Raw genomic sequence first — 57,671 nt, forward strand, 5'->3', positions numbered from 1 at the left:
GACGACGAGGTAGATAGGTTCGGGGTGGAAGCACGGCAACGTGTGGAGCTGACGAATACTAATCGGTCGAGGGCTTAACCAATTATCTGCCATACGAAGTATGGTCAGAGAGCTGCGATGCGAAAGCGTCGCAGGCCCGGAAAAAACGGGAAACTAATTCACGAACTTTACGCATGCATTTCGTATCTAGTTTTCAGGGTGCAAGCCACCTTGAATGAAACTTAGATGTTTCTTGGCAGAAACATCGATACCGTTTGGTGATGATGGCGGAAGGGAACCACGCGTACCCATACCGAACACGAACGTTAAGCCTTCCAGCGTCGATGGTACTTGGACCGAAGGGTCCTGGGAGAGTAGAACGTCGCCAAGCAAAAAGCAGTTGATCTTTTAATCAGATCAGCTGCTTTTTTTTGTGCGCTTGAACCAGCATAAGCTAATTGAACCTGAAAACTTAAAAAAGAGGCTGTTTTCGAAAGAATCGATTTCCGAAAACGGCCTGCGTTTTATACCTTTACCAATCGATAGGTCTTGCCTTTTTCGGCTTCAAATAGGATACACTCCTGCTCAGCTCTGTCGACTTTGAAATCGATAAGATCGCCTGTATTGATCTCCACGACCGTTATATCTTCTCCCGGCCATGGGTTCATAATCCGACACAGGGTAGAGCGGCGGGCTTCTATCTCGACGAAAGCCACCCCGGCTGAAGTTCGCGATGCGGATACCCAAAAGCCGCCGCGGGCTTGAAATCGTCGAAACGAAATTTCGGCCCAATCCGGTACGACTGGGAACAAATGTATACGTCCGCTCCGGCTGTTAATGACCCGTTCCGGGTCTTCGTTAATTGCGATGCACAGGTCGGCATAGGTTTCGATTGTTCTTGGATGCACGCCGTCCACCGTGGGGAACCTATCCTTACACTCTCCAAGCAGTACATAAACCGGTCGGTTATGACCGGCAGGCACGCTTCGAACGGTGCGCAGCATAATCTCCTTTTCCTTCGGACTGCTATCCAGGTTGATTTCATCGGCTAAGGTAGTTGGGTAGACACCGATATACCAAGGATGACAGCCTTTGGACCACCTCGGCTTGATACCTGGAACGCCCGCATAGATAAGACCTTCCTCCGTTTCGTAAGTCGGATAAGGAGGGAGGTTGTTGGCCGCATGCAGCCAATCCGCTTTCAAATTCGGATCCGTACCTAAATAATCGGCGAGCTCGGCGGCTCTGTGAAAGGTCCAGCGGAACATAGAGATTGCGCTGATCGTATCCCGGTTGTATTCGAACTTCGGCTGGATGCCCCAGCTTTCCGCTTCGACGGCAGGGACGATGTGGAAGTGACCGTCCTCCTGCAGCTCGAGATAGGATAGGTAGAAGATCGCGAGATCACGCAAAGCCGGGTATAACAATCGCTGCATTAAGGCTTCATCTGCCGCGTAATCCCACATATCCCATAGTACTTTAAGCACCTGAGCTCCTGTTTCCAGACAGAGCTCCAGCGTCGAGTTCGTGTGGACGTAACGGTCCGGCTTGACCGGAGGCAAATACCCGTGCACAAGGATCATGCCCGGGAGGCCGTATACCTCGGAAGCATTCTTCCGCGCCGCCGGGAGCCAGTGCTCGACCAGCTGCCACCACATATCCAGAGCGTCCTCCCGGGAACGGACGACCATGGGCGTATAAAACAGCTCATTATAGCATGGCAGACTGTGCCAAGGTTGGACGTCTGTTTCGATACCTGCATAGGAGGCACTTGCCTCAAATTTGCGGGAATCGGTTCGGCACCCGCCGCTGTGCTTGCAGGCCCAGCTGTTGAACAGGTGGGTTATTTCCTTCTCATAATACGAATCTCCGGGATACAGTACTCGTCCATGCTCCCTTTTATCGTATAACGCATCATACCAATCGGTATTCTCCTTCAGCAAGGCTTCGAATCCGTCCGTTTCGGCTTCCAGAAGCTGCCGTTTCGCAAATTCCATAATGTCGGCAGCATCATTGGAGGTGACGACAACGGTATAGAGCGTGGCCTGACCGGAGCTGAGCCGGTTCAAGGCCGCTGTAGCCGCGGCGCCCGGTGCCTGCCGAATGCGGGCATAGTCCTTCTCGTGAAATGTCCAGCCTTCATCGGCATATGGTGGCGTGCCGAGACCAAAGCCATTTTCGACGGTTTCAAGCTCCGCATCGCTGCCGTTGACAAGTCCCATTACTACATATTCGAAGCCATCGGGAAAGGTCTTCTCGGCAGGCAGCCGCTGCCGAATCCAAAAAAATCTGCCCTCGCTGCCGCTCTCGGGAGGCTCTATCGGGCCGTTCCATGCGGCGTCACGTTCATAATGATAGTATTCAACGGGCTGAGCGCTGCCTCTAGGCAGATAGACGGGCTGCCGTTCCTCCATAGGCTTGAATTCCGTTCCTTCAGCATTCATGTACATGCGATGCGCCTGGTCTCTATGGCGGTATAAGCGGAACGAAAGAGGATAAGACAATCCGGAGAACTCCGTCCGCATCGCAATAACGCTGCGCTTCATCGAGAGAAGCACATCTAGCTGAAGAGAAGCTTTCCCATGAACCAGAGTGCTGCTTGTTAATCCGCTGCTGCACTGCTGAACGGTTTGTACCGGATCGCATCCTTGGAAATCGTTGCAGCGGACGATGATCTGCCCCACCGGCTTTTGGCAAGGAAACGGGTAGGCGCGAAAAGCGGCATAAGGCTCTCTACGGCCGCCTCTCGGGTCAAGGGAGCCGTATTTGGGCCTAGTATTGCCTGACGGCTGAATGTCCAGGAAGCCTTCATTCGCTTGGGAATAAGCTCCCTCCCGAAGCTCCTTCAGAGTCAGTACAGGTGGATCCGCTATTCTTCGATCGAAGACATCCGACTTTATCATGCTTAATGTAATTTGCTCCGGAGGGCCCCATAAAGCCGCCTTGATGGACGGGTGGTTTAGGTACAGCTTCGAGTCCATCGACCAGGCCGCTTGAGGCTGCGGACAAGTGGGGTGCAAGGTTCTCCGGATTTGCACTTGTTTAGCCATATCCTTTAGAGGGAGATAGCCCTGCCAAGGCAGCTGATTCATTCTATTTGCCGCCTCCTCCCTGGGCCTTGGCGTCCGTCAAAGCTTTGTTGATCGTTTCCTCGGCCTCCCTTAATGCCGTATTAATATCCGTTTGGTTTTTAAGCATTTTGTCGAATGAATTGCCGGGGACACCGGCTACATCGGCGAACGTCAAGTTCGCATCGCGGATCGGTGCAGGGGCCGCGTAACGGTTATAGAAGACAGCCTGCAGGTTTTTCCCTTTTAGCGATTCAATATCCTGGCCGAACACGCCTTGGATCTTTTTATCCGCAAGAGGCGTGAGCAGCGCTTTTTTGGATAGCTGCGTCTGCACTTCATCCGACAGCAGGTACGCGATGACATCGAATGCCTCATCTTTATGCTTGGATTGCTTGGTCACATACATCGAGTAGAAATTAGGCTGGAAGCCGACCTTCGGGGCGTCCTTGAAGACAGGAGCTGCAGTAATGTCCCAGTTGGCGCTTGGATTTTTTTAAGACCAGGTGATCAGCTTCTCGGTAACGTTCAAGTCCATCGCTTCGGTTCCTCCGGCAAACTCCCCCGGGATGGAAATCTCGTTATTGGGCACGTCGTAGATTCGTTTGAAGTTCGCGAACAGATCCTTCCAGGCATCCGTATTGACTGCCGCCTTGTCCTCTTTTTCGCTCATAAAGCCAAGCGATCTTTGGTTATATTTGAACACAAGAGGGCTGTTGTAACGAAGACCGACGTAATTTACGCCGTTCTCTGCCCGGGACACCTTGCGGACCAAATCATACACTTCGTCCCAGGTAATGCCGTCCTTAGGGTAAGGAACGCCGAATTTATCGAATATATCCTTGTTATATCCAAGAATCAGGTTGCTTCCCATGAAAGGAAGACCGTACAGCTTTCCGTCACCCCAGTTTTTCAAAACCTGAAGCACTGTGGAATCAATCCTGTTCAAATCGAAATTATGCTTTTTGATCAGCTCCGACAAATCGTAATGAAGATCATTCGCCATAATTCTGGGCTTTACGTTGGTGCTGCTTTCTAGAATAATATCGGGAATCGTGCCGGCGGCAATCAAGTCAGGATAATCTTGTCCTTTGCCCTTATGGATATGCTCGACCTTGATATGAGGGAATTTCGCCGTAATAAAATCGCCGATCTCCTTGGAGAAGTTGTCCTCATTCGCATAGTTGCCGTTTTGAGCCGTGTAAAACAGCAAGGTAAACGGTGTGTTCGCTGCAGCGGCTTCAGTCTTACCAGGGTCCCCGGAGCTTTTTGCGGAGGAACTTTCTTGAGTGCTGCAGCCGGACATCATGACAGCCGTGACGAGCAGAAGCGAGGTTATAGCTTTCTTATTTACCAAACATGAACCCTCCCCATTTTTACCTGTGTGGATTTGAGTTCATCTTATAGTAAACTGAATATCACAATGCCATAGAAAAGTATCAAAATGCTATCCTAGATATGATAGCGCTTACAATAGGTCAATCTTTTTCTCGTAGCTGATGTATCAGCTTTTTCACCCCTGCCGCGTACTGATGGGGAGTCATACCGAATTTTTTCTTGAACGAGTAGATGAGATAGGACGGGGAATGAAAGCCTGTCTGGACACTGATCTGCTTGATGGACAGATCCTCGGAATGAAGCAGCGCCCGCGCTTCCTCCAAACGTTTTTCGCTTGTATATTCGGTTATGGTTTTGCCGATCTGCTCTTTGAACAGCTTCGACAAATAATTGGGAGACAAATGCAAGTCCCGGGCGATGTCCTCCATTTTGAAGTGCGTTTTGTAATGATCGTTGATCCATTTCAAAATGTTGTTAATATGCTGCGTCGAAGCTTGAGTGAACGGTTCTTTGGACAGCTCTTCGGCTGTGTACAGCTTTCGTTGAAAATAGGAAAAGAACTGGTAAAAAAACAAGAGCACTGCTTCACGATGCATCATTTCCGGGGCGTTAGACAGGATGTCATTCATCTCACTGAATTGACTCTCGAGGTATGCCGCCTGTTCATCGGTTAAATAAAACAGCTGCCGGCTCATTTTATTATCCAGTAGTTGCGTCAGGAATGAAGACAGGTAAGGAAACGAAGAAGCGAACGGTCCGATGGACGATACTTTGATCTTCAATATGCTGCGAGTATAATCCGGGGGGGATTCCATGCGCATGTAATGGATTTGAAACGGCTTGATCAAAATCAAGGTGCGGGGACGCACCTGAAAGACCGAATCGTTGATAACGAACGTTCCGCTGCCTTCATGGATATATAATAGCTCCAAACCGTCATGGGCATGAAAATGCTCGATAGATGCGGTGTACGTATGTTTGTAATTAAAAAGGTATAAATTGTTGATCCACCTTCTAAATGTCACAATTTGCATCCGATGCACCTCCGATCCTTTTTCTACCTTATTTTAATTCCATGCCTGGGAGCAAAAAACCTTTGTGACGGCAGTAAGAAGTGTAGAAATGTGTCAAAAAGAATCTGAAATAAAATTTCAAAAATGTATTTACTTTAGGAAATTTTATTTTATAATGAGATTGTAAATGTTCTTTTCCTACTTGTAAAGAAACGGGCACAAAGGAGATATCCCTTATGTTAAACGGCGGTCTGATTGGAATAAAGGAAGCTCTGCAAACGTTAAAGCCGACAGAACAGAAGGTTGCACAATACATCGTGGATCATCCGGAGACGGTCGTCAATGCTTCCGTGCAGAAAGTAGCGGAGCTGGCGGGGGTCAGTGAAGCCACTATTGTCAGACTGGCCCGATCTCTTCATCTTAAGGGGTTCCAGGAGCTGAAGCTGCGCATTGCGGCGGATCTGGCCAAAGCCGTTCACTCTGAAACGAACTCCTATCAGGAAATACAAATTGACGGATCGGTGCAGGATTTAATCCAATCCATCTCCCATAACAATACGCTTTCCATTCAAGATACGTTGACCGTGCTTTCGCCTAAAGATGTGGAGCGGGCGATAGACTGCTTAAGCAGCGCAAGAAGGGTGTACTTCTTTGGAGTGGGGGCCTCGGCGGTTATTGCCCAGGACTTCAAGCAGAAGCTGTCCCGGATTAACCGCTGGTGCGAGGCAGCGCCGGATTTTGATTCCCAGGCTACGCTGGCGGCTAACATGACCAAGGAAGATGTAGCCTTTGGTATTTCCTATTCGGGTCAGACGGAAAATATTATTCAGTCGCTGCAGATTGCCAAGGAATCCGGCGCAACCCTCATTTCCTTGACGAAGTTCGGGAGCAATCCGGTGGCGGAAATGGCCGATATCCGGTTATTCACGAGCTCATTGGAGCAGAGCATAAGAAGCGGCGCCATGGCATCAAGAATCGCGCAGCTGAACGTCATCGACATCCTCTATGTAGGTATAGCCAGCCGGACGTACGAGGAGAGCATCCAATCCCTGGAAAGGACGCGTAAAGCGGTGAGCGGGTCCAAGCGAAATGGATAACATAATACAACTTATTGAAGGCTGGGTAGCTGCCGGGAGTATCCCCGGGGCTGTAATCGATATTTCCGTTGGCGGCCATACAAGGCTGCAGCAGGCGTTTGGAGGCTACAGGCTTTCAAGCTCCGAAGAGAAGAAAGCGCTAACACTGGATTCGCTTTTTGATATCGCATCCTTAACCAAAGTGACGGCGACACTGCCGGCGGTCATGCTGCTGGTGTCCAGAGGACAGATGAAGCTTGAAGACCAGGTACAGCGGTACTTCCCTGAATTTCGTCACCCGCAGGTTACGATTCGTCACTTGCTGCAGCACTCATCCGGCCTTCCGCCGGATTTGCCGAAGGTGGACCGACTGGAAGCCCGGGATGTGATGCGCGAAGTATTCGAGCAGGAATTGATCTATGAGACGGGGACGCAGGTAAAGTACAGCGATCTGGGGTTTATTCTTCTTGGTACCGCGGTTGAACGGATAACGGGAGAGAGGCTGAACGAATTCGTCCGCCGGGAAATTCATCTCCCGCTCGGAATGGACCATACGACGTTCTTGCCGGAAGCGAAGGATAGGTACCGCATTGCTCCGACGGAGGAGTATAACGGAGCCTTCATTCACGGCGAGGTACATGACGAGAAGAGCTATCAGCTCGGCGGGGTGTCGGGAAGTGCGGGGCTGTTTGCCACGGCAGCCGACCTGGCGCGATACGGGAGAAGCTGGCTGCCGGCGAACCCGAGCGTACTGCCGGAGGAGTGGCGCAGGCGCTGTATAACGGAGCCGTTTCTGGGACGCGGGCTTGGCTGGGAGGTATGGCACGGGCAGGAGTCTGCACCGAGCTGCAGCAGCCATTGGCCCCATGGAAGCTTCGGACATACCGGCTTTACCGGAACGAGCCTGTGGATAGAGCCCGTAAGCGGGCTGGTGGTAGTGTTTCTGACGAATGCCGTTCATTACGGAAGGGCAACTCCGATAAGAGAGCTGCGGCCGCTGTTACACCAAAGTATTTATTCCTCGATTCATGGGGTTAAATAAAAAAAGAAGAACAATAAAGGGAGGAATAATCAACATGAAACATGTTTCTCTGGTTCTTGCAGCAATATTGGCAGCGTCACTGGCCGGTTGCAGCTCATCGAACACGCCTGCGGCCACGACGGCTCCAAAGGATAACAAGGGGGAGGCATCAACGCAGCCGCAGCAAAAAGTGAAGCTGACGATGGGCAGCTGGCGGACCGAGGATAAGGATGCCTACGAAAAAATTATTAAAGAGTATCAGAAGAAAAATCCGAACGTGGAAATTGAGTTCAAGCCGACCAAAAACACGGAATATAATACGGTATTGAATACGGCGCTTCAAACCGGCAGCGGTCCGGACATTATTCAGCTTCGTCCTTATGCGGCGGGCATTGCCCTGGCGGATGCAGGGTACCTGGAGCCGTTGGATTCGGTCAAAGGGTTAAGCGTCATGTCCAAGGATACACTGGCGGCGGCGACCGGCAAGGATGGCAAGGTATACGGCGTTCCCACCGTGTTCAGCTCCACCCAAATTTTTTATAACAAGAAGCTGTTCAAGAAATTCAATATCGAGGAACCGAAGACCTGGGATGATTTGATCAAAGCGGCGGATACGCTGAAGCAAAACAAGGTGACTCCGTTTGCGTTCGGCTCCAAGGAAGGCTGGATTTTGTCGTTGACGCACGGAGCTCTGGGGCCAGGCTTTTATGGCGCTAACGATTTTGTAAGCAAAATAACGTCGGGCCAAACGAACTTCAAGGATAAGGCGTTTGTCGACTCCATCCAGATGATGCAAGGCTTAACGAAATATTTCCCGGATAACTATGTCGGTATTTCCATGGATGACATGCGCAATCTGTTCGTTACCGAGCAGGCCGGCATGATGGTCATGGGAGACTGGGAGCTTGCGGTGATGAAGAAGATGAACCCGGCGCTGGAAATGGATGTTTTCCCGGTACCTGCTCCTGCAGGCGGCAAAGCGACGGTAACCACCTGGGTAGACGGATCGTTCTCGGTTAACAAAGCGTCCAAGAATAAAGCGGAGGCCATGAAATTCATCGAGTTTATGACGACCAAGGATTTCGGTCAGCTTGTAGCGAACGAGCTGATGAAGCCTAGCACCATTCCAGGTGTGGAAGCGGCGGATCCGATCGTCACGAAGATTTCCAAATTTGCCAACAGCATCTCTACTCCTTATATGTTTGTGGTTCATTTCAGCTCCGGCAACCCTACAACCAAGGTCACACTGGAAACGGCGCTGCAGGGTATGTATCTGAATAAGCAAACGCCGCAAGACGTTGTGGAGGAAGTGCAAAAAAGCGCGGATACCTGGTTCAAGCCTGCAGGCAAGTAAGTAAAATACAGATGGAAAAGGCGGCGAGGCGCACATGAATGGAACGAATGTTCAACTGCAAGCACCCAAGCATAAGCCTAAATCATTCAACTGGAGAAAAGGATTTATTCATCTGTTTCCGATTCCGGCCCTCGCCGTCTTTACGCTGTTCATCGTTTACCCGATTCTGGCTGCATTCAGCTACAGCTTGTTCGACTGGCAGGGCTTAAGGAAAGGCGCTTTTCTCGGTATCGGAAATTTCGTCACGCTGTTTACGAAAGAACCCTTCAATACGTATTTCTGGAATTCCCTTGCCCATAACGCGTATTATTTTGTGCTGGAAATGATTTTCCAAAACGGCATCGCTTTTGTATTGGCCTATATCATTTTCTCGAAGGTCAAGGGCGCAGAGCTGTTCAAAATGGCCTACTTTTTGCCGAGGCTCTTGTCCGTCATTGTTGTAGGCTTTCTGTGGAAGCTGATGCTGAATCCGAACTTCGGAGCCGTCAATGTGTTTCTGAAGCAAATCGGCCTGGAGCAGTGGGCGAGACCGTGGCTCGGAGAGCCCGTCACCGCGTTGACAGCCATTATTCTGGCGAACTGCTGGTTCGGTATCGGCTTCGCGGTGTTGATTCTGCTGGCTGGCCTGCACTCCATCTCTCAAGAGGTGCTGGAAGCGGCACGGCTGGACGGGGTAAAAGGCTTCAGGCTGATCCGGTCGATCATATTACCGATGATGATGCAGTCCGTCGTTATTATTACGGTATTCACCTTCGTGCAAGCCTTTGAAGCGTTTGAGCTGGTGTACGCGATGCAGGGGTCGCAGGGGGAACCGGTTCATTCGACGGATACGCTGGCCGTGTTCTTTTACCGTACGGCATTTGGCTCCTCAAGCGGCGACGGAACGGCTATCGGTCTTGGTTCGGCGCTGGCGGTCACATTATTTTTCATTATCGCTTCGTTATCGGCGATTTTCATGGCACTGATGAAGAAAAAAGACATCGAGTAGAGGAGGGCTTGCATTGAAACATTCGCTTGGAATCCGCATTGTGCAGTATGTTATTGCTTTCTTGTTCTCCGTCTTAAGTCTCTACCCGATCTTCCTCATGCTGCTTTCATCGCTGAAAACGAACATCGAAATTTTCAAAAACCCGCTCGCTTTGCCTGATGTGTGGAGTCTTGCGGCATACCGCAAGCTGCTGGAGCAGGTCCATTACTTCGACTACTTCTGGAACAGCGCGGCAGTAAGCATCATCTCCGTCACATTGATCATCGTATTCGGGTCGCTCGCTTCGTTCTATATCGCGCGTTTTTCGTTTAAGTGGAATGGGGCGCTGTTCTTCTACTTTCTATTAGGCATGATGATACCGATCAAGCTGGGGATTGTACCGCTGTTTATGCTGATGAAAAATTTGCAGCTGCTGAATACGCAGTTGTCGCTGATATTGGTCTATGTGGCGATAGGTCTCCCTTTGGCGGTTCTCATCTTGACGGGATTTTTCCGGACGCTGCCTAAGGAGCTGGAGGAAGCAGGGAGAATCGACGGCTGCTCGAATCTGAATATTTTGGTGCGCATTATTGCGCCGTTGATGAGGCCGGCGTTGGGCACGGTTATGATCATGAATTTTATTACTGTCTGGAACGATTTCTTCTTTCCGTTAATCTTCGTTCAAGAGGAAGCGAAAAAGACGATTCCCGTAGGTATGCTGACGCTGTTCAGCGAGTACTCCACGGACTGGAGCGTGCTGTTCGCGGGGCTGACGCTGTCGTCGCTGCCGATGATCATTTTGTTCGCCGTGGCATCCAAGCAGTTCATGGAAGGGATGACTGCCGGAGCCGTCAAATAGGATGGCAAAGCAGCCGGTATTGGCCGTATCCGACAAGGGTAGTAAACGAGGCTTTCGATGAAAGGGGGATTGCGGCTGATGGATAAGAGAGAACAAGCAGAGGAAGAGCTCAGGAACCGAAGATATATCGGGATCGATGGCGGAGGGACCAAGACCGCCTGCATCATCGGCGACGGCACCGGCCGCATATTGGCCATCTGCTATGGAGAATCGAGCAGCATCAAATCCCGTCCGTGGGACGAAGTAAAGCGCGTGCTGAAAGAGCTTATTGAACAGGCGTTGGAGCTGTCTAGGAGTCCTATGGACCAATTGGCCGGAGTGTTTCTCGGCTTGGCCGGGGCGGACCGGCCGGAGGAGAGGAAACGCTTGTATGCGTTCATGCGGGAGCTGCTCCCCGAGCATGCCGCCATTACGGTTCATAATGATGCGATTACCGCGTTGGCGGCCGGCACCTGGGGGGAAGGCGGCATTGTTCTCATCTCGGGAACGGGATCTATCGCCTACGGCTATTTGCCGGAAAGCGACACTTATGTTCGCGTAGGCGGATGGGGATATTTGCTGGGTGATGAGGGCAGCGGCTATGATATTGGCAGACAGGCCTTGGTGGCTGTCATGAAGGAGCATGACGGGCGAGGAGTGAAGACCCGGTTGACGGAGCGGCTATTGGCATATTGGTCGCTGTCCGACCCTGATCAGATCATCAGCTATGTGTACAGCCAGGCGAATCCTCGTACGGTGATTGCCGATGCGGCCAAATGGACCTTGATGACAGCAGAGCAAGGGGATGAAGTGGCGGAGAAGATTGTACAAAAGGCTGCTGCCGAGCTGGCCGAGCTTATCATTACGGCAAAAAGAAGGCTGACAGAGCTGCGTCCGGATGCCGATGTATCCCGGCTGCCGGTTGTACTAAGCGGGGGATTATTCGCAAACGAGGGGTTCGTGCGCCGGCTGTCAGCCCACGAAGCTGTCGCGGCAAGCGGGCTAAGCTTAAGAAGGCTTGGCATCCCGCCTGCGGCCGGCTGCTATATTCTTGCGTTAAAGCAAGCGGGGATACAAATAACCGATAACATCAAACAGCATATTGCCGACTGGGAGGCAGGAGGGGAAGCGTCAGTTGGATAAAAGCACAGTACAACCCGTAACCGAGCAGAGGAACGCCAAATCAGCACAATTGGACCAGCTTAGCGTTCCTGAAATTATCCGATTAATGAATGAAGAAGATCAGACGGTTGCCAGCTCCGTGCAGCGCTCGCTGCCACAGATCACTCGTGCTGTCGAAACGATAGTGGAAGTGATGAGGCGCGGAGGGAGGTTATTCTACGTAGGAGCCGGAACCAGCGGGAGATTAGGCGTACTGGACGCCTCCGAATGTCCGCCGACATTCGGCGTCGACAAGTCGCTTGTCACCGGACTGATAGCCGGGGGAGAGACGGCCATTACGACGGCGATTGAAAATGCGGAGGATGACGATGAAGCGGGAGCGAGGGAGATCGAAGCGTATGTCACGGCAAACGATGCTGTAGTAGGCATTGCAGCCAGCGGCAATACGCCTTATGTCATCGGCGCGATCCGTCGTGCGCGGGAGATAGGGGCATTGACCGCAGGCATCTCCTGCAATGAGAGCACTAAGCTTAGCCAGGCCGCGGAATACCCCATTGAAGTGCCGGTAGGCCCGGAGATCGTCACCGGCTCCACCCGTCTCAAAGCGGGAACGGCAACCAAGATGGTGCTGAACATGATTACAACGACGGTGATGATCCGGCTAGGTAAGGTATATGGCAACCTGATGGTCAACGTGCAGGCGACCAACGAGAAGCTTCGCGACCGGGTAGTAAGAATCGTAAGCGAAGCTGCCAAGGTGGATCGCGAGGTGGCCGCGGCCTTTGCCCATCAGGCAGATGGCGACGCCCGAGTGGCGATCCTGATGATCCGCTTCGGCGTAGAGAAGGAACAGGCGGTAGAAGCGCTGACGGAGTGCGGCCAGCATTTTGGTGAGGCGATCAAGTGGCTGGAGAGGAAAAGCTTGGCCTAGCGGCCAAGCTTGAGCCTTTTGGGAAGCCTGAAGTGCTTGAACTATTCCGATACATTCCGGTGGGGTATACCCCTCCAGCCGCTGTTGAAACCCGTGAAAGTTGATTCTATTTTTATCAGTATTTTCACGGGTTTCAAAGGCGGACGCTATCGCTCCTCCGAGGCATACCCCACTCTCAGCATAGTTCTCGCAAAACAGGATTTCTCAACAACCTGAAGCTTGGCCTAGTGGCCAAGCTTTTTTGTTGGTGGAGGGAGAGTAAGGCAGGGACATCGGCTCCGGATGTGGAGACCGAATCGCTGTTTCAGCTTCGCCTTATACAATGGGCAAATCATGTATGGACTAAGCAATAAAAGAATTCGCTGTATGAAGCCCATCATTGTTCATGAACGCGTTAAGTCGAGGATTGGTTCCATCAGGCTGTACTTGGCGCAATTCACGAAAACAGGAAGAAGCAGGCTGGCCATGATGATAAGTGGCACAGCCTGCTTTGTATTAAGGTGTGGCAGATGATGGCTCAGCTCTTATCTTCCGCTGAGGTATCTACCACCGTGCAGCTTCCGGGATAGCCGTCGTTTTGGATCATTTCATCTAAATGCTCCCGCATCTCTTCATCTCCGGCTCTATCGGCCACGAGCTTCGCAGGCGGCTGGTGAAACTCCACAAGACCCTTCGGTTTCGCGTCGGTCATTCGTATCCCTCCTCTTCTATGTTCTCTTTTGAAAGCATAAAACGTCTTGTAGCATCTGCAATCATCCTTAAATTTCAACTATAACCTTCCCTGGAGGATTGACTTTATTCATAGGGGATGCCGGCGTATAAATAAAACGCCAAGGAGCTGATACGGATGCTCCCTGGCGTTTGAGTATTTAAGAATGATGAGTACAAGTTTTTTAGCGAATTACGCGTCCTTGAATCCAGACGCGTTCCAGCTCGAGCTCCTTGTTAAGCAGCAGCACGTCCGCTTGCTTGCCTGCCTCAATCGCTCCGGTCTCGGATTCGATGCCGAGTCTGCGGGCCGGGGTGCCGCTCGCCATGCGGCTTGCATGCTCGATACTGATGCCGGCCTCACGGACGGCATAACGGAATGCTTCAATCATGGTCAGCGTGCTGCCTGCCAGGCTGTCGCCTTCCTTAAGCCGCGCAACGCCGCCATGTACGATGACGTCGAGACCGCCGAGCTTGTACTCGCCGTTCCCGAGACCCGCAGCGGACATGGCGTCGGTAATGAGCAGCAGATTGTCCGGGCCCTTCATTTGCGCCAGCAGGCGAATGCAGGCAGGATGGACATGATGGCCGTCGGCGATAACTTCCGCCATGATCGCCGGGTTGGTGAGCACCGCACCGACGGTTCCCGGCTCGCGATGATGCAGGCGGGTCATGGCATTGAAGGTATGCACGGCATGGCTCAAGCCATGCTCGGCGGCAAGCATCACTTGATCATACGAAGCATCCGTATGACCCAATGCGGCCACGATGCCTTGCTGGGCCAGAGCCTCGATGTATTCCAGGGCGCCTTCGGATTCCGGCGCCAGCGTCTGCATCTTGATCAGACCAGGGAAGCGCATCGTCCAGTCCTCCAGCCATACCGGCTGTGGAGGGACGATGAACTGCGGATTTTGCGCGCCGGGCCATTTGGCGCTGATGTAGGGACCCTCCAGATGAACGCCGTGCAGCTGGGCGTAAGGCATTCCTGCCTCGCGGTAGCTTTGAACCCGCGTGAGTACTTGATCGATATCCTCCTTGGAGGCGGTAACGGTGGTTGCCAGCATGATGCTCGTACCATTCTGAGCATGGAAGCGGGTGATCGCATCGAGTCCTTCGGCATCCGCATCCATAAAGTCATGTCCGTAGCCTCCATGAACGTGGACATCGATGAAGCCCGGCAATATATAGCCGCCTTGACCGTCAATCACTTCGCAATCCCGGGCTAATGTCCGGGCGTGCTCGACGCTCCCGGTTTCTTTGCCGATAGCGGCGATGCGTCCATCGGATAGCAGAATCCATCCGTTCTTTACGGTTGTATCAGGCGTGACGATTCTTACATTATAGAGATAGGTACTTTTGACTTGACTCATTTGAACAGCCTCCCAGCTTCCGAATCTACCAGTACGACTAAGTGAGGATGCGTTTGCAGCAGCGATGCAGGGCAATCCGTAGTAATAGGTCCCGTCAGGGCACGATGGACGATCTCGGCCTTGTCCGCGCCCTTCACAACCAGCAAAATCATTTTGGCTTTAAGAATCGTTCCTACTCCCATGGTCAAAGCATGAGTAGGGACCTGGTCCATGGATTCAAAAAACCTTGCGTTCGCCTTACGGGTTTCTTCACGCAGCTCCACGACATGAGTCCCGCTGATCAAGGCATGGTCCGGCTCATTGAAACCGATATGCCCGTTATGTCCGAGACCGAGCAGCTGCAGATCAATTTGTTTGGCATGCTCCAATAGCTTATCGTACCGCTTGCACTCGGCAGCCGGATCTGCGGCATTGCCGTCAGGGATATGCGCTTGACTGCGCGGCAAATCAATATGATTAAACAGATGCGTATTCATATAATTCCGATAGCTTTCGGCATGATCCTCCGGAAGTCCCACATATTCATCAAGGTTGAAGGAAGTCACGTCACGGAAGCTTACCAGACCGCGCTGGTAGCTCTTGACGATTTCTTCATAAATGCCGATAGGCGTTCCTCCCGTGGCCAGGCCGAGGACGGCGCGAGGGTTCGTTTGCACGAGTCCGGTAATAATGCTCGCCCCGGATTCATGCAGCTTTTCATGAGAGTCAAAGGTCAGTAGATTCACGAGTTATCTGCTCCTTGTGATTAGCGGTATTTTTTAACCATGTGAAAAGATGTTTCAAGGCGGGGGACCAGCTCATCGAACCGGTCGCTGATAAGTCCGACGAACAAAATATCGATGACATGCAGCTGGGCAATGCGCGATGCCATGTCGCCGCGGCGCATTCCTTCCTCCAGGGTGGAGGTGAATAAAGAGATCGAGGCAAGGGACGTCAACGTATTCGTGCCGAACTTGGTCAACGAAATGGTAGTCGCTCCGTTCTCGGCCGCGCATTTCAGCGCTGCGACCGTCTCCCCCGTTTCCCCGGAATAGGAAATTCCTATAGCGACATCCTCGCTCGTAAGATTGGATGCGGAAGTAATCTGCATATGCGGATCAGAGAACGCGAAAGCCCGTTTGCCGATGCGCACCAGCTTTTGATAAAAGTCCTGCGCAACGAGCCCTGACGTAGCAACGCCGTACAGATCGATCTGTCGTGCCGATTGGAGCGCGTCGATCGCCTTCTGCAGCTGCTTCAGGTCCAGCATGCGCGTGGTGTCGGTGATTGAGCTTACGTGATTGGCTTCCATGGCGGCAACGATGCTTGAAAGCGGATTGCCCGCAATAATGTCTTGATAAGATTGAACCGAGGGCAGCTGAGCCAGCTCAGCCGCAAGCTTGACTTTAAATTCCGTGTAGCCGGAAAAGTGAAACATCTTGCAGAAGCGGGAGATGGTAGCCGTGCTTCCTCCGGATTGCTGTGAGAGCTCGGTGATGCCCATTTGGACGATATTTTGCGGGTGGGCCAGGACATAGGCGGCAATCTCCTTCTCCTTCGGGTTCATCGATTCCATTTGCTCTTGAATAGCGCTTAATATTCCGGCCATACTTACCTCTTTAAAAGAAAATTATTTTCATATATACTAAAAATACAAGAAAAACTTTTACATCCTAACTATAACGAATTTCCAAACCAATAGCAATAACCTCCGACCCGGTTTAAGAAATTGAAAAGATAGCGGTTCCAAAATTGAGAATCCAATTCCATACTTTATAAGACGTTCCCTGACGGCGGGTGTAGAATGAAGCTTGCCTAACCTGACGAGACAGGTTGACATGTACATCAAAACCGAAACTGAGGTGAGGAAATGAGTGCAAAACAAGTATCCATCCTATTAGTAGGCATTGGCGGCTACGGTAATACCCATGTCAATGAGCTGCTGCGTGCTTATGATGACAGCGACATACGTCCGGTGATTGCCGGTGTAGTCGACGTTTATCCGGAAAAAAGCAACCATTATCAGGCACTTCAGGAGTTGAACGTTCCCTTTTATACAACGATGGAGGAGTTCTATGCCCATCACAGAGCGGATCTGGCCGTCATCAGTACCCCTATCCAATTTCACTGCAAGCAAACCTGCCTTGCTCTGGCGAACGGAAGCAGCGTCTTATGCGAAAAACCGATTGCCGCTACGGTACAGGAGGTGCGCCAGATGATGGAGGCACGCGACCGTTCAGGCAAGTTCGTTGCCATTGGCTTCGACTGGTCCTTTACCCCTCAAATTCAGCAGCTGAAGCAGGATGTCATGTCAGGGCTGTTCGGCAAGCCGGTCCGTCTCAAAACCGTCGTGCTCTGGAGAAGAACGGACAGCTATTTTTCAAGCGGATGGAAAGGACGGCAAAAGAGCGACCAAGGCGAATGGATCTTGGACAGTGTAGCTCATAACGCAACGTCTCATTATTTGCATAATATGTTTTACATTTTGGGTTCCAAAACGGATGAAAGCCTGCGTCTGCAAAGTGTGGAGGCCGAGCTGTACCGTGCGAACCCCATCGAGAATTTCGATACGTGCGCCGTAAGAGTTCAGGGAGAAGGCGGAGTTGAGGTGCTGTTCTACGCTACGCATGCGGTCAGCCAAAACTTCGGACCTTCTTTTTGCTATGAATTCGAAAATGCCGTCATTACCTATACTTCCGGTCAGAACGGCAACCGCATCGAAGCCGCGTTCAAGGACGGAACGGTTAGAGTCTATGAAGCCCGCAAAGCGAGTAAGCTGAGAACCTGCATCCAGGCAGCCGCTTCGGGAGAGGTGGGCATCCCCTGCGGCTTGGAGGCCGCCTACGCCGAAGTCCTGTGCACCAACGGAATGCTGAGTTCCATGCCGGATATCCACTCGTTTCCCGTTGAAAGTATCCGGCGCGATGAAGAGATCGGGTTTACGTGGGTGGAGGGACTGAAGGAAGCTCTGCTTGACAGCTATCATCGTTGGTCTCTTCCTTCCGAGCTTGGATACGAATGGGCCGCGAAGGGGAACCGGACGGAATTAGGCAACTATCGTGCTTATGTGGGATGATGGACAGCCGGGGGAACGATGGTATAGAAAAAAATGTGACACTGCAGGATGATTTTGCGGAATAAAAATCGGTTGAAGACTGAAATAGAGTTGAAGAAAAGAAGATGAACTGAAAAAGCTGCAGTGGAGAAGTTGCAGTAAAAAGAAGTCGAAGTAAGCAGCAGCGTAGAACAAAAGAGGGAATGGTTGCGGGTGGAGAAGCGATAGCGTCCGCCTTTGAAGCTCGTGTTCCAACCGCTGCAAGCATATAATGAAAGGAACACGACTTCAACAGCGGTCGGAATCCTGCAACCAATTCCCTCCCTTTACACAAATGTCTGCCTACGATTACTTGTATGTAAACCATCCTGGCCCAAGGCCAGGTTTTTTCTTTTCCCCTACGCAGCTTCATTTTTTCCAATTTCCATCACCATACAGTACAATAAGAAGTACATCTGTACAAAAGATAAGGCATGGGAGGGATCCGCATTGTACCGCAGAGATTACTTGATGCGAATGATCGAGCAATTTAGCGTATCCATGGGACAAGTCCTGTTTCAAAGACAAAACCGCCGGTTCGCGGAGGCCATGGAGCTGTTGACGCAAGCGATGAAGCAGCTGCTTGGCTTAAACTCCAAAATGGTTCGGGCGCTGTCCGTCAAGGACATCATTGGACTGCTGTCGACAAACGGATATTTCGACGTGGGCAAAGGGCTTCTCTTAAGCGATATGCTCGTCGCAGAGGGCGATGTACTGAACGAGGCGGGGGAGGAGAGGGAAGGGACAGGCTGCCTTCTGAAATCTCTGGAGCTTCTGCTCCATATTCGCCGGATGGAGGAAGCGGAGCAGGGGCTAAGCGATGTGGACGAACGGATCGCCGCTGTCCTGCCGAAGGTGCAGCATGTTCGGATGACTGCATTCATGAGGGAGGTACTGACGGAATATTACGATGATGCCGGGCTTTTATCCAAGGCGGAGGACATGTTGTTTTTCCTGCTGGAGGACGATCCGGGAAACGCCGCCGCGATGGAACGGGGCATGGCCATGATGGAGCGGTGGCTTAGCTTGCCCCCGGAAGCGATCGAGAAGGGCGGCTTAAGCGCGGAGGAAATTCGGGAAAGTTACGATTTACTGAATAAAATGAAGCATTCGGCGAGCTAACCGTCATGAATGTTCGGAATTGGGAATTGAAATGCGAACTTTATGTTGTCCTTTTTCACATAATGTTCGCCTTTTTTTGTTGACACAGGGCTTTTATCACTGGTAAACTAAAGATGTCATCAGACAAGATTCATAGCTGAAAATGTCAAAGTTTCTCGTATAATGCCGGGGATATGGCCCGGAAGTATCTACCCAAAAACCATAAATTTTTGGACTACGAGTTAGCGTAATTCATGAAGGTCAGCGCGAAGGCGCTAGGCCTTAGCTTGCGCTTGGGGAATACTCGTCGTCCTGCAGATAGCTTGTATATGCATGCTGTTTGCCGGACGTTTTGTGTTTATAGGGGATTTTAATAATCTGTACCGTCAAAAAAAGCGCATATCACGGAGGTAGGAAATGTCTGCTCTTGTTGGAGTGATTATGGGAAGCAAGTCGGATTGGGAAACCATGAAGCATGCATGCGACATGCTGGAAGAGCTGGGGGTTCCTTACGAAAAGCAGGTCGTATCGGCTCATCGCACCCCGGACTTGATGTTCGACTATGCGGCTTCGGCTGCGGAACGCGGATTGAAGGTAATTATCGCAGGAGCGGGCGGGGCCGCTCATTTGCCCGGCATGGTTGCATCAAAGACGGAACTGCCGGTTATTGGCGTTCCTGTGAAAACATCCACGCTGAACGGCTTGGATTCGCTGTTATCCATCGTACAGATGCCCGGCGGCATTCCGGTAGCGACGGTAGCGATCGGCCATGCGGGCGCGACGAATGCAGGCCTGCTGGCTGCGCAAATTATCGGAGCCTTTGATCCGGAGCTGCAGCAAAAAGTACGCGATCGCCGGGAGCGGATTCGCCAATCGGTGATAGAAAGCAGCGTGCTGGAATGAGTCAAGCCGCTGACAGCCGTAACGATGCACCGGTTATTCGTCCCGGCGGAACCATCGGCGTCCTGGGCGGAGGCCAATTAGGCCGGATGCTCGCCTTGTCCGGACGGGCGATGGGATACCGCTTCGTAACCTTGGATCCGACTCCTGACGCTCCTTGCGGGCAGGTAGCCGACCGGCAGATCGTAGCGTCCTACGATGATGCCGAGGCGGCCCAGGCTCTGGCAGAGCAATCCGACGTGATTACTTATGAATTTGAAAATGTCGATGCGGACGTGACCCGGCTGCTAATGGCCGAGTCCTATGTGCCTCAAGGCAGCAGGCTGCTGTATACTACGCAGCATCGTTTGCGCGAGAAGCGCGCTATCGAAGCGGCCGGCGTACAGGTAGCGCCTTATGCCGAGATCACTAGCGCTGAGCAGCTGCGGGAAGCGGTCGAACGCTTCGGTACGCCTTGCGTGCTCAAAACAGCGACCGGCGGATACGACGGCAAAGGCCAATGGGTCATTCGTTCCTTGGACGAGGTGGAGGAAGCCTACGACACACTCAGCAAAGCCAAGACCGAGCTGGTGCTGGAACAGTTTATCCATTTTGAGAAGGAAATATCCGTTATCGCAGCCAGAAGTCCCCGTGGAGAAGTCAAAGCCTTCCCTGCGGCGGAAAATATTCATGTTAACAATATTTTGCACCTATCCATTGTGCCAGCAAGAACAAGCGAAAGCATTCAGCAGGAAGCGGAACGGCTGGCTGTTCGCATTGCCGAGTCCATGGACGTCGTCGGTCTGATCGCCGTTGAGATGTTCCTGACGAGGGACGGGCAGCTGTTCGTGAACGAATTGGCCCCTCGCCCTCATAATTCAGGACACTACACCATGGAAGCATGCGCTACGTCGCAATTCGAGCAGCACGTACGGGCCATTTGCAATCTTCCGCTCGGATCGACGGAGCTTTTGACTCCGGTTGTCATGGGGAATATCCTCGGACAGCATGTGGAGCCGCTTCTGGATTGGATCGTCCGGCCTGAGTCGGAGCAAATGCCCGGAGTTACCGCCAAAGTCCATTTGTACGGCAAGCACGAAGCCAAGCATAACCGCAAAATGGGACATGTGAACGTGCTGGCGGAGTCGGCCGATGCGGCACTGAAGTGGATAGAGGCTTCAAACATATGGAAAACTAACGAATCAATAGCAGATTGAAGCGGAGGCGGAGAAAGTTGATCGAGCGTTATTCAAGGCCCGAGATGGCCAGGATCTGGACGGAGGAAAACAAGTTCAACGCATGGCTCGAGGTGGAGCTGTTAGCCTGTGAAGCTTGGGCGGAGCTTGGGGTTATCCCCAAGGAGGATGTTAAGGAGCTTCGGAAGAACGCGTCCTTCGATATCGACCGCATCTATGAAATCGAGCAGGAAACCCGCCATGACGTTATCGCCTTCACCCGTGCGGTATCGGAGAAGGTCGGACCGGAGCGCAAATGGGTTCATTACGGACTGACCTCCACAGATGTGGTGGATACGGCATTGGGCTATCTGCTGCGTCAAGCGAATGAAATTTTGGAACAGGATATCGTGAATTTTATTGAGATTTTGAAGCAAAAAGCGATTCAATATAAAGACACCCCGATGATGGGGCGCACGCACGGCGTTCATGCGGAGCCTACGACCTTCGGCTTGAAGATGGCTCTCTGGTATGAAGAGATGAAACGGAACCTGGAGCGTTTCCGCTTTGCGGCCGACGGCGTGCAGTACGGCAAAATATCCGGAGCGGTAGGCACCTACGCCAACATCGACCCGTTCGTCGAGGCCTATGTTTGCGATAAGCTCGGCACCAACCCGGCTCCGATTTCAACGCAAACCCTGCAGCGCGACCGTCATGCCGAATATATGGCTACATTGGCGCTGATCGCCACCTCGCTCGATAAGTTCGCAACGGAAATCCGCGCGCTGCAAAAGAGCGAATTCCGCGAAGTGGAGGAGCCGTTCGCCAAAGGGCAAAAAGGCTCCTCGGCGATGCCTCACAAACGCAACCCTATCGGCTGCGAAAGCATCTCGGGCTTATCCCGCGTCATCCGCGGTCATATGATCTCCGCTTACGAGAATGTGACGCTGTGGCATGAACGCGATATCTCGCACTCCTCGGTGGAACGGATCATACTGCCGGATGCGACCATTCTTCTGAATTATATGCTGAACCGCTTCGGCAACATCGTGAAGAACTTGACCGTGTTCCCTGAGAACATGAAGCGCAACATGCAAAGCACCTACGGCGTTCCGTTCTCCGGCCGCGTCATGACCAAGCTGATCGACAAAGGCTTCAGCCGCGAGCAGGCTTACGACACGGTACAGCCTAGAGCGATGCAGGCTTGGGAAGAGCAGCGCTCATTCCGCGAAATTATTGAGAATACGGCGTCGATTCGTGAAACTTTAAGCCTTGAGGAGATAGAGGACTGCTTCAATCCTAGCTGGCATTTGAAGCATGTCGATACGATTTTCAAACGTTTAGGACTACTTTAATATATCAATCCGGGTGAGAAGCTTCGTCGGAACCGGCCATCTTAGGGAATGACGCACGGCTTTGACAACCCGTATTCCGGGGAGGACCTATCGACCATGGTCTCTACAAAAGCAATTTCAAGTGCCGAGCAATATGTCAAAGCGCCTTTGCTTTACAAAGGGAAGGTTCGCGAGCTGTACGATTTGGGAGAGCATTATTTGATCGCCGTCACCGACCGCATCAGCGCCTTCGATTGGGTGCTGTCGCCAGCCGTTCCCGATAAAGGCAGCGTGCTCAACAGCCTCAGCAAGTTCTGGTTCGAGCAGACGAAGGATATGGTGCCGAACCATCTGGTTCATGGCGACGTCGAGAAGCTGGGCGATCTCATTACGGACCGCGAAGTGATGAAGGACCGCTTCATGGTTACGAAGAAAGCGCAGCGCATCGATATTGAATGTGTCGTTCGCGGCTATATTACCGGCGGCGGATGGCGTCAGTATGAGAAAACAGGCGAGATCAACGGCCACAAGCTGCCAGAAGGCCTACGTAAAAACGAACGGTTTCCGAAGCCCATCTTCACTCCGGCGGCGAAGAACGACGTCGGTCATGACGAGGATATCTCCATCGAACGGATGAAGGAGCTGGTCGGCGCCGAGCTGACGGAACAGCTGGAAGCAAAGAGCATCATGCTGTATGAATTTGCTCGTCAATTCTGTGAAGAGCGCGGCATTATTTTGGCAGATACCAAATTTGAGTTCGGTCTTATTGACGGGGAAATTATTCTGATTGACGAAATCTTCACCCCGGATTCCTCTCGCTTCTGGGCGAAAGAAAACTTTGCCTACGACATCGAGATCGACAGCATGGATAAAGAGCCTGTACGGACTTACTTGTCCGGTACCGATTGGGATAAAAACAGCGAGCCGGCTCCGCTGCCCGCCGAGGTCGTCGAGGAGACGTCCCGCCGCTATAGAGCGATTTACGATCGTTTGGTGAAATAATTTGCGTATGTAAAGATTAGCCGGGTCAATGACTAGCCCTGCAAACCATTTACAGTCTGAATCATTAGCGGGGCTAAGAGCTCATGAATGCCTTAATGTCCAGCCGGACGGTGCCTGAGCTCGGAAAAGCCCTTGTCATTTACAATTCACACTCCAGAGGAGGATTCACCCCCATGTTAAAAGCAACGGTATATGTAACGATCAAACAAAGCGTACTCGATCCGCAAGGGGTTGCAGTACAAGGCGCTCTTCACTCGATGGGATTTGACGAAGTAGGTAAAGTGCGTGTAGGTAAATACCTGGAGCTGGAGCTTGGTACAAGCGACCGTGCTGTAGCGGAAGAACGGGTAAAAGCAATGTGTGAGAAGCTGCTTGCGAACACCGTTATTGAAGATTACCGTTACGAATTGGTTTAATCCACAGCATCCATTGTTCGGATAGTTTTACGAATAGACAGACATCGACCTAAAGTGAAGGAGGAGCACATGATGAATTTCGCTGTACTGGTGTTTCCTGGTTCCAATTGTGATATCGACTGCTACAAAGCGGTAGAAGAAACGATCGGCCAGCCTGTTAGCTACGTTTGGCATACCGAAACGGATTTATCTCAATATGACTGCATTATCGTTCCAGGAGGCTTCTCCTACGGGGATTACTTGCGCTGCGGCGCTATTGCACGCTTTGCTCCTGTCATGAGCGCATTGGTTCAAGCGGCAGAGCAAGGTAAATATATTATCGGCATTTGCAACGGGTTCCAGATTCTGCTCGAGTCCGGCTTGCTGCCGGGAGCAATGCTTCGCAACGAATCTCTGAAATTCCGCTGCCATGCGGCTATGCTGCAGGTGGAGAACACATCGACTCCATTTACCTGGGAGTACAAACAAGGCGAACTCATCAACATTCCCATCGCGCACGGCGAAGGCAACTACTATTGTGACGATGCGACATTGGCCGAGCTTAAAGCGAACAATCAAATCGTGTTCCGTTACGAAGCGGGTACGAACCCTAACGGCTCCGTGGACGATATCGCGGGCATTTGCAACAAAAACGGCAACGTTCTCGGCATGATGCCGCATCCGGAGCGCGCGGTGCATGAGCTTCTCGGTTCAGCTGACGGTAAACGGATGTTCACATCGATCTTGAGCACTTGGAGGGAAAAACATGGCGCAGCAACTATCGGCTAAGGAGCCAACTGCACAACAAATCGCAGAGCAAAAAATTTACAAGCAGATGGGCGTTACCGATGCCGAATACGATAAAATCTGCGGGTTCTTGGGTCGTCAACCGAACTACGTAGAAATCGGCGTATTTAGCGTTATGTGGTCCGAGCACTGCTCTTATAAAAATTCCAAGCCGGTGCTTCGCAAGTTCCCTGTTACCGGTCCTCGCGTTTTGATGGGTCCAGGGGAAGGCGCTGGTATCGTAGACATCGGCGATAAGCAAGCCGTCGTATTCAAAATTGAAAGCCATAACCACCCGTCCGCTATCGAGCCTTACCAAGGCGCTGCGACAGGCGTAGGCGGCATCATTCGCGACATCTTCTCCATGGGCGCACGCCCGGTAGCTCTGCTGAACAGCTTGCGTTTTGGCCGACTCGAGAATGAGCGCGTGAAATACTTGTTCGAGCATGTCGTTTCCGGTATTGCCGGCTACGGGAACTGTATCGGTATTCCTACCGTCGGCGGTGAAGTTATGTTCGACGAAAGCTATGAAGGTAACCCGCTGGTCAACGCTATGTGCGTAGGGATTATCGATCACGACAAGATTCAAAAAGGTGTAGCTAAAGGCGTAGGCAACCCTGTATTCTATGTGGGTCCTGCAACAGGCCGCGATGGAATTCACGGTGCGACGTTCGCATCGGAAGAGCTGACAGCCGAATCCGAAGCTAAGCGCCCTGCGGTACAGGTTGGCGATCCGTTCATGGAGAAGCTCGTTCTCGAAGCTTGTCTTGATCTGATCAACTCCGGTATTGTCCTGGGTATTCAAGATATGGGCGCTGCAGGCTTGACCTGCTCCAGTGCGGAGATGGCAAGTAAAGCAGGCAACGGGATGGAGCTGTATTTGGACGAAGTGCCTCAACGTGAGGAAGGCATGACTCCTTATGAAATGATGCTCTCCGAATCGCAAGAGCGTATGCTGTTCGTTGTAGAGCCTAAGCATGAGGCGCAAGCCAAAGCGATCTTCGAGCGTTGGGGCCTTCACTGCGCGAAAGTCGGTAAAGTATCTGACGACGGCCGCCTGAAGCTGTTCCATAAAGGCGAGCTGGTCGGCGATATGCCGGTAACGGCGCTGGTTGACGAGTGCCCGGTATATAACAAGCCATCTCAAGTGCCTGCTTATTATATCGAAAATGGTTCCATCGACACGAACCGTTACGCGGAAGTGACCGATTTGAACGACGCCTTGTCCAAGGTGCTTGCTTCTCCAACCGTTGCAAGCAAAGAATGGGTTTACAACCAATACGATTACATGGTGCGTACCAGCACAGCGGTTCGTCCGGGCTCCGACGCTGCGGTCGTAACGATCCAAGGCTCCCGCAAAGCCTTGTCGATGTCCACGGACTGCAACAGCCGTTATGTATACCTCGATCCGGAAGTGGGCGGAATGATCGCGGTTGCTGAAGGTGCGCGCAATAACGTTTGCTCTGGCGCCGAGCCGCTGGCGATTACGGACAACCTGAACTTCGGAAGCCCTGAGAAGCCGGAAATTTTCTGGCAGCTTGAAAAAGCGGCTGACGGTATGGCAGAGGCTTGCCGCAAGCTGGAAACGCCGGTTATCGGCGGTAACGTAAGCTTATATAACGAAAACGCAAAAGGCGCGATCTACCCGACGCCGGTTGTCGGCATGGTCGGTCTTGTTCACGATACAGATCACATTACAACCCAAGCCTTCAAAAAAGAAGGCGACATCATCCTCCTGCTCGGCGAAACGAAAGGCGAAATCGGCGGCAGTGAGTTCCAATATGTCATTCACGGCGTAACGGAAGGACGTCCTCCGCAGCTGGATCTGGATGTTGAGAAAAAGCTGTTGAACACCGTATTGGGCGCTATTCAAAAAGGTCTTGTCGCTTCTGCACACGACTTGTCCGAAGGCGGTCTGGCGGTAGCCTTGGCGGAGAGCTGCATCAGCGGACGTCTGGGCGCGAAGGTGAATTTCTCCACGGAATTGCGCAACGATATCGCGTTGTTCAGCGAGAGCCAATCCCGTATCCTGCTAAGCGCATCGCCTGAGAAGGCCGAAGCCTTGAAGCAATGGATTGCCGAGCAAGGCGTTTCTTACCAAGAGCTGGGCAAAGTTCAAGGCCAAGAGCTGCAAATCGAAGTCAATGCTAAACAAGTCATCCAATCACCTGTTGCACAACTAGAAAAGGTTTGGAAGGATGCGATTCCATGTCTGATGAAATAAAGCAGCAGCTATGGACAGGGCGTTTCTATAATGATGGAATCAACAGCCATGACGGGCTGTTCGACAAGCTTCGCGAGGAATGCGGCGTATTCGGAGTGTTCGGTCACTCCGAAGCCGCTAACCTTTCCTACTACGGTCTGCACGCGCTGCAGCACCGCGGTCAGGAAAGCGCAGGGATTTGCGTGGCTAACGGAACCGACTTTCACTACCATCGCGGGATGGGTCTGGTGAAGGAAGTATTTAATAATGACAATCTCGGCACCATGGTCGGTTCTTCGGCTATCGGTCACGTGCGTTATTCCACGGCAGGGGAAAGCAAGCTGGCGAACGCACAGCCGCTCGTGTTCAGGTACCGTGGAGGCGATCTTGCTATCGCCACCAATGGAAACCTGCACAATGCCGGGGATATTAAAAAAGAGCTTGAAGCCTCGGGCTCCATCTTCCAAACGACAAGCGATACGGAAGTGGTCGCTCACCTGATCGCCCGTTCCAAGCATGATGACATTGTGCTGGCCGTGAAAGAAGCGCTCCTTCGAGTCGAAGGAGCTTACGCTTTCTTGTTCCAGACAAAGGATAAAATCATCGCGGCACGCGATCCGCATGGTTTGCGTCCTTTCGTGATGGGTCGCCTCGGCACCGCTTATTTGTTCGCATCGGAAACCTGTGCCTTCGACGCGGTGGGCGGCACGTATTACCGTGACGTAGAGCCGGGAGAGCTTCTGGTTCTCGATGGCAAAAGCGGACTGGTCGAGGACCGCTTTGCACCGATCAAGCAGCGCGCTATCTGCGCGATGGAATACATCTACTTCGCGCGTCCGGACAGCGATATCGACGCGATCAATATCCACTCCGCGCGCAAGCGGATGGGCCGCCAGCTGGCGCTGGAATCGTTCGTGGACGCCGATGTCGTCACCGGCGTGCCGGATTCCAGCATCTCGGCGGCGATCGGCTATGCCGAGCAGACCGGTATCCCGTATGAGCTCGGGCTCATCAAGAACCGGTATACCGGCCGGACGTTCATCCAGCCGAGCCAGGAGCTGCGCGAGCAGGGCGTGAAGATGAAGCTGAGCGCGGTGCGCAGCATCGTAGCCGGCAAGCGCGTCGTCATGATTGACGACTCGATCGTGCGCGGCACGACTTCCTTGCGCATCGTGAACCTGCTTCGCGAAGCAGGCGCCACGGAAGTGCATGTGCGCATCAGCTCGCCGCCGTTCAAGAATCCTTGCTTCTACGGCATCGACACGCCGGACCGCAAGGAACTGATTGCCGCTCAGAAGTCGATCGAGGAGATCCGCAAGGCGATTAACGCGGATTCGCTTCACTTCCTGAGCAAGGAAGGGCTGCTAGCCTCTATCGGCCGCCCGAATGTCGAGCTGAACCGCGGCCATTGCACCGCCTGTTTTGATAATAGCTACCCGACCCGCGTTACCGAGGAATCTTCCATCGGCTGCGGCTGTGATTAAACCGACGATGGAGATTTATCGTCGGATAAGGCGAGCTTGCGATGCCTAGGGTTTTGGGGTTTTGGGTTTAAGATTTTAGGGGGTTAAGGTTTAAGGGTTTAAGGTTTATGGTTTTAAAGGTTTAGGTTTGATGATTTTAAAGGTCTAAGGTTAGGCGGAGGAGATCATAACGACTCCGCCATTCAATAAATAAACGCAGCCGAGTTGGGGATGCGTTGGAAGCGAGCGCGGCGAAGCCGCCGAGGCGAAGGTCCATGGCCTGCCGGAGAAGCGCTTTTGAATGAGTGTCCATTGGTTTCGGTGATCCGACAGCGAAAGAGAGCGGAATCGTTCCGCAGAAGCGAAGCGTTCCCCTTTGTCCCCGAATTTCAACCGTTAAATGCGGTATCTGATCAAGAAATTCGGGGACAACAGGGATCGGAGGAATGATCCGCTTTCGTAAGCTGATGGCATCACCAGCCTTCACACACTCATTCAATAGCGCCGCAGGCTCCCCCTGGACCTGAGCCGAGGCATAGCGGCTGAGCCACCATTTTCTTCCACCCATCCTCCAATCTCGGCCCACAAGGAGTGTAACCAAGTGTCGGATGCATATAAAAAGGCCGGAGTCGATATCGCGGCAGGCAACGAAGCGGTTGAACGAATGAAAAAACACGTGAAAACGACATTCCGTCCGGAGGTAATGACGGATTTGGGCGGATTTGGCGCGCTGTTCGGCTTAAACAAAGACAAGTACGAAGAACCGGTGCTAGTGTCCGGCACAGACGGCGTCGGCACCAAGCTGAAAATTGCTTTTGCCATGGATAAGCATGATACGATCGGAATCGATGCCGTAGCGATGTGCGTGAACGATATCGTGGTTCAAGGCGCGGAGCCGCTCTTTTTCCTGGATTATTTGGCGTGCGACAAGGTCGTTCCCGAGAAAATCGAAGCGATCATCAAAGGCATCAGCGACGGCTGCGTACAGTCCGGCTGCGCCCTGATCGGCGGCGAAACGGCAGAAATGCCGGGGATGTACTCCGAAGGCGAGTACGACATCGCAGGCTTTACTGTAGGCATCGTGGACAAGAAGAAAATCATTGACGGCTCCACAATCCGTCCAGGGGACGTAGTATTGGGCTTGGCCTCCAGCGGCGTGCACAGCAACGGATTTTCTTTAGTCCGCAAGCTGTTGCTCGAAGAAAAAGGCTACAGCCTGCATGATCATATCGACGCGCTTGGCGGCAAGCTGGGCGATGTTGTATTGGAGCCAACGAAAATTTATGTGAAATCCGTTTTGGCAGCGCTGAAGAAAGTGCAGCTTAAAGGCCTGGCTCACATTACAGGCGGCGGCTTTATCGAGAACATTCCGCGCATGCTTCCGGCGGATGTGAATGTCGAGATCGATTACGGCTCCTGGCCGATTTTGCCGATTTTCCAATTGATGCAGAAGGACGGCAATATTAGCAACAACGATATGTTCCGTACGTTCAATATGGGCATCGGTATGGTCATTGTCGTATCCGAAGAGCAAGCGGCGGAAGCGGCTGCTATCTTCGAACAGCACGGAGAACAAGTATATACGCTCGGCAGAGTGACCGCAGGGGAACGCGTCGTAACGTTTACCGGAGCGGAAGTATGATGGAACCCAAACGCATAGCCGTATTCGCGTCCGGAAGCGGGTCGAATTTTCAGGCTATCGCGGATGCGGTTCGTGCAGGCAGGCTCGATGTTCGCATCGAGCTATTGGTCTGCGACCGGCCTCAGGCCAAGGTCGTGGAGCGTGCACAGGAGGCCGGAGTGCCGGTACATACGTTCCGGCCGAAGGAATACCCGTCTCGCGAAGCCTATGAGCAGGAAATTTTGGAGCTTCTCCAGAATAAACAGGTAGATCTAGTCGTACTGGCTGGATATATGCGCATTTTGACTCCTGTGCTGGTTAACGCCTATTGGGGGCGGATGATTAATATTCACCCGTCGCTCTTGCCGTCCTTTCCGGGACTTCATGCCGTTCGGCAGGCGCTTGAGCACGGAGTGAAGGTGACCGGTATTACGGTGCATATTGTGGACGGCGGTCTGGACAGCGGACCTATACTAGCCCAACGCGCGTTGGAGATTTTGCCGGAGGATACGGAGGAGTCGCTCAGCGAGCGCATTCATCCGATGGAGCATGAGCTGCTTCCGGAGGTTATCCGGCAAATTGCATCAGGACAAATCGATTTAGAACGGATCACGAACCTTAAACTGAAGGATGGGATAAAATCATGAGCCAGACGACAAGCGGGACGAACGTACTGGAATTGCGATACGGAATGAATCCGCATCAAAAACAAGCCAAGCTGTACAGCCAGGGAGAGCTTCCGATCAAAGTGTTGAACGGGGACCCCGGATTTATTAATCTGCTGGATGCGCTGAACGGCTTCCAGCTTGCACGCGAGTTGCGCCAGGCTACCGGTTTGCCAGCAGCCGCTTCGTTCAAACACGTGAGCCCCGCAGGTGCGGCGGTTGCTGCTCCATTGACAGATGATTTGAAAAAAGCATACTTCGTAGAAGGCCTGGAGCTTTCCCCGTTGGCAACAGCTTATGCGCGCGCACGCGGTGCGGACCGCATGTCCTCCTTCGGCGATGCGGCTGCGCTCAGTGATATCGTAGACGCATCCACTGCATTACTGCTGAAGCGTGAAGTGTCTGACCTGGTCGTAGCTCCAGGTTACACGGACGAAGCTCTTGAAATCCTCAAAGCGAAGAAAAACGGCGGCTATTTGATTCTTCAAATCGACCCTGACTATGTACCCGATCCGGTGGAGACTCGTACTTTGTTCGGTTTGACGATGCAGCAAGAGCGTAATAACGGCGTAATCGACGCGTCCGCATTGGACAAAATCGTAACGGAGAACAAGGACCTTCCGGACAACGCCAAAAGAGATCTTCTGATTGCTCTGGTGACCTTGAAATATACGCAGTCCAACTCGATCTGCTATACTTTGGACGGACAAACGATCGGAATCGGCGCAGGCCAGCAATCCCGTATTCACTGTACCCGTCTTGCCGGAGACAAGGCAGACCGCTGGTTCCTGCGTCAGCATCCGCAAGCCTTGAACATGAAATTCCGCCAAGGCCTTTCCCGTGCGGAACAAAACAACGCTATCGACCTATGGCTCGAAGAAGAGCTGACTCCTGTGGAGCAGGCCGCATGGGAGGCTTGCTTCGATGAAGTACCGGCCCGCTTGTCCCGTGAAGAGAAGCGCGAATGGCTGAGCAAGCTGCAAGGCGTATCCTACGGCTCCGACGCTTTCCTGCCTTTCCGCGACAACCTGGACCGTGCCAGCCGCAGCGGTGTGAAATACGTAGTTCAAGCAGGCAGCTCCATGCGTGATGAAGAAGTCGTAAAAGCCGCGAATGACTACGGCATGGTTATGTGCTATTCCGGCGTACGCTTGTTCCATCACTAATCAACCATCGGGGAGGAGAATCCATCGTGACAACGACTAGAGCCGCACAAGCGGATCAATATATCAATGCATTAAGCAGCAACGCTTACCCGGGACGCGGTATCGTGATCGGCGCAACGCCGGACGGTACTCGCCTGGTTCAGGTGTACTGGATTATGGGACGCAGCGAGAACAGCCGCAATCGTGTCTTTATCCAAGAGGATAACGGATTTGTTCGTACGGAAGCTAAAGATCCGGCTAAATTGACCGATCCTTCTCTCATCATTTACTATCCGGTAAGACATGTGAACGGAGCCCATATCGTGACGAACGGCGACCAAACGGATACGATCTATGAAGCGCTGCAAGCCGGCGGTTCTTTCGAATCTGCTTTGGCAACCCGTACGTACGAGCCGGACGCTCCTAACTTCACGCCTCGTATCAGCGGTCTCGTTGACCGGAACGACGGACAATTCTCCTACAAGCTGTCCATTTTGAAATCGAACAGCAATGTGGAGGATCAAACCCTCCGCCATACTTACACGTATGAAAAAGCGATTCCTGGCTACGGCCACTGCATTCATACCTATCAAGGAGACGGCAATCCTTTGCCATCCTTCCAAGGAGAGCCTCAGCTGGTTCCTTTGACGAATGACATTCGTGAGATCGCCGATCTGTATTGGAAGGCGCTGAACGAGGAGAACAAGATCTCCTTGCTTGTCAAAACCATTGATATTGCAAGCGGCGGCACCGAGCTGCTCGTATTGAACAAAGAGTAGAGGGGAGCAGAAACCGTGCGCGTATTAGTCGTTGGCGGCGGAGGCCGTGAGCATGCGATTTGCTGGGCGTTGAAAAAAAGCCCTAAGGTACAGGAGCTCTATTGCGCTCCGGGCAACGGAGGCATTGCCGGTGTTGCGGAGTGCGTTCCTATTCAGGTGAACCAATTCGAGGAAATCGGCGAATTCGCTATCGATAATGCGATTGATCTTGTCGTCATTGGACCGGATGATCCGTTGTCCGAGGGCATTGTCGATCATCTGGAAGCGAAGAACATTCCGGTATTCGGTCCGCGCCAAAATGCGGCGATTCTGGAATCGAGCAAAGTATTTTCCAAGGATTTATTTAAAAAATATAACATTCCGACGGCGGCATACGAATCGTTCGACGATTATGAAGCAGCGCTGGCTTACCTGCACAAGCAGACGATCCCTACGGTCATTAAAGCGGACGGCCTGGCTGCAGGGAAAGGCGTTATCGTTGCGCAATCGATGGAGGAGGCGGAAAAAGCGCTTCACGACATCATGGTCGCCAAAATCTTCGGCGATTCCGGTAATCGCGTGGTTATCGAGGAATTTTTGACTGGACAGGAAATGTCCATCCTCTCCTTCGTAGACGGTCATGTCGTACGCCCGATGGTGCCCGCGCAGGACCATAAAGCCGTATTCGATAACGACAAAGGGCCGAACACGGGAGGCATGGGCACATATACGCCGCTGCCGCATATTCCTCAATCGGTTATCGACGAAGCAATCGAAACGATCATCAAGCCGACGGCCGCTGCTATGGTAAGCGAAGGACGTCCGTTCCGCGGCGTGCTGTTTGCCGGTCTTATGATCACTCCGCAAGGACCTAAGACGATCGAGTTCAATGCGCGCTTCGGTGATCCGGAGACGCAAGTCGTGCTGCCACGCCTAAAAACGGATCTGCTGGATATTTTCCTTGCTGCCGTCAATGGCCATTTGGAGCAGATGGATATCCAATGGTCCGATGAAGCGGCTGTATGCGTCATTCTCGCCTCCGAGGGCTATCCGGGATCTTATCCTAAAGGACTGCCTATTGAGGGCTTGAACGACGTTCAAGACTCCATTGTATTTCATGCCGGAACGGCATTAAAGGATGGCGAAATCGTAACCAACGGCGGACGTGTTATCGGGGTTACGGCGCTTGGCAAGGATATCGCAGAGGCTCGTGCAAAGGCTTATGCCGATGCGGACCGCATCCGGTTCCAAGGCAAGCATTACCGTACCGACATTGCCAAAAAAGCGCTTGTATAGCGCATGCCAACAATGCCTAGGGGATTTCCCTTAGGCATTGTTTTTTACAGCCTCAGCCCCACTTTGTGGGGCTATTTTCCCCCGATAGTCCTGCAAACTTTTCATTGCCATCCATCTGCGCCAAGAGTATAATTTTACCAATTATTTCTTGTGGCTGAGGAGGAAGCAATATTGACAATCATAACGCGAACCAAGGATTACGAAACGATTGCTTTGCTGAATGAACAGGTTCATCAAGTCCATGCCGAGCTCTGCCCGGAGCATTTCAAGCCTTATCACTATGAAGCGGTCCGCGACTTTTTTCATAGTATCATAGAGAAGCCCCAATTTGTTTTCCTGCTTCTGGAGCATGATGGAAAGCCGCTCGGATACGCCTGGATAGAAGTGAAGCAGTATTCAGCAAACGCGTTTAGGAAGGCTTACCGTTCCGTATTCATTCACCAACTCAGCATCTCCAGCGGTCATAGAAATAACGGCTATGGTACTTCTATGATGGATTACATCGGACAATTCGCGAGAGAGAACGGAATTCATAAGATCGAGCTGGACTATTGGGCCAGTAACGAGCATGCGGCTAAGTTTTATGAGAAGAATGGTTTCCAGGTCTACCGGCAATTTGTTTTTAAAGATATCGCTCCCGGCTAGCAGCTCAGGTTGCAAGGTTTATTTTCTGCCGCTTCCCTTGATCACGATTCTGTCCCAATTTTTATAGACGAAGTACACGGCGACGACAATTCCGATAAGAAGTACGGCAGACAGCGCGTAATGGTGGAAGAAATAAGCAAAGGCTTTCATGGCACATCCTCCCGTCTTTTTCTTCTTAAGGTCCCCCAATCAGCCTGGAAGATTCCCGTTAAAAAAAGTTCACGGGTCATTCATCATCTTTTACCCTAAAAACTGTTATACTAAAAGGATGGACAGGATTTTAGGAAGCGGGAGTGAACGTCATGGTCGTTATTAAAACGAAAGAAGAAATACAATTCATGCATGAAGCGGGTAAAATTCTTGCAGCATGTCATAAGGAGATTGCCAAGATGATCCGCCCCGGCGTTTCGGGAATGGATATAGACCGTTTTGTAGAAAAGTTTTTGGCCGAGCATGGGGCTACCCCGGAGCAAAAAGGATACAGCGGATACCCGTATGCCACCTGCGCATCGGTCAACGATATTATTTGCCACGGGTTTCCTAACGAAAATCCGTTTCAGGACGGCGATATTGTCACCATTGATATGGTGGTGAATCTGAACGGCTGGCTGGCCGACTCCGCGTGGTCCTATCGGGTCGGCAATGTGTCGCCGGAGGCGGATAAGCTGCTTAAGGTGACGGAGGCCGCGCTGTACAAAGGCATTGAGCAGGCCATCGACGGAAATCGGATCGGGGATATTTCCCACGCGATTCAGGTATATGCCGAATCCGAGGGACTATCGGTCGTACGTCAATTCGTCGGTCATGCGATCGGCCAAAAGATGCACGAAGAGCCTCAGGTACCCCATTACGGACCGGCAGGGAAAGGGCCCCGCTTGAAGGAAGGCATGGTCATCACCATCGAGCCTATGCTGAACATCGGTGATTATAGAGCGAAAATCGACGCAGACGGATGGACGGCCCGAACGGTGGACGGAAGCTTGTCCGCTCAATACGAGCATACCATTGCGATCACGGCGGAGGGACCCGTTATTCTCACCCAGCAATAATCAACGAATGGAAAAACAAACAGCTCCAAAGTCGCTGCAGGGCGGCCTTGGAGCTGTTTTTGGTTATCCAGTTGATTTATTTTGTTACCGGAACGGCATTCAAGTATTCTTCCAGTGTAATGCCCTTGGAAGCTATTTCTTTCGCAGCTTGCGTCCCAACGTAGCGAATATGCCAAGGCTCGTATTGATAGCCTGTGATAGATTCCTTGCCTTTCAAATAACGGATGATGAAGCCGTATTCCGCTGAATGTTTGGCAAGCCATTCCGCTTCCTTCGTACCTCCGAAGCAATCCTGTGCGGCACATTTGCCGTCGCTTCCAGATACATCGATTGCAAGGCCTGTCTCATGCTCGCTGTGTCCGGGGACGGCGCTGTAGGTTTTGGCTTTTTCTTCACCGTCGGTTTTTACATAGTTGTTAAATACCGTTTTTTGCGTAGCGTAGGATCGGTAGGCGGACACACCAGCCAGATTAATGCCGTCTTTTTTGGCTCCGGCAAACAGCTTCTCTAACGCAGCGGCGGCTTCCTTGCGCATTTTGCGCTTTTCGATTTTTTCCTTGAACGTGAACGGCACATCAGGGTAGACAAGATCGGACGGCTCGTACTTCTCCGGCAGGGCGAACTGCTTGTTTACCAGGACCATCGTGCTGTTAGGCTCGGCAACTACTTGATTGGCTCCGCTTTTGCCCGAATCCGGCGTTTTGGCGGTACTGTTCCCCGCAGGTGTTGTGGACGGAGTTGGAGAAGCCGTTGCCGTTGATTGTCCCGGGGCAGGGCTTGGGGTTCCCGTGGCAGCGTTATCTGCAGGCTTCACGGGCGGATGGCTGTTAGACCCCTCACAGCCTGTGAATAGAGCGAGGGAAGAGGCCAAAAGTAGTACGGTAAGCGTTGATTTGTTCATAACTTCCAAATTTCCTCCATTAGTGGGTTTAACTAAGGGCGCTTCTATGAAAGAACGTCGATAGATGTATTTATCATCATACTATAGACTGGTGATTTCAATCAAAAGTTACATTCCGCGGGCAAAAAAAGGGCCGGGCTATTGACTTGCTCTATGATTTGCTTAAAGCTATTAGTACGGACAAGGACTAGAAGGGAGATACCAACATGACGATCCACTATGGCGTCCTGAAATGCAAGGTGATCGGCCGAAGGCAGGGTACGCGGGAAAATCCGCATTACCAGCTGCATGCCGAAGCGGGAGGAACCCATTACCGGATTGCGATCAACGTGAAGTCGCAGCTGTCTCCCTCAGAGCTTCTCTATTACACGGACGAGCATTTTGAGCATGAGGTGACAAGCGACCTTCCGGGGCTTCCATATGGCTTCAACCGGCTGGACAGCAAACCTGGAGGGATGGCTCTCGATTACATTCGAGGCAATCTGTTTGACCGGCGCAGGATGGTTCCTCTGCCGTTCGAGGTACCCGGACACGATAATGATTTGAACGGCAAGCTGGATATGTATATGAAGCAAGCGATGGATTGCAGTGATGCGGTGCTCTATGCTTACGGCGATGTGTGGGGACCGGAGATGAAGCAGGCTGACAGCGTATTCGGATTTTTTCCCGGCAACGGCTTGCACGATATCCATATGAACCAGGGGAATCCGGGACTTCGCATGAAGGATAACGGGGTTTATCAGGATGGAGGGCTGTTGCTCCACTTTCCTTCCAATAACCGCTGGATAGCGATATTTTTGGCCTTTCAATCCCAATCCTGGCATACGGATGATGTGACGGGCAATCCAATAGATTTAAGACACCACCGAGCCGATCCCGCTCAAGAAAAAGGGCTGCCGCATACCGAGCATGCGATCTTTATCGTCGGGGCTTTGGTCAAGCCGTCCGTGCCGACGGGGTTCGAGTCGGTCACTTTGTTGAATGTAACGGACCGTGCCTTGGATCTTGCGGGGTGGTCCTTGGCCAATAAATTCAAGAAGAAATACCCGCTTGCAGGAAGCATTGAGCCAGGGCAGTTTCTGACTGTACCGATCACTCTGCCCGGATATTCCGATTTCCTCCGGCAGCGGGGTGATATCATTACTCTGCTGGATGCCAGAGGACTGAAGGTTCATGGGGTGTCCTATACACGAAGCCAGGTACGCAGCGGGTGGACGCTTCGATTCTAATCGGGCTGTGAAATAATAATCGGAATGGAAACTATTGTGAGGCTTACGGCGTCTAAATCCATGAGGTGAGGACTGCGATGAAAAAATGGGCTATTTTTATCTGTATCATGATGCTTGCAGCATGCTCTGGCCCTGACAAGGGCGGTAAGGCTCCGGAGCCCTCTTCAGTCAAGATTGAGCTTACCAACCCGCATCAACTGGATCAATGGAAGCTGGCCTTAATCCCGACTCGCTCTCCGGAAACGTCTTGGGAGTACGCTATTGATGTGCAGTATACGGGGGACACACCGACGAATAATGTCGTTATTGTGTACAGAGTGGATACGAAGGAGAAGATGTCGGGCAGTACGATCAGACCCGATGCCAAGATGGTAGTCTCAAAGTTTGATCCTAATGAAAGGATTAAGATACAGGATCTGAGTCTTCCGCTGAATACTCCTATCCAAGTAGGAGTAACCTGGTTGAATGTCAACACGATTATGAACGGATACGGCACTTTTACGATAACGGAAATCAAGGACGGCCAGAACTAAATCAAACGATACTAAACACAACTCTCCCTGCGATAAGAGCGGGGAGAGTTGTTTGCTTTTCGCCAGTGATTAGCGCGCGGCGATGCTTATTGCTGATACACGTTCATGGGCTGCTGATAAGGGACTTCCTGGTAAATGCCGCCGATGGTTTGCATCGTTTGCTGAGGGGCCATAATGACCGGATACCAGCCGCGGGAGGCCATGAAGCTCCAAACCTCAAAGGCTTGATGGGAGCACATCCGGAAGGCGTCTTCGAGAAACGCCCGCAGCTGAGGTGTCGAGCATTCGAAGGCGGCCCAAGCATAGTCTCTTCCTGAGCGCTTCAACGTAAGCAGGTAGGAGGTAGCGATGGCTCGATCATCGAGCTGCTGCAGCTTCACCTGCGGTGTAACCGGATTAACCATCATGTGAGGAGCGGGAGCACCCATTTGCATATGGAGCGGTGGGACATTCAGCTGGTCCCTGGACCCGGACGCTTGACTGGCGAACTCGACCTTCATGTTATAGTCCTGAATGTGGGCGGAATAATGTCTTGCGATCATATCTCTCAATTGAGGATCGCGTGCTTGATTTAGGAACAATGCCATACTGTTGATGGAATTGGTGCAGCTGAGCAGCAATTCGTTAAGCTCATAGGCTTCGTGTGCGCCTAATTGCATCGGTCGGGTCAACCCTCTCTGTGCATATTTTTGGAATACCCGTATATTCTTTCACTTCAACCCATTACTATGCATGAAATGCAAAAAATCATTTCCTCATAGGACAATTGGCGGCAGGGGACCCTTCCATCCTGATTCCGACATTTTAACGAAAAATTACGCTAAGGGGGCCTTCGTGTTGGACAATCTTTACCGATATTGCTCCATTAGTTTACCCAGCATTTCCCTCATAACATGGATCAGCTCGTCTGGCGCTTTTACCTTTGCATCCATACCCAATCCAATAAAAAATTGGCCGAAAAATGGAAGGCTGCTTGTGGGGATTTGATCGTCCAGCCATCCTGTGCCGTCTTCTCTAACATGAATTTGCAATTTGTGCGCCGGCCACATTTCGGATTGGCATCTCTGCACCCCTGTTGCCGTAAGCTCAACATAAAGCTCCATTGCCGGACTTTCCTCTTCCATGTAAGACTCCCAGTTTCCTGTATGCACTTGCGTCAAATCGATCGCTTTCAGTTCGGAAAGTTCAACAGATTTAACCCGGTCACAGCGAAACAAGCGAATTTCTTGGCGGTGAAAGCAATAGGCCGGACAATACCAAAACCCATTGCTGGCATAAATTCCGATCGGCTGGACATCTCTTAACCGCTTATGCTGTTTCGATTCGTACTCCATGCGCACCACTTTTTGATCGATCGCAGCATCCAGCAATAAGCTCAAATAAGGCGTGCTTGCATGTCTCATCGGCGTAACCAGATCAAATCGTTTCCGCATCCGGTCGATACGGTCCCGAATATCTTCCGTCATATAAGAGTAAAACTTCCGCAGCACGGAATCTGTTTCCGCCTCAAAAGGAAGATTCTCGTAGTGCCTCAATGCATGGCTGGAAAAAAATACAGCAAGCGCTTCGTCTTCCGTAAAAGCAACCGGGGGCAGCATTCTCTCGTTAAGCATCTTATATCCCCCATGCTGACCGACCTCCGAATAAAAAGGAACCCCCAGCGCGCTCAACTCCTGCATATCCCGCATAATCGTCCGCGTGGAAACTCCAAATTCATCGGCAAGCTCTTGGGCGTTGAAAGACTTCTTTTTGTTGATGATCATCATAATCTCGATCAGTCGTTTGGACTTTGCCATTATAAACTCCATTTCGTGTATTGCGACAAGTATTGTCACTATTGTGCGATATGATGCTAATCAAGTCCAAAACAACCAAAATTGGACAATTTCATTTAAAAGGAGATGTTGGAATGTCAATGCGCTCAACGTCGTTTATTATGCTGGATGGACAAGCTGCGGAAGCAATTGAGTTTTACCAGGAAGCGTTGAACTCGAAATTACTGTTCAAAACTACGTACGGGGAAGGCAAGGATGCCGATGGTTTACCTGAAGAGGTGAAAACCCGCATTTCCCATGCCGTGCTGCAAACCGGTGAAAATGATTTGATGGTCGCTGATATCTTTCCGGGGCAACCTTATGTAATCGGAGATCAGGTGAATATTTGCATTACAGCGACGCAGCAAAACGAGATTAAAGAAATGTTTACTAAATTGAGTGAAAAAGGGCAAGTGATGTTCCCGCTTCAGGAAACTGAATTCAGTCCGTGCTTCGGAATAGTGAAAGATCGTTTTAACATTACGTTCCAGTTCTTCATGAATGATACAACGAGCAGCTGGAGCTGAAAATAAAAGGCTTTGACCGGGGAGGAATCCCCGGTTCTTTTATAATTGATGGTCCTGTATAATTTTACCGTATAAGCTGCTGCGTGGGAACTACATTTTGTTCTTTCTGCAAAAGCTCGAAGCCAAAAACCGGATTGACGCAATCAGCATCGCAGAGAAAAACGGTTGGCTTTAGCTAAGTGCATTTTGGATAAAGAAGGTGCTGAAGCGGCAGGAAATCAAAGGGAACCGATTTACGAAAAGTGGAGATAGAGTGAGCAGGACGCAGTTATCTGGAGATCGCATGTAAAGTAAGCGTTGCCATCCTGGCCGTTGGTGTAATTTCATCGCACAAGTCTCCCAAGTGTTCTTTACAGTTAAGGGCAACTGGCGTAATATACAATTCATGATTTGAAAAAAAACAATGTTTCCAAATTCTGATCGCTTAATTTCCTTCTATTAGGAAAGCGGGGGAACCAACACAGTGATATCCGTTCGGTGTGAGAGCCGTCCGCATATCGCTTGGGGTGAATCCGAAGGGTGCAAAGCTAGCTTGCGCCTGCCGGTAGGGCGACTCTCACCGCCCGAATCCGACAGCTAACCTCGTCAGCGTGGAACAGACCTCTAACTTCTATGCAGAAGTTCAAAGGGTCTATGGAGAGAGGATGATGAAGCTTGTGATCGCTATTAACGACCACAGGGCTTAAGCCTCTGTGGTCTTCTTGCGTTTTCTATTGAAAAACGATAGGGAATGCTTCCATAAAACTAGATGGATATGATCTTGCAATGTATCGCTGAATCCTTAGTGCTGATTAAGGAACGGGGGAACCAACGAGCTTACCGGCTCATGGGGTGAATCCTGAAATTTTCAGGTAGGGCGACTCTCACGCCCGAATCCGGCAGCTAACCTCGTAAGCGTATCGAGAGAGGCAACGATGATCGTGTGCTTAGGTACAGCTATGGCTGTGCTTCAAGAAGCCGCGTGAAGAGTTCACCTCTTTTCGCAGGCTTCTTTTTTTGTGCCCTGATCCTGCTGCCTTCTCTTGAGAGATTAGGAGGAATGTGAAGATGAACGCCGCTCAAGAATTTATTCTTGTATCGGCGCCCAACAAAACCGGAGAAGGATTTATCCGGCTGCTGCTGTCCAAAGGCATTCCGTTCGCAGCAATTACGAACAGCCGGGCGGAGCAGGAGCGTCTAGAGAGCTTGGGCGTAAAGCATATGATTTGGATCGATACGTCGGAATGCGAGTCGTGGCTATTGCCCGACCTTCCGATCGGTAAAGTCTTTTTATTTGAAAGCTCCTTGAACTTGTGCTGCCGCTTCATTCAAATATGCAGGACCTGGACATCCAAAGAAATTTGCGTGGTGACGCATAATATGAATCCGCGGCTTGTCTATAAAGGTCTGGGAGCTGACCATGTCATTCATACTTCAAGCCATGATGTATCTTTCTTGATGAATTAATGCGGACGGAGGCATTCCTATGCAGGATGTATATATGGTAGTACTGCTGGCAGTAACGTACCTTTTGTTTTACGGCTTTTTGTCTTGGTGCAATCGGGTCGTTGAGGAGACAGGAGGCGAAAGATCATGATGGTTATCGCTGCCATCACCGTGCTTCTCTTCATTTATTTGGCTTATGCCCTAATTCATCCGGAAAAATTCTGAGCATTTCTTTCAGAAAAGCTCAGCAGACGAAGACAGCTTTCTTAGGAGGAAACGACAATGGGAATATTGCAAATCATCGTCGTGATTGTCATTCTAGTCCTGCTGGTCAAACCATTAGGGACCTATTTATATCACGTCTTTTCTAATGAAGGCAATCGTACGGATACCTGGTTTGCTCCTGTGGAGAAGGCAATCTATGCGGTAACAGGCCTGAAGAACCGCCAAGGGATGACCTGGAAGACGTATGCTCTAAGCTTCATCCTGACGAATATCGTCTTTGTGGCGATCGGCTATCTCCTCCTTCGTGTTCAAAACGATTTGCCGCTGAACCCGAATGGTATCGACAATATGGAAGAAACGCTGTCGTTCAATACGGTCATCAGCTTTATGACCAACACGAATCTGCAGCATTACAGCGGGGAGTCGGGGTTATCCTACTTCTCGCAAATGGCTGTCATTACGATGATGATGTTCACCTCGGCGGCGACAGGGCTGTGCGCAGCTATTGCTTTTATACGCGGAATCACGAGCAAGGGAGAGACAATCGGGAACTTTTTTGAAGACTTTGTCAAAGCGCATATCCGTGTATTTTTCCCGCTCGCTATTGGGGTCACGATGGTGCTTGTAGCGCTTCATGTGCCGCAAACTCTGCAGCCGACCTTAACCGTCAACACGCTGGAGGGAGGCCGGCAGCAGATCGCTATCGGGCCTATAGCTTCGCTGGAATCCATCAAGCATCTGGGAACGAACGGAGGCGGCTTTTCCGGAGTCAACTCGGCTCATCCCTTTGAAAATCCGAGCGGTTTGACGAATGTGCTTGAAATTTTGTCAATGTGGTCTTTGGCGGCCGCCCTTCCATACACGTACGGACGGTTTGCACGTAATCGGAAGCAGGGCTGGGTTCTATTCACGGCGATGATGATCTTGTTCCTACTGTTCCTGTCGCTCATCTATACGGCGGAATCGGCGGGGAACCCGCTGATGAACAAGCTGGGAATCGACGCTTCGCAGGGCAGTATGGAGGGGAAAGAGGTCCGCTTCGGTATCGCGCAATCAGCGCTGTTTACAACGGTAACGACGGCGGCGACAACCGGCTCAGTCGATAATATGCACGATACGCTGACGCCGCTCGGCGGAATCACACCGCTCGCTCTGATGATGCTGAACTGCGTATTCGGCGGGAAAGGCGTAGGGCTGGTCAATATGCTGATGTATGCCATTCTTGCAGTATTTCTGGCCGGTTTGATGGTGGGACGTACACCGGAGTTTCTCGGCAAAAAGATCGAGCCGCGTGAAATGAAGCTGATTGCTATAGCGATTCTGGCGCATCCTTTCATTATTCTGATGCCCACGGCTCTTGCGCTGGCAACGGAGTTAGGCAGGGCAGCTATATCAAATCCGGGCTATCACGGGATATCGCAGGTTTTGTATGAGTATACCTCCTCGGCCGCCAATAACGGGTCAGGATTTGAAGGCTTAGGCGATAATACGCCGTTCTGGAATATATCCACCGGTGTCGTCATGCTGTTCGGTCGTTATATATCGATGATTGCTCTCTTGGGAGTGGCGGGTTCCCTTGTACGCAAGCAATGGGTGCCCGAGACCATCGGCACGTTCAGAACGGATAACCGTTTGTTCGTAGGAATTCTGGTAGGTACAGTATTGATTATCGGAGCGCTGACGTTCCTGCCGGTCATCGTGCTGGGGCCTATCGCAGAACATGTAACGATTCGTTAAATAGGAGAGGCGAAACTGTATGAGCAAGATGAATGCAAACCAGCATCGGAAATCGATGCTCAATTCGGCGATCGTCATGAATGCCGTTAAAGAAAGCTTCTTGAAGCTGAATCCGGTTGTGATGATGAAAAATCCCGTCATGTTCGTTGTAGAAGCGGGCACCTTGGTCGTGCTGCTTATGACCGTGTTTCCTGGCTACTTTGGAACGGAGAACAGCGTAGGCTTCAATTTTACCGTATTCGTTATTTTATTATTCACCGTACTGTTTGCAAATTTCGCGGAAGCGCTGGCGGAGGGGAGAGGGAAGGCACAAGCCAACTCTCTCAAAAAGACCAAGCAGGAAATTACGGCGAACAAAATCGTGAATAATGGCTCCGGTATCAAGGTGGTGCCTTCTACCGAGCTGCGCAAGGGGGATCTGGTCGTCGTGTCCCAAGGGGAAATGATTCCGGGTGACGGCGAAGTCATTGAAGGGCTGGCTTCGGTCGACGAATCGGCGATTACAGGGGAATCTGCTCCCGTCATCAAGGAAGCCGGCGGAGATTTCAGCTCCGTTACCGGCGGGACACGCGTCGTAAGCGACAAAATCAAAGTGCGGATTACGAGTGACCCCGGCGAATCGTTCATAGACCGGATGATATCGCTGGTTGAGGGCGCCAAGCGCCAGAAGACGCCCAATGAGCTGGCATTGAATACTTTGCTGACCAGCTTGACACTTATTTTTCTGATCGTTGTCGTGACCTTGGCTCCTATCGCGGGCTATTTGGAGATCCGCCTGGAGATTCCGGTGTTAATCGCATTGCTTGTGTGTCTGATTCCGACAACGATCGGAGGCTTGCTGTCGGCCATAGGGATTGCCGGTATGGACCGGGTTACCCAATTCAATGTGTTGGCTATGTCCGGCAAAGCGGTGGAAGCAGCCGGGGACATCAATACGATGATCCTTGATAAAACAGGAACGATCACCTACGGGAACCGCATGGCAAGCGATATGCTCCCTCTCGGGTCGGAAAGCGTGGGAGACGTAGCCGGATGGGCGGCTGTCAGCTCCGTAAAGGATGAAACCCCCGAAGGCCGCTCCGTACTGGAATGGATGAAGAAGCAGGGCTTAAGCTATGACGAAGCGCTTGGAGAAGGCGGCGAATTCATCGAATTCAAAGCGGAAACACGAATGAGCGGTATCGATCTGGCGGATGGACGCAAGGTTCGCAAGGGAGCAGTCGATGCGGTGAAGCAGTGGGTCATCGCTCAAGGCGGCATCATCCCGGCGGATTTGGAAAGCAAGAGCAACGCTATTGCCTCGGAAGGGGGTACACCTCTGGCGGTGGCGGTAGATCAACGGCTGTACGGGCTGATTTATTTGAAAGATACCGTGAAGCCGGGCATGAAGGAGCGCTTTGAAGAACTGCGCAGGATGGGGATCAAGACCATCATGTGTACCGGGGATAATCCGCTGACGGCGGCGACCATTGCCCGCGAAGCGGGAGTGGATGATTTTATCGCCGAGAGCAAGCCGGAGGATAAAATAGCGGTGATCCGCCGGGAGCAGGCGGAAGGCAAGCTGGTCGCAATGACAGGCGACGGGACGAATGATGCCCCGGCGCTCGCCCAGGCGGACGTGGGCCTCGCAATGAACAGCGGAACGGTCGCGGCCAAGGAAGCGGCCAATATGGTCGATCTGGACTCCGATCCGTCTAAAATCATCGAAGTGGTTGCCATAGGGAAGCAGCTGCTCATGACACGCGGTGCGCTGACCACGTTCAGCATTGCAAATGACGTAGCCAAATATTTCGCTATTATCCCTGCCATGTTCACCTTAGCTATTCCGCAAATGGAGGCTTTGAACATTATGCGGCTCGGTTCCCCGATGTCGGCTATCCTATCGGCGTTGCTATTTAACGCCATCATTATCCCGCTGCTGATCCCGCTTGCGATGAAGGGAGTGGCTTATAAGCCCATGACCGCATCCAGGCTGCTTAGCAGAAACATCGTGGTGTACGGACTAGGCGGGGTCATCGTACCGTTCATTGGGATCAAGCTCATCGATTTGATCGTGAATGTATGGATGTAAAGATAGAGGAAGGGGCTTTGTCCATGGACTTGGCCCCGAATCAGAGAGGAATGAGAAAGTATGAAACCTTCGACTTCGGCTACAGCTTCAGCGGCGCATCCAAGCGCCGGAACGGTTTCCTTCTTTACCGTGCTTCGGATTGCCGTCGTTTTTATTGTTCTGTGCGGGATTGTATATCCTCTGGTATGCACGGGTCTGGCTCAAGTGTTGATGCCGGGCAAAGCCAATGGCAGTCTGGTGAGCAATGCCTCGGGACAGATTGTAGGCTCCGAGCTGATCGGACAAAGCTTTACCGATCCGAAATGGTTCCAGGGACGGGTATCGAGTATCGAATACAAGGCGGAAGCTTCGGGAACAAACAACTATGCCCCGTCCAACCCGGAGCTGATCAAGCGCACTCAAGCTTCCATCGAGGAATGGAAGGCGAACAACCCCGATGTTCCGATCAGCAAGCTGCCTATCGATTTGATTACGAACTCCGCATCCGGTCTCGATCCGCACATCAGCCCGGAATCGGCTCAAGCGCAGGTTCCCCGAATCAGCAAGCTGACGGGCATCCCGCAGGAGCAGCTGAGCAAGCTGGTGGATGCTCATATAGAAGGAAGAGACTTGGGATTGTTCGGTGAGCCAAGAGTGAACGTGCTTAAGCTCAACATCGATTTGGAGGCATTGACCCATAAATGATGCTTCATTGAAGTCCATAGGCTCAGCAGGGAGGCGCCGAGATGGAGACCTTTAGAGGAAAGACGCCCGAGGAAATCTTATTATCCATATCCAGGCTACACCGCGGGCGGCTAAAGGTCTACATCGGCGCGGTCAGCGGCTCGGGAAAGACGTATCACATGCTGCGTGAAGGACATGCGCACAAGCAGCAGGGCATCGATGTCGTTATCTGCGCCGTGTCTACGATGCAAAGACCGGACACGGTGGAGCAGATTGGCGATCTCGAGCGCATTCCCAGCATTCATTGGCTCAAGGACGGCGTGGAGAAGAAGGATTTGAATCTCGAGCAGCTGATCGAACGCAATCCCGAGCTCGTTCTGGTTGACGGCCTGGCTCACCGCAACCGCAAGGACGCCCGGTTTCCCACGCGACTAGAAGATATCAAGTATTTGCTCAGCCACGGCATTAGCGTCATCACAACTATTAATGTTTACGAGCTGGAAGGAGTCACCGACCTGGTAAAGCGAAGGACCGGTATGGAGGTCAGGGAAACCGTCCCTTCCGATACGCTGGAGCTGGCGGATGAGGTCGTCCTGATCGACGTAACGCCCGAAACGATGTTAACCCGTGCCGCCGAAGGCAACTTGAGGTTCCAAGGCGACGCCGATGTCTACCAACGCGGCAATCTCGCTATCCTTCGCGAGCTTTCGCTCCGTCTTGTGGCGGAGGGAGTGAACGAATCACTCGAAAAATATAGGGAGGAAATGGGGCTGCTCGGCCCATCGGGGCAGGGGAACGCATCCTGGTATCGGCGCAATACCATTGGAACGGCTCGATCCATGTCCGTAGAGGCCAGCAGATCGCCAAGCGGCTGAACGGGGATCTTCATGTCGTTACGTTTGTGAGTAATAAGAAGCAGCTGGGCAGAGAGGAGGCCGCCTTCAAGCGGTCTATCATGAAGCTGGTCGAAAAGGTCGGAGGCAGCTTCGAGGAGCTGCCGCTCTGCTCGCGAAGAGCGCTGCCCGGCATGCTGGTGCAGTATGCGGTAGAGCATAATATAACCCGAATCGTGATGGGCCATTCCAAGCAGACGCGCTGGCAGGAGCTTTGGCAAGGCTCTATCGTTCACGATATGCTTCAACAAACGAGAAACATAGACATCTTCATCGTAGCCGACAGAGCGGAGCACGAAGGAGAACGTATTCTTCCCGCCAAGCACAAGAAGCCGGCCGAGGATCCCTACAGGAGGCTTAGCTCGCAGGAGGTTGAGCGAAGAATCGAGCAGATCAGGCGCGGCCGGTTCAAGGTATACGTTGGAGCAGCCCCAGGTGTAGGCAAGACGTATACGATGCTGCGCGAGGGCAACGATCTGCTGCGCAAAGGGGCGGAAGTGCGCATCGGTTTACTGGAGACCCATGGCCGGAAGGAAACGCTGGCGCAGGTCGGGCAGCTGGAGACCATACGGCGCAAGGTGATCGATTACCGCGGCGCCCAGCTGGAGGAAATGGATACGGAGGAGATCCTTCGGCTTAAGCCGGAAATTGTGCTCGTCGACGAGCTGGCCCATACGAATGTCCCCGGCAGCAGGAATAAAAAACGCTACGAGGACGTCATGGAAATATTGGATGCAGGCATCTCTGTCATTTCCACGGTGAACGTGCAGCATCTGGAAAGCCTTAACGATGCCGTTATGCAGATCACGGGGGTCCGGGTCCGTGAAACGGTGCCGGATCACATTCTGTGGCTGGCTGATGAAGTGCAGCTTATTGATGTGGCGCCCGAATCCCTCCGGAGGCGGATGAGGGACGGCCAAATTTATGCCATGGACAAAGTAGATCAAGCACTGGGGAATTTCTTTAAAACAGGGAATTTAATTGCTTTGCGTGAGCTGGCGTTGCGGGAGATTGCCGATGATGTGGACGAACGGCTCGAATCCTGGGAGCGCAAAGGGGCCTTGAGAGGACCATGGCGCAGGCAGGAGGTTATTTTCGTATGCGTCAATACCTCACCGCATGCGGAGAGGCTGATCCGCAGAGGATTTCGCATCGCGCACCGGCTTAAGGCCATATGGATAGTGACTTTTGTACAGCCGAATGACAGACCGGTTACTCCAGAGCTATCGGAAAGGCTTGATGCCATCGGGCAGCTGACGGAAAGACTCGGAGGAAAGTTTCACATTTTATCAGCCACAAGCCGACATCAGATCGTGGATGTGTTGGCTGCTAAAGCCAATGAGGTTAAGACAACACAGATGATTATTGGGCAATCCAGACGAACGCTATGGCAGGAATGGTGGCATCAATCTTTGGTGAAGAGGCTGCTTCGCTCCTCTCGCCATATGGATGTGCTTGTCGTTGCCGACTTTGACCCGAAATTTCAAGTTTAAGCCAGTATCACAGCATATCAGCATGGGAGAGAGAGCAATGGGAATCTTTATTTTCGTATTTATTTGTTTATTTGTATCCGGGTACTTGTTTATCAATATGTTCGACAATACGCGTCAGACGCATAAAGCGGCCGTGCGGAAAAGAATACTCATCTCGTTTTGCCAGGCCATCATTATTTCGGGCATTATCCAGTTTATTATTCATTAGCAGGAAGTCGCTAAGAAAGGGGCTTTTCACCGGGAAAGGCCCCTTTCGTCATGGATTAGAGCGCAGGAGTGCCGGTTACTGATTTATGAATTGCTTCAACGGACCGATCACTAGGTTCATTCCGTCTACCATGCCTTGAAGATAAACAACCTTCTCGATATCATGAGGATTTTTATCGGCCACATCCGACAGCTTCCTGCGAAAATTGTATTGGGTCGTTTCCAGGTTGGCAACCAGCCCTGTAAAGTCCTTGACCGCTTTCTGGCATTCTGTAAAATCCTGCTCGGTAAACAGGTCATTGTTCTTGCTGATTAACTCTTTAATAAAATGATCGGTATACTGTGACATGCAGTTCAACTCCTTAAAGCTTTTCAGCAGTTTCCGTACGGCAAAGCATAGCTTATCGTTTGTTCTCAAGGCCGTTTCTATACATGCAAAGGCCCTTGACACTTTCAACTGTAATCGATATAATAACAGTATGAAAGGCAAACAGCAGCAAATAGCGATCAGGTTTATGAGGAGGCATCACTGTGAATAGCGAGTTTACAATAGCGGTTCATAGTCTGGTATTGCTCGCTTACAGACCCGATCATATGGCCACAAGCGATATGATCGCCCACAATGTATGCACCCATCCGGCGCGAGTGCGCAAAGTCATGGCGCTGCTTCGCAAGCACGGTTATGTAGCCGCCAAGGAGGGAACCGGGGGAGGATTTTTGCTCCATTGCGATCCTTCACAGGTCACACTGGCTGAGATGTATCGTTTAACCTCTATGGGGTCCGTCAAGCCGGGATGGTGTTCGGGCGACGTGGAGCAGGATTGTATGATTGCATGTAATATGGCTGTGGTGATGGATGACATATTCGCTGGGGCGGAGAAGCAATTGATTGAATATTTCGGTCAATGGACGATCCGCGATGTATTGGAGCGGCTGCGTCGAGAGCAAGAGAAGAAACGTTAGCGTTTCTTTTTCCGGGCCAAACTGTTACGAATAAGATCTCAGTTAGGGTATGCCTATCGTTTGCGGCAAGGAAGCTTGGTAAATGGCAGGTAAACTGTAATTCGTTTCATTTCAGTTAAGCAGATCCTTATTTTGAGGAAGGAGAGTGGCAGTAATGACATCGATCCGTCAGGATTGGATTAAGGTAAGCGATTGGGTTAGCGGAACGTCGGCGGAGGATGAGAAATTTATAGGCTATGTGGAATCCATTGATGCCTATGGGACGGTGAAGGTTCGGGTTACCCAATGCGATCATGAAGAAGCGATCGGTCAAGTCGTTACCAGCTCGTTGGGCAAATTGTCTAAGCTGACCGATTATGTGCCGGTAGAAGCGGGTCTCCGCAGCTTGATGGATCTGGCCTTAATGACTCGCGATCAGGAATGGTTTGACGATTTGTACGCGAATCTCCGCATGCTGCAATTTGATCCAAACCGTAACGACAAGCCGTTCCATGGATACGGTTCAGGCCCTTCTATTAGTCGAGTTCGAATCGATTAATAGTTTAGGTTGATATATATCAAGGTTAAAACTATTTAAAGGAGAGTGCATACTATGTCTTTGATTAAAGTAGAAGATCACAATTTTAAAGAAACGATTTCTCAAGAAGGTGTCGTGCTGGTAGATTTCTGGGCTCCGTGGTGTGGTCCTTGCAAAATGATCGCCCCTGTTCTGGAAGAGATGAGCCAGCAATTGGGCGACAAGCTGACGATTGCCAAAATGAATGTGGATGATAATCCGGAAACTCCCGGAGCTTACGGTATTATGAGCATTCCGACTATGAAGCTGTTCAAAAACGGCGTCGAAGTGGCTACAGCTGTCGGTTTCAGACCATTGGGTGATATGCTGTCGTGGGTAGAGCCCCATTTGGCCAACTAATGGAAAAGGATAAAAACATAACAACCCTGCGGGTACCTGGATCATCCGGGAAACCGTAGGGTTGTTTTTTACGTTATAAATCCTTGCGGTTGAACATGAATAATCCTGCTGCTATCGCAGCGAGGGTATAACAGGCCGCATAGAGTAAAAACGAATTGGATGGGACTTGGCCGATGCCGAACGGGCCGAGAGCGGAGTCCAGTTCTGCAATCCCCTGCAGCTCGGGGAGATAGAACATCTCGGAGAGCATGCGATGCTGAACGGATTCGGTAGGCATGGCGAGGGACATTAATCCCGCAATGGTTGTCAACGGTTTGACGGCGTCGTTGTCCAGTCTGGCGATGCTTCCTACCTTTTCGATCATTCCGCCAAGCCACCCCGCTCCGTACAGCATGGTCATAAATACGCCGTTCCCCAAAGCGGAGAATATGCAGGATCCAAGCATCGAGACGGAGACCAGGATCGGAACTACGGAGGCGAATAGCAGAAACGATTTGATCAGTGCGAATAGATCGGAGGGAACCCCCGAATGGTAATCGGTGATCCATAAAATCGAAACGAACAGCAGGGCGGCGTACCCTATTCCCAAGGTCACATAGCCGATCCACCGGCCCATATACCAATGCCAGCGCGGAACAGGACGAGGCATGAGCGCCTGCAGCACTCCTTGCTCCGCTTCTCCCGAGATAACGGCAAAGGAGCTGAAGATGGATAGAAAAGCGATGACAAAGGCTCCGAAAAAGAAGCCGAGCGTTAAAGTAATACTGCCTAGTGTAAAGCTTTGAATAAGATAAGTTATGCTGGTCTTATCCTGCGTATCATGAAGCCGTGCTCCGATGGTTTGAGCGACAAACCAAAAGGCGAGCAAAAAAACGATCGTCATGAGCAGTGTCAACAGCATAACTCTTTTGCGCAGAAGCTCTTTCCAGGTCATTGCGATGATAGCGTTCATGCGCGTTCCCCCCTATGACTCAATCCGGACACGGCGCTCATGAACCATTCGTCCAGCCTTGTTTTCGATTTTTTCACCTCATACAAGGTCATGCCTTGCTCAATCACGAGGCTGTTCAGCCAGCCAATCTGTTCGTCATCCTCCAGCTCCGCTTCCAGCCATACGGAATCGCTGTCGTGTGGCACCTCCAGCGAGGCTGTTGCGATCGGAAGACCTGTCATGTCCTGAAGCCATGTCAAACCAAACGGCGTGAACCCGCCGACACGCAAGTGCCAGCGGGTTTTCTCCTGCAGCACGTCGGAGACGGCTCCGGTGTGCAGTATATTTCCATTATTCAGCAGGGCGACTCGGTCGCACAGCATTTCGACGTCCTCAAGCAAGTGAGAGTTAAGGAATATCGTTTTTCCTTGACCGCGAAGCATGCGCAGGAGATCACGCACTTCCATGCGTCCGATAGGATCCAGCGCGGAGGCCGGTTCATCCAGGAATACGAGCTTCGGATCGTTAACGAGAGCGCAGGCTAAGCCCAGTCGCTGCTGCATGCCCTTGGAATAGTTCTTCACGCGGTCTCGCCCGCGCAGACCGATTCCTACCTGATCAAGCAGCTCGGGAACGCGTTTTCCGGCTGTGACAGGATCCATGCCGCACAGCTTGGCATGCAGTTTCACAACCTCCTCGCCGCTCAGCCATTCCTGATAGCGGTACAGCTCCGGCAAGTAACCGATATGGCGCCGCGCTTCTACAGAGCCGATCGGTTCGCCCATGATCATCGCGCTCCCTCCGGTAGGACGGATGAGGCCGACGAGCATTTTGACGAAGGTGCTCTTGCCTGCGCCGTTAGGGCCGAGGAAGCCAAAGGCTTCCCCCGCACCAACTTGAAGCGTAATACCGCGGCAGCCGCGGCCGTTTCCGTAATCCTTGCTTAAATTCTGAGCATCAATCATGGTTTGGCTCACAACTTGATCAACTCCGTTACTTTAGCAATAAGGGCGGCGCGGCTCGTTAGCCCATTGCTGCCGTCAACCCTGTACAGCTGCCCTTGCTTCACCCAGGTTGCCGAGTAGTAGGTTGTCTTGCCCTGGTTGTATTGATTGGTGCTTACGATGACGTCTACGCCCTCGACCTTCACCTTTTCGACCTGGCCATTGTCTATGATAGGTAGCGGAACGGAGCCGCCTTGCAGGACACCGGCTGTTTGCAGGCTTTCCTTAAGGTTCTGAGGCAAAAGCGGGAATTGCAGCACCGCATCCAGCGCCTCCGCTACCGGAATGGACGGATCGACCGTAATTGTCGGCACCGGTGTTTGTGTGAACGAATAGCCCTTGGAATCTCCCTTCTCGGGGGAATCTTTGGATACAACATACAGGTGAACAGTCTCACCCATTTCCAGCGTGATCGGTTTGCCGTCTACGGAGGCCGGCAGCAGCTTCGTTGCCCCCAGGCGTTTCATGGCTTTGTTAACCTCATCCACATTCATATTAAAAGTAAGGCTGTTGGATGGGGAAACATAGATTTTATTTTTGGCATCATATTCAGGCGGGATAATAATCTTATGTCCAGCGAGTTTGGACGCTTCAGAAGCATCGACCTCGCCGATAGGTTTGCCCGACGTTTGGGAGAAGGTTCCGAACTTGTTGATCGACTCCCGTTCCTTGCCGTCCCCGAAAGCGCCGTTCAAGATCGTTTGCAAATCATTTTCCTGTACCACGGTAAGCTGCTGCATGCGGAACTTGTTCAAGATCGCGGCAAGAGCCTGGTTGCCGGAAGGCGTAGCGACGGTAACGGCGATAACCCCTGCCGCAGCGGCGCCGGCAACCCATTTTTTGTTCCTATGCAGCCAGCTGGCGAACGATCCGGATTTCTTGGTATGTCCGGATTCCGGGCTGGTAGGGTAAGCCTGCGGAATTGCTGGCTGGCTTGCGCTTCCTGCCATCGCCGGAGCTTCCGTTACGGAAGCTGTAAGAGGAGCGGCTGCGGGATCCGCCGTAAGTTGTTCGGACCAGCGGGACCATTGAGGCTGCGCTGGTTCTTGAGCAAGCTTTTGCTGCAGCTTGGCCCAAGCGGCATCCGTTACCTCTCTATCATTCTTTTTTGTAGATTCGCTCATCGAAATTCCTCCTATTCCATACGTGCATGTGCTTGCGTTTGCGCTTCGGCATGTTTTCTTAACCGTTCTGTAGCCCTGTGCAGCAGGGTTCCGACCAAAGGCGGGCGAACCTGGAGCTGCTCGGCGATTTCCGCGTAGCTGTATCCCGAGTACTTGAGGAGAAGCGCCTTGCGGTCTCGTTCGGGCAATTCCTCCAGCCATTCTCGCATTTCCTCCTGGTCGAGCTGTTTTATCAGAAGCTGCTCGTTAGACGGCTGCTCCTCTTCCGTGCTGAGGATGTGCAGGGATTGCTTCTCATGCAGAGCTCGCTCCCGGGCCTTTTTATTCAAATGGTCGTAGGCGATCCTCGTCAGCACCCGATGCAGCCAGGCGCCTATCACGGACGGTTCGTCCGGAGGGTTGCGGTAGAGACGCAGGAACACCTCCTGAGCCAAATCTTCTGCGGCCGCCTCATCTCTGACAAGCCCGATGAGCTTGCGGCGAACGGTAGGGTAATGTATATAAAACACTTCGCGAAAATAATCAGATGTTTGTTGTTGTTGCGGTTCCAATCGATTGTCCTCCTTTCAGCTGCAGCTATATATAAGACGGAGCATGACTTGATTTTGTATCAGCAGCCGGATCAATTGGAAAACATTTTGTCCTTTTTTATTATAACCCGGCGCAGGCTGTCGTTTTGCAGTTATAATGGAGGGGAACAGCTAAGCAGCCATGACGGCTGTAAAAGGGAAAGCTAAAGCCTCCGAACATGCAAATAACAAAAAGGAGTCGTTGTCATGGTTCCAGCTTTATTCGTTGCTCACGGAATGCCTACATTAGTGCTGGAAACGAACTCTTATACGAAGCTGCTGCGTAATTTGGGATTGCTGCTTCCGAGACCTAAAGGGATAGCCATTTTTAGTGCGCATTGGGAGCATCCTGTGCAGATGATCTCAAGTGCACCTCAACTGGAGACGATGTATGATTTTTTCGGCTTTCCGGAGCCGCTTTACGAATTGGACTATCCGGCCAAAGGGGATCTGGTACTAAGCATGGAGATCGAAAGGCTGTTGTCCGGCGAAGGGATCCGGTGTGAGCTGAATCATCGAAGGGGACTGGACCACGGCGTATGGACCGTTATGAAGCTGCTGTACCCCGAAGCCGATATTCCGCTGGTATCCCTGTCGGTACATCCCAGGCTGGTTCCCGAGGAGCAGTACCGGATAGGCAAAGCCTTGCTTGCTTTAAGGGAACAGGGGGTCATGATCATCGGCAGCGGCGGCACTGTACATAACTTGTCGAAGCTGAGATGGGAGAGCGAGGGAGCCGATAAATGGGCTGTACATTTTGATCGGTGGCTGGCAGATAAAATCAGCGTGTGGGATTTGGAGTCTCTATTCGATTATGTGCAGAGGGCGCCCTATGCCCAAAAGGCTGTGCCGACCCAGGAGCATTTGGCTCCTCTCTTTATATGTATGGGCGCTGCCGACCGGAACCGGTCCGCCAGACTGCTGCATCAGCAGTATCAATACGGCACAATGAGCTTATCGGCATGGATGTTCAAGTAAGCTGCCGAAGCCTTGCAGCTATAGGCTGGTGCATGGGAGAGTGAAGGAACGGCAAAAAACAGAGCCCGCACCAGGTGCGAGCTCTGCCCCATCGTTTAGTTCATCTTTAACCAGCTGTCCCACTCATGGACGCCGATACCGCCGAAAGAAGGGCGGCCTCCTATTTGCTCCAGCAATGCCGACAATTCCTGCATCATAAGGGCTTCGCTTTTGCCGTAAAACGTACCCGGCTCGCCGCTGTCAACCGTATCTACAGCTACAAGCACAGGGACGCCGGCCTGGTCGGCTTCAGCCAGCTCGGTTTGGACTGACGAGGCAATGTCTTGGGCTTTATTGAAATACGCCATCAGCGTCACTTCATCCATACGGCGAATAAGCCAATCCGACAAGGTTGTCCTTCCGCCTTGTCCGTCACCTACTTGAAACGAATCCAGCCACACCGGCATATCCATGCCGACGGTCAGAGTGGAATCGCTCTTCACCTCCTCGACAAATCCGCTTACCGTGTCTTTCCAAAGCCCAATGACCGTATCCGAATCCTTACGCCATTCAGGCAGTACATAAGGCTCCACATCCAAGTGAATTCCGGCAAACCGCTCCTCAGGAAGGACGCTCCCGTTGTAGCTCTTCACCCAATCGATGAACGCGTACATGCGCTTGTTATACTCCGGAAGCACCCAATTCGGAGCGCCGCCCAGCGCTTGAATCTCGATGTGCTGAGCGTTCGCCTTGCGAATAAAGCTGCTGTAGTAAGAAACGGGATAACTCGAATCCACCAGCAAGTAGACCCGGTTCACTCCTTTGCTCGTCAACTGCTGAAGCGTGCTGTCCGCTTCTTGGCCTATCACATACGGATTCCACATCCACGTGCTGAGAACCTGTTGGCCGTTAGCCTCAGCAGCCAGGGCGGAAGTCCCGTATAACAAGGACAGCCCTGTAAGCACCTGTCCGGCTAGTAAGCAGCTTAGCAGCAACCGACATAACCTCCTTCTTGTCTTTGAAGTATTGAATAGTTTCATGTGCCGCAGAGTCACTTTCCTGCTCCTTCCAAATTCAATGTTGGCCTTAGGATGTACCTGATCGTTTAAGCTTATTTGATTCATGTAATTCCCGGCATCCGTCGCTTATCATTGAGTCTGGGCCGAAGGGAGGGGAGCAAGCGCATCCTTCGGCGGTTTTTTACCTTGCTCCGCGAATAGACTTTGCAAAATCGGATAGCTCTTCTTAAGCCGTTCATGATAATCGACTTTGTTCCAATGATCCCATTTGTAGGCCAGAGGTTCCTGCTTATCTTTCCCCTCGGCACCGCGAACCCAGTGCGGCTCGACGCGGATCGACTTCACATCGTCGAATTTAAGCGCTCCGGCTTCGTAAGGGTGCTTCCATGCCTTGTGCTGGCTCGGATCGGTGAAGCCCAGCATCATCCAAGGAATACGCACCTCGATAACCGGGCCGGAAACGAACCAGTCCGCCAAGCTGTTGAAATCCGGGCTTGCCGGATCGGTCGTGCCTTGATGAAGCTGACCGAGCTCCACATCCTCGAAGGGAACCTTTTCCTTTGTTTGCGGCAGTACAAAGCCTTTGTTGACAGGCAGCTTATACGGCAGGAAGATTCCGTTCTCCGCATGAGCCCAGCTCTCCTGCCACGGCATCAGCTTCTTCTGGTAGCCGTACAGCCAGCTGTGATAATCGTAGGCGCTGCCGATATACAGGGAGGAATCCTTGGCCCCCTGCAGCTTCATGACAAATTCTTGACCGCTGCTGAAGCTAACACCGGGCGCTTGATCCGCCGTAGTGCTTCCGCCATTCAAGGTGTCGAAGCCAAGGTATAAAGGGTTGTCTCCAAGCTTCCAGTCGCCTTGGGAATTTCTCAGCATCAAATACAAGTACGCTTCATCGTGGGAAACCGACAGACTGTAGCCCGGATACTGCTTGGTTTCCACCTGCTTTCGACGATCCCAATCTTCCGTCTTGCCGTCCAGAACGATCATATCCTCAGGCGATTTGCCCGGTTCAACGGCCAGCACCCCAAAATGCTCCTCGTTGGTAAGCATATTTCGCCAATACGGCCGCCTTGCAATAGGCGTATCCAG

56 protein-coding genes, 2 rRNA genes, 2 pseudogenes and 3 riboswitches (1 of these 63 running past the window's edge) are annotated in these 57,671 nt (G+C 51.9%); of the genes and pseudogenes, 40 read left to right on the plus strand and 20 right to left on the minus strand.

Going from position 1 to position 57,671, the window contains the following annotated elements; translation table 11 throughout:
- Both B1728_RS29420 and rrf read left to right on the plus strand, forming a co-directional pair.
- Positions 1–82, plus strand: a 23S ribosomal RNA gene (locus tag B1728_RS29420); the annotation flags it as partial.
- Between the two features lie 171 nt (positions 83–253).
- Positions 254–370 (plus strand): 5S ribosomal RNA (gene rrf, locus B1728_RS29425).
- A 133-nt stretch (positions 371–503) separates the two neighbouring features.
- Here the strand turns inward: rrf and B1728_RS29430 are convergent.
- From B1728_RS29430 to B1728_RS29445, 4 genes are all read right to left on the minus strand, one after another.
- Entirely contained in the window at positions 504–3,071 is a 2,568-nt protein-coding gene (locus B1728_RS29430) for a glycosyl hydrolase family 95 catalytic domain-containing protein (protein WP_079914002.1), read from the minus strand.
- A 1-nt stretch (position 3,072) separates the two neighbouring features.
- Positions 3,073–3,456 (minus strand): type 2 periplasmic-binding domain-containing protein, encoded by a 384-nt coding sequence (locus tag B1728_RS29435; RefSeq protein ID WP_079914003.1) that lies wholly within the window; start codon positions 3,454–3,456, stop codon positions 3,073–3,075.
- Between the two features lie 87 nt (positions 3,457–3,543).
- On the minus strand, positions 3,544–4,404 hold the full coding sequence (locus tag B1728_RS29440; protein WP_079914004.1) for an ABC transporter substrate-binding protein: 861 nt from the start codon (positions 4,402–4,404) through the stop codon (positions 3,544–3,546).
- Positions 4,405–4,525: 121 nt separating this feature from the next.
- Positions 4,526–5,419: an AraC family transcriptional regulator gene (locus B1728_RS29445; protein ID WP_079914005.1), complete on the minus strand. Its 894-nt coding sequence runs from the start codon at positions 5,417–5,419 to the stop codon at positions 4,526–4,528.
- Positions 5,420–5,634: 215 nt separating this feature from the next.
- Here B1728_RS29445 and B1728_RS29450 point away from each other — a divergent pair, with 215 nt between their 5' ends.
- The 7 genes from B1728_RS29450 (at position 5,635) to murQ (ending at position 12,707) form a co-directional block, all read left to right on the plus strand.
- The gene (locus B1728_RS29450; protein WP_079914006.1) at positions 5,635–6,495 is read left to right on the plus strand and encodes a MurR/RpiR family transcriptional regulator; all 861 of its coding nucleotides are present in this window, start codon (positions 5,635–5,637) and stop codon (positions 6,493–6,495) included.
- Entirely contained in the window at positions 6,488–7,516 is a 1,029-nt protein-coding gene (locus B1728_RS29455) for a serine hydrolase domain-containing protein (protein WP_079914007.1), read from the plus strand. Before B1728_RS29450 ends, B1728_RS29455 begins: the two co-directional genes overlap by 8 nt.
- Positions 7,517–7,550: 34 nt before the next feature.
- The gene (locus tag B1728_RS29460) at positions 7,551–8,849 is read left to right on the plus strand and encodes an ABC transporter substrate-binding protein (RefSeq protein ID WP_079914008.1); all 1,299 of its coding nucleotides are present in this window, start codon (positions 7,551–7,553) and stop codon (positions 8,847–8,849) included.
- A gap of 34 nt (positions 8,850–8,883) precedes the next feature.
- Complete coding sequence (locus tag B1728_RS29465; protein ID WP_079914009.1) at positions 8,884–9,837, plus strand: carbohydrate ABC transporter permease; 954 nt, start codon at positions 8,884–8,886, stop codon at positions 9,835–9,837.
- Between the two features lie 13 nt (positions 9,838–9,850).
- The gene (locus B1728_RS29470) at positions 9,851–10,675 is read left to right on the plus strand and encodes a carbohydrate ABC transporter permease (RefSeq protein ID WP_079914010.1); all 825 of its coding nucleotides are present in this window, start codon (positions 9,851–9,853) and stop codon (positions 10,673–10,675) included.
- Positions 10,676–10,753: 78 nt separating this feature from the next.
- Positions 10,754–11,797: an N-acetylglucosamine kinase gene (locus tag B1728_RS29475; RefSeq protein ID WP_179136253.1), complete on the plus strand. Its 1,044-nt coding sequence runs from the start codon at positions 10,754–10,756 to the stop codon at positions 11,795–11,797.
- A complete protein-coding gene (gene murQ, locus B1728_RS29480; RefSeq protein ID WP_079914012.1) occupies positions 11,790–12,707 on the plus strand; it encodes an N-acetylmuramic acid 6-phosphate etherase in 918 nt (305 codons plus the stop codon). Before B1728_RS29475 ends, murQ begins: the two co-directional genes overlap by 8 nt.
- 517 nt (positions 12,708–13,224) lie before the next feature.
- Here the strand turns inward: murQ and B1728_RS36455 are convergent.
- From B1728_RS36455 to B1728_RS29495, 4 genes are all read right to left on the minus strand, one after another.
- Positions 13,225–13,398: a hypothetical protein gene (locus B1728_RS36455; protein ID WP_179136254.1), complete on the minus strand. Its 174-nt coding sequence runs from the start codon at positions 13,396–13,398 to the stop codon at positions 13,225–13,227.
- 202 nt (positions 13,399–13,600) lie between these two features.
- Positions 13,601–14,785 carry an N-acetylglucosamine-6-phosphate deacetylase gene (gene nagA, locus B1728_RS29485; protein ID WP_079914013.1) on the minus strand — a complete coding sequence of 395 codons (1,185 nt, stop codon included), beginning with the start codon at positions 14,783–14,785 and terminating at the stop codon, positions 13,601–13,603.
- A complete protein-coding gene (gene nagB / locus B1728_RS29490; protein WP_079914014.1) occupies positions 14,782–15,510 on the minus strand; it encodes a glucosamine-6-phosphate deaminase in 729 nt (242 codons plus the stop codon). The genes nagA and nagB overlap by 4 nt, the downstream gene beginning before the upstream one ends.
- A gap of 20 nt (positions 15,511–15,530) precedes the next feature.
- Positions 15,531–16,373, minus strand: a complete 843-nt coding sequence (locus B1728_RS29495; RefSeq protein WP_079914015.1) for a MurR/RpiR family transcriptional regulator — start codon at positions 16,371–16,373, stop codon at positions 15,531–15,533.
- 261 nt (positions 16,374–16,634) lie between these two features.
- On the opposite strand from B1728_RS29495, the gene B1728_RS29500 reads away from it, so the two are divergent.
- From B1728_RS29500 to purF, 10 genes are all read left to right on the plus strand, one after another.
- Positions 16,635–17,840, plus strand: a complete 1,206-nt coding sequence (locus B1728_RS29500) for a Gfo/Idh/MocA family protein (RefSeq protein ID WP_079914016.1) — start codon at positions 16,635–16,637, stop codon at positions 17,838–17,840.
- A gap of 468 nt (positions 17,841–18,308) precedes the next feature.
- Positions 18,309–18,980: a DUF6483 family protein gene (locus B1728_RS29505; RefSeq protein WP_079914017.1), complete on the plus strand. Its 672-nt coding sequence runs from the start codon at positions 18,309–18,311 to the stop codon at positions 18,978–18,980.
- A gap of 135 nt (positions 18,981–19,115) precedes the next feature.
- Positions 19,116–19,217: riboswitch (purine riboswitch) on the plus strand.
- Between the two features lie 159 nt (positions 19,218–19,376).
- Positions 19,377–19,862 carry a 5-(carboxyamino)imidazole ribonucleotide mutase gene (gene purE, locus B1728_RS29510; protein WP_079914018.1) on the plus strand — a complete coding sequence of 162 codons (486 nt, stop codon included), beginning with the start codon at positions 19,377–19,379 and terminating at the stop codon, positions 19,860–19,862.
- Positions 19,859–21,055 carry a 5-(carboxyamino)imidazole ribonucleotide synthase gene (gene purK, locus B1728_RS29515; protein ID WP_079914019.1) on the plus strand — a complete coding sequence of 399 codons (1,197 nt, stop codon included), beginning with the start codon at positions 19,859–19,861 and terminating at the stop codon, positions 21,053–21,055. The genes purE and purK overlap by 4 nt, the downstream gene beginning before the upstream one ends.
- Positions 21,056–21,072: 17 nt before the next feature.
- Complete coding sequence (gene purB, locus B1728_RS29520; protein ID WP_079914020.1) at positions 21,073–22,368, plus strand: adenylosuccinate lyase; 1,296 nt, start codon at positions 21,073–21,075, stop codon at positions 22,366–22,368.
- Positions 22,369–22,464: 96 nt separating this feature from the next.
- Positions 22,465–23,349 (plus strand): phosphoribosylaminoimidazolesuccinocarboxamide synthase, encoded by an 885-nt coding sequence (locus B1728_RS29525; protein WP_079914021.1) that lies wholly within the window; start codon positions 22,465–22,467, stop codon positions 23,347–23,349.
- A gap of 173 nt (positions 23,350–23,522) precedes the next feature.
- Positions 23,523–23,765 (plus strand): phosphoribosylformylglycinamidine synthase subunit PurS, encoded by a 243-nt coding sequence (gene purS, locus B1728_RS29530; RefSeq protein WP_079914022.1) that lies wholly within the window; start codon positions 23,523–23,525, stop codon positions 23,763–23,765.
- A gap of 72 nt (positions 23,766–23,837) precedes the next feature.
- Positions 23,838–24,533, plus strand: a complete 696-nt coding sequence (gene purQ / locus B1728_RS29535; protein WP_079914023.1) for a phosphoribosylformylglycinamidine synthase subunit PurQ — start codon at positions 23,838–23,840, stop codon at positions 24,531–24,533.
- Entirely contained in the window at positions 24,511–26,754 is a 2,244-nt protein-coding gene (purL, locus tag B1728_RS29540; RefSeq protein WP_079914024.1) for a phosphoribosylformylglycinamidine synthase subunit PurL, read from the plus strand. Before purQ ends, purL begins: the two co-directional genes overlap by 23 nt.
- Positions 26,739–28,217 carry an amidophosphoribosyltransferase gene (gene purF, locus B1728_RS29545; protein WP_079914025.1) on the plus strand — a complete coding sequence of 493 codons (1,479 nt, stop codon included), beginning with the start codon at positions 26,739–26,741 and terminating at the stop codon, positions 28,215–28,217. The genes purL and purF overlap by 16 nt, the downstream gene beginning before the upstream one ends.
- 136 nt (positions 28,218–28,353) lie before the next feature.
- Here the strand turns inward: purF and B1728_RS29550 are convergent, their stop codons facing one another.
- The gene (locus tag B1728_RS29550) at positions 28,354–28,764 is read right to left on the minus strand and encodes a hypothetical protein (RefSeq protein ID WP_079914026.1); all 411 of its coding nucleotides are present in this window, start codon (positions 28,762–28,764) and stop codon (positions 28,354–28,356) included.
- A 33-nt stretch (positions 28,765–28,797) separates the two neighbouring features.
- Between B1728_RS29550 and purM the strand changes: the two genes are divergently transcribed.
- The 6 genes from purM to B1728_RS29580 all read left to right on the plus strand — a co-directional run bounded on the left by purM (position 28,798) and on the right by B1728_RS29580 (position 34,326).
- Positions 28,798–29,838 carry a phosphoribosylformylglycinamidine cyclo-ligase gene (gene purM, locus B1728_RS29555; protein WP_079914027.1) on the plus strand — a complete coding sequence of 347 codons (1,041 nt, stop codon included), beginning with the start codon at positions 28,798–28,800 and terminating at the stop codon, positions 29,836–29,838.
- A complete protein-coding gene (purN, locus tag B1728_RS29560; RefSeq protein WP_079914028.1) occupies positions 29,835–30,464 on the plus strand; it encodes a phosphoribosylglycinamide formyltransferase in 630 nt (209 codons plus the stop codon). Before purM ends, purN begins: the two co-directional genes overlap by 4 nt.
- Entirely contained in the window at positions 30,461–31,648 is a 1,188-nt protein-coding gene (locus B1728_RS29565) for a phosphoribosylaminoimidazolecarboxamide formyltransferase (protein WP_079914029.1), read from the plus strand. The genes purN and B1728_RS29565 overlap by 4 nt, the downstream gene beginning before the upstream one ends.
- Before the next feature lie 26 nt (positions 31,649–31,674).
- Positions 31,675–32,406: an IMP cyclohydrolase gene (locus tag B1728_RS29570; RefSeq protein WP_079914030.1), complete on the plus strand. Its 732-nt coding sequence runs from the start codon at positions 31,675–31,677 to the stop codon at positions 32,404–32,406.
- 15 nt (positions 32,407–32,421) lie between these two features.
- Positions 32,422–33,681 carry a phosphoribosylamine--glycine ligase gene (purD, locus tag B1728_RS29575; RefSeq protein ID WP_079914031.1) on the plus strand — a complete coding sequence of 420 codons (1,260 nt, stop codon included), beginning with the start codon at positions 32,422–32,424 and terminating at the stop codon, positions 33,679–33,681.
- 171 nt (positions 33,682–33,852) lie between these two features.
- On the plus strand, positions 33,853–34,326 hold the full coding sequence (locus tag B1728_RS29580; protein ID WP_179136255.1) for a GNAT family N-acetyltransferase: 474 nt from the start codon (positions 33,853–33,855) through the stop codon (positions 34,324–34,326).
- 18 nt (positions 34,327–34,344) lie between these two features.
- On the opposite strand, the gene B1728_RS37050 is transcribed toward B1728_RS29580, so the two are convergent.
- On the minus strand, positions 34,345–34,476 hold the full coding sequence (locus B1728_RS37050) for a hypothetical protein (protein ID WP_256865569.1): 132 nt from the start codon (positions 34,474–34,476) through the stop codon (positions 34,345–34,347).
- A 152-nt stretch (positions 34,477–34,628) separates the two neighbouring features.
- Between B1728_RS37050 and map the strand changes: the two genes are divergently transcribed.
- A complete protein-coding gene (gene map / locus B1728_RS29585) occupies positions 34,629–35,375 on the plus strand; it encodes a type I methionyl aminopeptidase (protein ID WP_079914033.1) in 747 nt (248 codons plus the stop codon).
- 76 nt (positions 35,376–35,451) lie between these two features.
- Here map and B1728_RS29590 read toward each other — a convergent pair whose 3' ends face one another.
- A complete protein-coding gene (locus B1728_RS29590; RefSeq protein WP_079914034.1) occupies positions 35,452–36,276 on the minus strand; it encodes a M15 family metallopeptidase in 825 nt (274 codons plus the stop codon).
- Positions 36,277–36,482: 206 nt separating this feature from the next.
- On the opposite strand from B1728_RS29590, the pseudogene B1728_RS37055 reads away from it, so the two are divergent.
- A pseudogene (locus B1728_RS37055) lies at positions 36,483–37,109 on the plus strand (DUF2278 family protein); the annotation flags it as partial.
- 473 nt (positions 37,110–37,582) lie between these two features.
- Entirely contained in the window at positions 37,583–38,038 is a 456-nt protein-coding gene (locus tag B1728_RS29600) for a hypothetical protein (protein ID WP_079914036.1), read from the plus strand.
- Between the two features lie 86 nt (positions 38,039–38,124).
- Here B1728_RS29600 and B1728_RS29605 read toward each other — a convergent pair whose 3' ends face one another.
- Together B1728_RS29605 and B1728_RS29610 are read right to left on the minus strand one after the other, a co-directional pair.
- Positions 38,125–38,697, minus strand: coding sequence for a spore coat protein (locus B1728_RS29605; RefSeq protein WP_079914037.1), 573 nt, complete (start codon positions 38,695–38,697; stop codon positions 38,125–38,127).
- Positions 38,698–38,886: 189 nt separating this feature from the next.
- Entirely contained in the window at positions 38,887–39,834 is a 948-nt protein-coding gene (locus B1728_RS29610; protein ID WP_079914038.1) for a helix-turn-helix transcriptional regulator, read from the minus strand.
- 113 nt (positions 39,835–39,947) lie between these two features.
- Between B1728_RS29610 and B1728_RS29615 the strand changes: the two genes are divergently transcribed.
- From B1728_RS29615 to B1728_RS36460, 8 genes and pseudogenes are all read left to right on the plus strand, one after another.
- The gene (locus B1728_RS29615; RefSeq protein WP_079914039.1) at positions 39,948–40,379 is read left to right on the plus strand and encodes a VOC family protein; all 432 of its coding nucleotides are present in this window, start codon (positions 39,948–39,950) and stop codon (positions 40,377–40,379) included.
- A gap of 411 nt (positions 40,380–40,790) precedes the next feature.
- Positions 40,791–40,985, plus strand: a riboswitch (cyclic di-AMP (ydaO/yuaA leader).
- A gap of 155 nt (positions 40,986–41,140) precedes the next feature.
- Positions 41,141–41,292, plus strand: a riboswitch (cyclic di-AMP (ydaO/yuaA leader).
- Between the two features lie 134 nt (positions 41,293–41,426).
- Positions 41,427–41,825: a hypothetical protein gene (locus tag B1728_RS29620; RefSeq protein ID WP_079914040.1), complete on the plus strand. Its 399-nt coding sequence runs from the start codon at positions 41,427–41,429 to the stop codon at positions 41,823–41,825.
- Positions 41,826–41,954: 129 nt separating this feature from the next.
- The gene (gene kdpF, locus B1728_RS37395) at positions 41,955–42,029 is read left to right on the plus strand and encodes a K(+)-transporting ATPase subunit F (RefSeq protein WP_225948557.1); all 75 of its coding nucleotides are present in this window, start codon (positions 41,955–41,957) and stop codon (positions 42,027–42,029) included.
- Between the two features lie 57 nt (positions 42,030–42,086).
- On the plus strand, positions 42,087–43,766 hold the full coding sequence (kdpA, locus tag B1728_RS29630; protein ID WP_079914041.1) for a potassium-transporting ATPase subunit KdpA: 1,680 nt from the start codon (positions 42,087–42,089) through the stop codon (positions 43,764–43,766).
- A 19-nt stretch (positions 43,767–43,785) separates the two neighbouring features.
- Positions 43,786–45,837 carry a potassium-transporting ATPase subunit KdpB gene (gene kdpB / locus B1728_RS29635; RefSeq protein WP_483311000.1) on the plus strand — a complete coding sequence of 684 codons (2,052 nt, stop codon included), beginning with the start codon at positions 43,786–43,788 and terminating at the stop codon, positions 45,835–45,837.
- A 60-nt stretch (positions 45,838–45,897) separates the two neighbouring features.
- The gene (kdpC, locus tag B1728_RS29640) at positions 45,898–46,521 is read left to right on the plus strand and encodes a potassium-transporting ATPase subunit KdpC (protein ID WP_079914042.1); all 624 of its coding nucleotides are present in this window, start codon (positions 45,898–45,900) and stop codon (positions 46,519–46,521) included.
- A gap of 41 nt (positions 46,522–46,562) precedes the next feature.
- Positions 46,563–48,886, plus strand: a pseudogene (locus tag B1728_RS29645) (histidine kinase).
- Between the two features lie 37 nt (positions 48,887–48,923).
- Entirely contained in the window at positions 48,924–49,094 is a 171-nt protein-coding gene (locus tag B1728_RS36460) for a hypothetical protein (protein ID WP_179136256.1), read from the plus strand.
- A gap of 75 nt (positions 49,095–49,169) precedes the next feature.
- Here B1728_RS36460 and B1728_RS29650 read toward each other — a convergent pair whose 3' ends face one another.
- Positions 49,170–49,442, minus strand: a complete 273-nt coding sequence (locus B1728_RS29650) for a hypothetical protein (RefSeq protein WP_079914043.1) — start codon at positions 49,440–49,442, stop codon at positions 49,170–49,172.
- A gap of 182 nt (positions 49,443–49,624) precedes the next feature.
- Between B1728_RS29650 and B1728_RS29655 the strand changes: the two genes are divergently transcribed.
- The 3 genes from B1728_RS29655 (at position 49,625) to trxA (ending at position 50,972) form a co-directional block, all read left to right on the plus strand.
- Entirely contained in the window at positions 49,625–50,056 is a 432-nt protein-coding gene (locus B1728_RS29655) for an RrF2 family transcriptional regulator (RefSeq protein ID WP_079914044.1), read from the plus strand.
- A gap of 154 nt (positions 50,057–50,210) precedes the next feature.
- On the plus strand, positions 50,211–50,594 hold the full coding sequence (locus B1728_RS29660; RefSeq protein WP_079914045.1) for a hypothetical protein: 384 nt from the start codon (positions 50,211–50,213) through the stop codon (positions 50,592–50,594).
- Positions 50,595–50,648: 54 nt separating this feature from the next.
- Complete coding sequence (gene trxA / locus B1728_RS29665) at positions 50,649–50,972, plus strand: thioredoxin (RefSeq protein WP_079914046.1); 324 nt, start codon at positions 50,649–50,651, stop codon at positions 50,970–50,972.
- Positions 50,973–51,045: 73 nt separating this feature from the next.
- On the opposite strand, the gene B1728_RS29670 is transcribed toward trxA, so the two are convergent.
- From B1728_RS29670 to B1728_RS29685, 4 genes are read right to left on the minus strand one after another with little or no spacing between them, the layout of a single operon-like run.
- Positions 51,046–51,924: an ABC transporter permease gene (locus tag B1728_RS29670; protein ID WP_079914047.1), complete on the minus strand. Its 879-nt coding sequence runs from the start codon at positions 51,922–51,924 to the stop codon at positions 51,046–51,048.
- Complete coding sequence (locus B1728_RS29675) at positions 51,921–52,868, minus strand: ABC transporter ATP-binding protein (protein ID WP_079914175.1); 948 nt, start codon at positions 52,866–52,868, stop codon at positions 51,921–51,923. Before B1728_RS29675 ends, B1728_RS29670 begins: the two co-directional genes overlap by 4 nt.
- Before the next feature lie 8 nt (positions 52,869–52,876).
- Entirely contained in the window at positions 52,877–54,031 is a 1,155-nt protein-coding gene (locus B1728_RS29680) for a hypothetical protein (RefSeq protein ID WP_079914048.1), read from the minus strand.
- Positions 54,032–54,042: 11 nt separating this feature from the next.
- Positions 54,043–54,582: a sigma-70 family RNA polymerase sigma factor gene (locus tag B1728_RS29685; protein ID WP_079914049.1), complete on the minus strand. Its 540-nt coding sequence runs from the start codon at positions 54,580–54,582 to the stop codon at positions 54,043–54,045.
- A 225-nt stretch (positions 54,583–54,807) separates the two neighbouring features.
- Between B1728_RS29685 and B1728_RS29690 the strand changes: the two genes are divergently transcribed.
- Positions 54,808–55,578, plus strand: a complete 771-nt coding sequence (locus tag B1728_RS29690) for a DODA-type extradiol aromatic ring-opening family dioxygenase (protein WP_079914050.1) — start codon at positions 54,808–54,810, stop codon at positions 55,576–55,578.
- 95 nt (positions 55,579–55,673) lie between these two features.
- On the opposite strand, the gene B1728_RS29695 is transcribed toward B1728_RS29690, so the two are convergent.
- Positions 55,674–56,552: a hypothetical protein gene (locus B1728_RS29695; protein WP_079914051.1), complete on the minus strand. Its 879-nt coding sequence runs from the start codon at positions 56,550–56,552 to the stop codon at positions 55,674–55,676.
- 153 nt (positions 56,553–56,705) lie between these two features.
- Positions 56,706–57,671, minus strand: the 3' end of a protein-coding gene (locus B1728_RS29700) for a hypothetical protein (protein ID WP_079914052.1). The gene runs 1,308 nt beyond the window's last position; 966 of the gene's 2,274 nt are visible here — the last part of the coding sequence; its start codon lies beyond the right edge, outside the window — the gene reads right to left on this strand; it ends in the stop codon at positions 56,706–56,708.

It is taken from the genome of Paenibacillus sp. 32352 (assembly GCF_002042965.1).
GTDB classification, from domain to species: Bacteria; Bacillota; Bacilli; order Paenibacillales; family NBRC-103111; genus Paenibacillus_S; species Paenibacillus_S vulneris.

Bases quoted from the DNA above. Each gene is read 5' to 3' on its own strand.
- B1728_RS29430 (WP_079914002.1), bottom strand. From the start codon at position 3,071: ATGAATCAGCTGCCTTGGCAGGGCTATCTCCCTCTAAAGGATATGGCT.
- B1728_RS29435 (WP_079914003.1), bottom strand. From the start codon at position 3,456: ATGTATGTGACCAAGCAATCCAAGCATAAAGATGAGGCATTCGATGTC.
- B1728_RS29445 (WP_079914005.1), bottom strand. From the start codon at position 5,419: ATGCAAATTGTGACATTTAGAAGGTGGATCAACAATTTATACCTTTTT.
- B1728_RS29450 (WP_079914006.1), top strand. From the start codon at position 5,635: ATGTTAAACGGCGGTCTGATTGGAATAAAGGAAGCTCTGCAAACGTTA.
- B1728_RS29455 (WP_079914007.1), top strand. From the start codon at position 6,488: ATGGATAACATAATACAACTTATTGAAGGCTGGGTAGCTGCCGGGAGT.
- B1728_RS29460 (WP_079914008.1), top strand. From the start codon at position 7,551: ATGAAACATGTTTCTCTGGTTCTTGCAGCAATATTGGCAGCGTCACTG.
- B1728_RS29465 (WP_079914009.1), top strand. From the start codon at position 8,884: ATGAATGGAACGAATGTTCAACTGCAAGCACCCAAGCATAAGCCTAAA.
- B1728_RS29475 (WP_179136253.1), top strand. From the start codon at position 10,754: ATGGATAAGAGAGAACAAGCAGAGGAAGAGCTCAGGAACCGAAGATAT.
- B1728_RS36455 (WP_179136254.1), bottom strand. From the start codon at position 13,398: ATGACCGACGCGAAACCGAAGGGTCTTGTGGAGTTTCACCAGCCGCCT.
- nagA (WP_079914013.1), bottom strand. From the start codon at position 14,785: ATGAGTCAAGTCAAAAGTACCTATCTCTATAATGTAAGAATCGTCACG.
- B1728_RS29495 (WP_079914015.1), bottom strand. From the start codon at position 16,373: ATGGCCGGAATATTAAGCGCTATTCAAGAGCAAATGGAATCGATGAAC.
- B1728_RS29500 (WP_079914016.1), top strand. From the start codon at position 16,635: ATGAGTGCAAAACAAGTATCCATCCTATTAGTAGGCATTGGCGGCTAC.
- purE (WP_079914018.1), top strand. From the start codon at position 19,377: ATGTCTGCTCTTGTTGGAGTGATTATGGGAAGCAAGTCGGATTGGGAA.
- purK (WP_079914019.1), top strand. From the start codon at position 19,859: ATGAGTCAAGCCGCTGACAGCCGTAACGATGCACCGGTTATTCGTCCC.
- B1728_RS29525 (WP_079914021.1), top strand. From the start codon at position 22,465: ATGGTCTCTACAAAAGCAATTTCAAGTGCCGAGCAATATGTCAAAGCG.
- purS (WP_079914022.1), top strand. From the start codon at position 23,523: ATGTTAAAAGCAACGGTATATGTAACGATCAAACAAAGCGTACTCGAT.
- purQ (WP_079914023.1), top strand. From the start codon at position 23,838: ATGAATTTCGCTGTACTGGTGTTTCCTGGTTCCAATTGTGATATCGAC.
- purL (WP_079914024.1), top strand. From the start codon at position 24,511: ATGGCGCAGCAACTATCGGCTAAGGAGCCAACTGCACAACAAATCGCA.
- purF (WP_079914025.1), top strand. From the start codon at position 26,739: ATGTCTGATGAAATAAAGCAGCAGCTATGGACAGGGCGTTTCTATAAT.
- B1728_RS29550 (WP_079914026.1), bottom strand. From the start codon at position 28,764: ATGGGTGGAAGAAAATGGTGGCTCAGCCGCTATGCCTCGGCTCAGGTC.
- purN (WP_079914028.1), top strand. From the start codon at position 29,835: ATGATGGAACCCAAACGCATAGCCGTATTCGCGTCCGGAAGCGGGTCG.
- B1728_RS29565 (WP_079914029.1), top strand. From the start codon at position 30,461: ATGAGCCAGACGACAAGCGGGACGAACGTACTGGAATTGCGATACGGA.
- B1728_RS37050 (WP_256865569.1), bottom strand. From the start codon at position 34,476: ATGAAAGCCTTTGCTTATTTCTTCCACCATTACGCGCTGTCTGCCGTA.
- map (WP_079914033.1), top strand. From the start codon at position 34,629: ATGGTCGTTATTAAAACGAAAGAAGAAATACAATTCATGCATGAAGCG.
- B1728_RS29590 (WP_079914034.1), bottom strand. From the start codon at position 36,276: ATGAACAAATCAACGCTTACCGTACTACTTTTGGCCTCTTCCCTCGCT.
- B1728_RS29600 (WP_079914036.1), top strand. From the start codon at position 37,583: ATGAAAAAATGGGCTATTTTTATCTGTATCATGATGCTTGCAGCATGC.
- B1728_RS29605 (WP_079914037.1), bottom strand. From the start codon at position 38,697: ATGCAATTAGGCGCACACGAAGCCTATGAGCTTAACGAATTGCTGCTC.
- B1728_RS29610 (WP_079914038.1), bottom strand. From the start codon at position 39,834: ATGGCAAAGTCCAAACGACTGATCGAGATTATGATGATCATCAACAAA.
- B1728_RS29615 (WP_079914039.1), top strand. From the start codon at position 39,948: ATGTCAATGCGCTCAACGTCGTTTATTATGCTGGATGGACAAGCTGCG.
- B1728_RS29620 (WP_079914040.1), top strand. From the start codon at position 41,427: ATGAACGCCGCTCAAGAATTTATTCTTGTATCGGCGCCCAACAAAACC.
- kdpA (WP_079914041.1), top strand. From the start codon at position 42,087: ATGGGAATATTGCAAATCATCGTCGTGATTGTCATTCTAGTCCTGCTG.
- kdpB (WP_483311000.1), top strand. From the start codon at position 43,786: ATGAGCAAGATGAATGCAAACCAGCATCGGAAATCGATGCTCAATTCG.
- kdpC (WP_079914042.1), top strand. From the start codon at position 45,898: ATGAAACCTTCGACTTCGGCTACAGCTTCAGCGGCGCATCCAAGCGCC.
- B1728_RS36460 (WP_179136256.1), top strand. From the start codon at position 48,924: ATGGGAATCTTTATTTTCGTATTTATTTGTTTATTTGTATCCGGGTAC.
- B1728_RS29650 (WP_079914043.1), bottom strand. From the start codon at position 49,442: ATGTCACAGTATACCGATCATTTTATTAAAGAGTTAATCAGCAAGAAC.
- B1728_RS29660 (WP_079914045.1), top strand. From the start codon at position 50,211: ATGACATCGATCCGTCAGGATTGGATTAAGGTAAGCGATTGGGTTAGC.
- trxA (WP_079914046.1), top strand. From the start codon at position 50,649: ATGTCTTTGATTAAAGTAGAAGATCACAATTTTAAAGAAACGATTTCT.
- B1728_RS29670 (WP_079914047.1), bottom strand. From the start codon at position 51,924: ATGAACGCTATCATCGCAATGACCTGGAAAGAGCTTCTGCGCAAAAGA.
- B1728_RS29675 (WP_079914175.1), bottom strand. From the start codon at position 52,868: ATGATTGATGCTCAGAATTTAAGCAAGGATTACGGAAACGGCCGCGGC.
- B1728_RS29680 (WP_079914048.1), bottom strand. From the start codon at position 54,031: ATGAGCGAATCTACAAAAAAGAATGATAGAGAGGTAACGGATGCCGCT.
- B1728_RS29690 (WP_079914050.1), top strand. From the start codon at position 54,808: ATGGTTCCAGCTTTATTCGTTGCTCACGGAATGCCTACATTAGTGCTG.